The sequence below is a fragment of the Pseudomonas sp. PvP027 genome, assembly GCF_017833005.1.
Classification (GTDB): Bacteria; Pseudomonadota; Gammaproteobacteria; order Pseudomonadales; family Pseudomonadaceae; genus Aquipseudomonas; species Aquipseudomonas congelans.
Window position 1 is genome coordinate 2,300,378 of the sequence record NZ_JAFIBK010000001.1, and the last position, 57,671, is coordinate 2,358,048.

General features: G+C 59.2%; 54 protein-coding genes (2 of these 54 running past the window's edge). 31 read left to right on the forward strand and 23 right to left on the reverse strand.

From position 1 onward, the window contains the following. A protein-coding gene (gene lldD / locus JOE33_RS09600) for an FMN-dependent L-lactate dehydrogenase LldD (RefSeq protein ID WP_187626079.1) crosses the window boundary here: on the forward strand, positions 1–931 show its 3' portion. 212 nt of this gene lie to the left of the window's left edge; the window shows 931 of its 1,143 coding nt (coding positions 213–1,143); the start codon falls outside the window, past its left edge; its stop codon occupies positions 929–931. Positions 932–1,062: 131 nt separating this feature from the next. Continuing rightward, positions 1,063–1,326, forward strand: a complete 264-nt coding sequence (locus JOE33_RS09605) for a hypothetical protein (RefSeq protein WP_010430304.1) — start codon at positions 1,063–1,065, stop codon at positions 1,324–1,326. Between the two features lie 154 nt (positions 1,327–1,480). Here JOE33_RS09605 and JOE33_RS09610 read toward each other — a convergent pair whose 3' ends face one another. Continuing rightward, positions 1,481–3,361, reverse strand: coding sequence for a methyl-accepting chemotaxis protein (locus JOE33_RS09610; protein WP_187626078.1), 1,881 nt, complete (start codon positions 3,359–3,361; stop codon positions 1,481–1,483). A gap of 379 nt (positions 3,362–3,740) precedes the next feature. On the opposite strand from JOE33_RS09610, the gene JOE33_RS09615 reads away from it, so the two are divergent. Next, positions 3,741–5,663, forward strand: coding sequence for a methyl-accepting chemotaxis protein (locus tag JOE33_RS09615; RefSeq protein ID WP_187626077.1), 1,923 nt, complete (start codon positions 3,741–3,743; stop codon positions 5,661–5,663). 59 nt (positions 5,664–5,722) lie between these two features. Here the strand turns inward: JOE33_RS09615 and JOE33_RS09620 are convergent, their stop codons facing one another. Next, positions 5,723–6,487 carry an SDR family oxidoreductase gene (locus tag JOE33_RS09620; RefSeq protein WP_004402570.1) on the reverse strand — a complete coding sequence of 255 codons (765 nt, stop codon included), beginning with the start codon at positions 6,485–6,487 and terminating at the stop codon, positions 5,723–5,725. A gap of 227 nt (positions 6,488–6,714) precedes the next feature. Between JOE33_RS09620 and JOE33_RS25995 the strand changes: the two genes are divergently transcribed. The 11 genes from JOE33_RS25995 (at position 6,715) to JOE33_RS09670 (ending at position 16,477) form a co-directional block, all read left to right on the forward strand. After that, positions 6,715–6,843, forward strand: a complete 129-nt coding sequence (locus JOE33_RS25995; protein ID WP_274603194.1) for a hypothetical protein — start codon at positions 6,715–6,717, stop codon at positions 6,841–6,843. 142 nt (positions 6,844–6,985) lie between these two features. Beyond that, entirely contained in the window at positions 6,986–8,254 is a 1,269-nt protein-coding gene (locus tag JOE33_RS09625; RefSeq protein ID WP_187626076.1) for an OprD family porin, read from the forward strand. Positions 8,255–8,433: 179 nt separating this feature from the next. Continuing rightward, the gene (locus JOE33_RS09630) at positions 8,434–9,261 is read left to right on the forward strand and encodes an NAD(P)-dependent oxidoreductase (protein ID WP_010430315.1); all 828 of its coding nucleotides are present in this window, start codon (positions 8,434–8,436) and stop codon (positions 9,259–9,261) included. Between the two features lie 42 nt (positions 9,262–9,303). After that, a complete protein-coding gene (locus JOE33_RS09635) occupies positions 9,304–10,188 on the forward strand; it encodes an SMP-30/gluconolactonase/LRE family protein (RefSeq protein WP_032613398.1) in 885 nt (294 codons plus the stop codon). 57 nt (positions 10,189–10,245) lie between these two features. Next, a complete protein-coding gene (locus tag JOE33_RS09640) occupies positions 10,246–11,271 on the forward strand; it encodes a TRAP transporter substrate-binding protein (RefSeq protein ID WP_187626075.1) in 1,026 nt (341 codons plus the stop codon). A 63-nt stretch (positions 11,272–11,334) separates the two neighbouring features. Then, a complete protein-coding gene (locus JOE33_RS09645; protein ID WP_010430325.1) occupies positions 11,335–11,862 on the forward strand; it encodes a TRAP transporter small permease in 528 nt (175 codons plus the stop codon). After that, positions 11,863–13,143, forward strand: coding sequence for a TRAP transporter large permease (locus JOE33_RS09650; protein WP_003421655.1), 1,281 nt, complete (start codon positions 11,863–11,865; stop codon positions 13,141–13,143). Positions 13,144–13,226: 83 nt separating this feature from the next. After that, on the forward strand, positions 13,227–14,198 hold the full coding sequence (locus JOE33_RS09655) for a DMT family transporter (protein WP_096129856.1): 972 nt from the start codon (positions 13,227–13,229) through the stop codon (positions 14,196–14,198). Next, on the forward strand, positions 14,173–15,054 hold the full coding sequence (locus JOE33_RS09660; RefSeq protein ID WP_187626074.1) for an aldose 1-epimerase: 882 nt from the start codon (positions 14,173–14,175) through the stop codon (positions 15,052–15,054). The genes JOE33_RS09655 and JOE33_RS09660 overlap by 26 nt, the downstream gene beginning before the upstream one ends. Positions 15,055–15,302: 248 nt before the next feature. After that, on the forward strand, positions 15,303–15,812 hold the full coding sequence (locus JOE33_RS09665) for a sigma-70 family RNA polymerase sigma factor (RefSeq protein ID WP_032613391.1): 510 nt from the start codon (positions 15,303–15,305) through the stop codon (positions 15,810–15,812). Between the two features lie 2 nt (positions 15,813–15,814). After that, complete coding sequence (locus JOE33_RS09670; RefSeq protein WP_187626084.1) at positions 15,815–16,477, forward strand: ChrR family anti-sigma-E factor; 663 nt, start codon at positions 15,815–15,817, stop codon at positions 16,475–16,477. A gap of 22 nt (positions 16,478–16,499) precedes the next feature. On the opposite strand, the gene aroA is transcribed toward JOE33_RS09670, so the two are convergent. The 3 genes from aroA to JOE33_RS09685 all read right to left on the reverse strand — a co-directional run bounded on the left by aroA (position 16,500) and on the right by JOE33_RS09685 (position 19,343). Next, entirely contained in the window at positions 16,500–17,756 is a 1,257-nt protein-coding gene (gene aroA, locus JOE33_RS09675) for a 3-phosphoshikimate 1-carboxyvinyltransferase (RefSeq protein ID WP_096103465.1), read from the reverse strand. Positions 17,757–17,852: 96 nt separating this feature from the next. After that, positions 17,853–18,335, reverse strand: coding sequence for a PAS domain-containing protein (locus tag JOE33_RS09680; protein ID WP_010430341.1), 483 nt, complete (start codon positions 18,333–18,335; stop codon positions 17,853–17,855). Positions 18,336–18,338: 3 nt separating this feature from the next. Then, positions 18,339–19,343 carry a response regulator gene (locus tag JOE33_RS09685; protein WP_003433765.1) on the reverse strand — a complete coding sequence of 335 codons (1,005 nt, stop codon included), beginning with the start codon at positions 19,341–19,343 and terminating at the stop codon, positions 18,339–18,341. A gap of 265 nt (positions 19,344–19,608) precedes the next feature. Between JOE33_RS09685 and JOE33_RS09690 the strand changes: the two genes are divergently transcribed. Beyond that, positions 19,609–20,058, forward strand: a complete 450-nt coding sequence (locus JOE33_RS09690; RefSeq protein ID WP_003408523.1) for a DUF2384 domain-containing protein — start codon at positions 19,609–19,611, stop codon at positions 20,056–20,058. Continuing rightward, positions 20,055–20,516: an RES family NAD+ phosphorylase gene (locus JOE33_RS09695; RefSeq protein ID WP_032613389.1), complete on the forward strand. Its 462-nt coding sequence runs from the start codon at positions 20,055–20,057 to the stop codon at positions 20,514–20,516. The genes JOE33_RS09690 and JOE33_RS09695 overlap by 4 nt, the downstream gene beginning before the upstream one ends. 332 nt (positions 20,517–20,848) lie before the next feature. On the opposite strand, the gene JOE33_RS09700 is transcribed toward JOE33_RS09695, so the two are convergent. The 7 genes from JOE33_RS09700 to JOE33_RS09730 form a co-directional block, all read right to left on the reverse strand. Further along, the gene (locus JOE33_RS09700) at positions 20,849–22,051 is read right to left on the reverse strand and encodes an MltA domain-containing protein (protein WP_010430353.1); all 1,203 of its coding nucleotides are present in this window, start codon (positions 22,049–22,051) and stop codon (positions 20,849–20,851) included. A gap of 252 nt (positions 22,052–22,303) precedes the next feature. Continuing rightward, on the reverse strand, positions 22,304–22,789 hold the full coding sequence (locus JOE33_RS09705) for a GNAT family N-acetyltransferase (protein ID WP_187626073.1): 486 nt from the start codon (positions 22,787–22,789) through the stop codon (positions 22,304–22,306). Between the two features lie 54 nt (positions 22,790–22,843). Beyond that, positions 22,844–24,085: a phospholipase D-like domain-containing protein gene (locus tag JOE33_RS09710; protein ID WP_187626072.1), complete on the reverse strand. Its 1,242-nt coding sequence runs from the start codon at positions 24,083–24,085 to the stop codon at positions 22,844–22,846. A 64-nt stretch (positions 24,086–24,149) separates the two neighbouring features. Further along, a complete protein-coding gene (locus JOE33_RS09715) occupies positions 24,150–24,800 on the reverse strand; it encodes a MotA/TolQ/ExbB proton channel family protein (RefSeq protein WP_187626071.1) in 651 nt (216 codons plus the stop codon). A 25-nt stretch (positions 24,801–24,825) separates the two neighbouring features. Beyond that, entirely contained in the window at positions 24,826–27,108 is a 2,283-nt protein-coding gene (locus tag JOE33_RS09720) for a TonB-dependent receptor (RefSeq protein WP_187626070.1), read from the reverse strand. Between the two features lie 20 nt (positions 27,109–27,128). Further along, positions 27,129–27,893 (reverse strand): energy transducer TonB, encoded by a 765-nt coding sequence (locus JOE33_RS09725; RefSeq protein ID WP_032613382.1) that lies wholly within the window; start codon positions 27,891–27,893, stop codon positions 27,129–27,131. A 2-nt stretch (positions 27,894–27,895) separates the two neighbouring features. Continuing rightward, positions 27,896–28,303, reverse strand: coding sequence for a biopolymer transporter ExbD (locus JOE33_RS09730; RefSeq protein WP_003380333.1), 408 nt, complete (start codon positions 28,301–28,303; stop codon positions 27,896–27,898). 201 nt (positions 28,304–28,504) lie between these two features. Here JOE33_RS09730 and JOE33_RS09735 point away from each other — a divergent pair, with 201 nt between their 5' ends. Next, positions 28,505–29,068 (forward strand): GNAT family protein, encoded by a 564-nt coding sequence (locus JOE33_RS09735; RefSeq protein WP_122579289.1) that lies wholly within the window; start codon positions 28,505–28,507, stop codon positions 29,066–29,068. Next, entirely contained in the window at positions 29,065–30,636 is a 1,572-nt protein-coding gene (locus JOE33_RS09740; protein WP_187626069.1) for an alkaline phosphatase D family protein, read from the forward strand. Before JOE33_RS09735 ends, JOE33_RS09740 begins: the two co-directional genes overlap by 4 nt. A gap of 174 nt (positions 30,637–30,810) precedes the next feature. Here the strand turns inward: JOE33_RS09740 and JOE33_RS09745 are convergent, their stop codons facing one another. Both JOE33_RS09745 and JOE33_RS09750 read right to left on the reverse strand, forming a co-directional pair. Beyond that, positions 30,811–31,671, reverse strand: coding sequence for an SH3 domain-containing protein (locus JOE33_RS09745; protein WP_187626068.1), 861 nt, complete (start codon positions 31,669–31,671; stop codon positions 30,811–30,813). 25 nt (positions 31,672–31,696) lie between these two features. Continuing rightward, positions 31,697–32,746 carry a hypothetical protein gene (locus tag JOE33_RS09750; protein ID WP_240009416.1) on the reverse strand — a complete coding sequence of 350 codons (1,050 nt, stop codon included), beginning with the start codon at positions 32,744–32,746 and terminating at the stop codon, positions 31,697–31,699. Between the two features lie 3 nt (positions 32,747–32,749). Here JOE33_RS09750 and JOE33_RS25785 point away from each other — a divergent pair, with 3 nt between their 5' ends. Next, positions 32,750–33,130 (forward strand): hypothetical protein, encoded by a 381-nt coding sequence (locus tag JOE33_RS25785; protein ID WP_240009415.1) that lies wholly within the window; start codon positions 32,750–32,752, stop codon positions 33,128–33,130. Between the two features lie 8 nt (positions 33,131–33,138). On the opposite strand, the gene JOE33_RS09755 is transcribed toward JOE33_RS25785, so the two are convergent. Then, positions 33,139–34,452, reverse strand: coding sequence for a PAS domain-containing methyl-accepting chemotaxis protein (locus tag JOE33_RS09755; protein ID WP_025990924.1), 1,314 nt, complete (start codon positions 34,450–34,452; stop codon positions 33,139–33,141). A gap of 256 nt (positions 34,453–34,708) precedes the next feature. On the opposite strand from JOE33_RS09755, the gene JOE33_RS09760 reads away from it, so the two are divergent. Then, on the forward strand, positions 34,709–35,668 hold the full coding sequence (locus JOE33_RS09760) for a GDP-mannose 4,6-dehydratase (RefSeq protein WP_187626066.1): 960 nt from the start codon (positions 34,709–34,711) through the stop codon (positions 35,666–35,668). 78 nt (positions 35,669–35,746) lie between these two features. Here JOE33_RS09760 and gmd read toward each other — a convergent pair whose 3' ends face one another. Beyond that, positions 35,747–36,793, reverse strand: a complete 1,047-nt coding sequence (gmd, locus tag JOE33_RS09765) for a GDP-mannose 4,6-dehydratase (protein ID WP_187626065.1) — start codon at positions 36,791–36,793, stop codon at positions 35,747–35,749. Between the two features lie 389 nt (positions 36,794–37,182). Between gmd and JOE33_RS09770 the strand changes: the two genes are divergently transcribed. Together JOE33_RS09770 and JOE33_RS09775 are read left to right on the forward strand one after the other, a co-directional pair. Further along, entirely contained in the window at positions 37,183–38,376 is a 1,194-nt protein-coding gene (locus JOE33_RS09770) for a diguanylate cyclase (protein WP_010430389.1), read from the forward strand. A gap of 81 nt (positions 38,377–38,457) precedes the next feature. After that, positions 38,458–38,895: a GNAT family N-acetyltransferase gene (locus tag JOE33_RS09775; protein ID WP_054992798.1), complete on the forward strand. Its 438-nt coding sequence runs from the start codon at positions 38,458–38,460 to the stop codon at positions 38,893–38,895. Positions 38,896–38,903: 8 nt separating this feature from the next. On the opposite strand, the gene JOE33_RS09780 is transcribed toward JOE33_RS09775, so the two are convergent. Beyond that, entirely contained in the window at positions 38,904–40,544 is a 1,641-nt protein-coding gene (locus tag JOE33_RS09780) for a methyl-accepting chemotaxis protein (protein WP_122529613.1), read from the reverse strand. 258 nt (positions 40,545–40,802) lie between these two features. Here JOE33_RS09780 and JOE33_RS09785 point away from each other — a divergent pair, with 258 nt between their 5' ends. Next, on the forward strand, positions 40,803–42,815 hold the full coding sequence (locus tag JOE33_RS09785; protein WP_032613367.1) for an alkaline phosphatase D family protein: 2,013 nt from the start codon (positions 40,803–40,805) through the stop codon (positions 42,813–42,815). A gap of 87 nt (positions 42,816–42,902) precedes the next feature. Next, positions 42,903–43,622, forward strand: a complete 720-nt coding sequence (gene pcsA, locus JOE33_RS09790; protein ID WP_003345948.1) for a phosphatidylcholine synthase — start codon at positions 42,903–42,905, stop codon at positions 43,620–43,622. Between the two features lie 66 nt (positions 43,623–43,688). Here pcsA and JOE33_RS09795 read toward each other — a convergent pair whose 3' ends face one another. The 3 genes from JOE33_RS09795 to JOE33_RS09805 all read right to left on the reverse strand — a co-directional run bounded on the left by JOE33_RS09795 (position 43,689) and on the right by JOE33_RS09805 (position 46,051). Beyond that, entirely contained in the window at positions 43,689–44,897 is a 1,209-nt protein-coding gene (locus tag JOE33_RS09795) for a sugar transporter (protein WP_187626064.1), read from the reverse strand. Positions 44,898–45,166: 269 nt separating this feature from the next. Further along, positions 45,167–45,598, reverse strand: coding sequence for a thiol-disulfide oxidoreductase DCC family protein (locus JOE33_RS09800; RefSeq protein ID WP_122591220.1), 432 nt, complete (start codon positions 45,596–45,598; stop codon positions 45,167–45,169). A gap of 108 nt (positions 45,599–45,706) precedes the next feature. Then, complete coding sequence (locus JOE33_RS09805; RefSeq protein ID WP_032613429.1) at positions 45,707–46,051, reverse strand: zinc ribbon domain-containing protein YjdM; 345 nt, start codon at positions 46,049–46,051, stop codon at positions 45,707–45,709. 258 nt (positions 46,052–46,309) lie between these two features. On the opposite strand from JOE33_RS09805, the gene JOE33_RS09810 reads away from it, so the two are divergent. From JOE33_RS09810 to JOE33_RS09820, 3 genes are all read left to right on the forward strand, one after another. Continuing rightward, a complete protein-coding gene (locus JOE33_RS09810) occupies positions 46,310–48,331 on the forward strand; it encodes an acyltransferase family protein (protein ID WP_187626063.1) in 2,022 nt (673 codons plus the stop codon). Positions 48,332–48,396: 65 nt separating this feature from the next. Continuing rightward, positions 48,397–49,056: an HD domain-containing protein gene (locus JOE33_RS09815; protein ID WP_096139561.1), complete on the forward strand. Its 660-nt coding sequence runs from the start codon at positions 48,397–48,399 to the stop codon at positions 49,054–49,056. 119 nt (positions 49,057–49,175) lie between these two features. Further along, positions 49,176–50,840, forward strand: coding sequence for a methyl-accepting chemotaxis protein (locus JOE33_RS09820; protein WP_187626062.1), 1,665 nt, complete (start codon positions 49,176–49,178; stop codon positions 50,838–50,840). 57 nt (positions 50,841–50,897) lie between these two features. Here JOE33_RS09820 and can read toward each other — a convergent pair whose 3' ends face one another. Beyond that, the gene (can, locus tag JOE33_RS09825) at positions 50,898–51,536 is read right to left on the reverse strand and encodes a carbonate dehydratase (protein WP_003345939.1); all 639 of its coding nucleotides are present in this window, start codon (positions 51,534–51,536) and stop codon (positions 50,898–50,900) included. A gap of 171 nt (positions 51,537–51,707) precedes the next feature. Between can and JOE33_RS09830 the strand changes: the two genes are divergently transcribed. Next, positions 51,708–52,115 (forward strand): hypothetical protein, encoded by a 408-nt coding sequence (locus JOE33_RS09830; protein WP_054992791.1) that lies wholly within the window; start codon positions 51,708–51,710, stop codon positions 52,113–52,115. Between the two features lie 9 nt (positions 52,116–52,124). Here JOE33_RS09830 and rimI read toward each other — a convergent pair whose 3' ends face one another. Then, positions 52,125–52,577: a ribosomal protein S18-alanine N-acetyltransferase gene (gene rimI / locus JOE33_RS09835; RefSeq protein ID WP_096125452.1), complete on the reverse strand. Its 453-nt coding sequence runs from the start codon at positions 52,575–52,577 to the stop codon at positions 52,125–52,127. Then, positions 52,570–53,376: an energy transducer TonB gene (locus JOE33_RS09840; RefSeq protein WP_096102533.1), complete on the reverse strand. Its 807-nt coding sequence runs from the start codon at positions 53,374–53,376 to the stop codon at positions 52,570–52,572. Before JOE33_RS09840 ends, rimI begins: the two co-directional genes overlap by 8 nt. 144 nt (positions 53,377–53,520) lie before the next feature. On the opposite strand from JOE33_RS09840, the gene mksB reads away from it, so the two are divergent. The 3 genes in view from mksB to mksF are tightly spaced (each overlapping or abutting the next) and all read left to right on the forward strand, a layout consistent with a single transcriptional unit that may run on beyond the window. Continuing rightward, positions 53,521–54,798, forward strand: coding sequence for an Mks condensin complex protein MksB (mksB, locus tag JOE33_RS09845; protein ID WP_010430423.1), 1,278 nt, complete (start codon positions 53,521–53,523; stop codon positions 54,796–54,798). After that, positions 54,788–55,495, forward strand: a complete 708-nt coding sequence (gene mksE, locus JOE33_RS09850) for an Mks condensin complex protein MksE (RefSeq protein ID WP_054992789.1) — start codon at positions 54,788–54,790, stop codon at positions 55,493–55,495. Before mksB ends, mksE begins: the two co-directional genes overlap by 11 nt. Then, a protein-coding gene (mksF, locus tag JOE33_RS09855) for an Mks condensin complex protein MksF (RefSeq protein ID WP_096139517.1) crosses the window boundary here: on the forward strand, positions 55,492–57,671 show its 5' portion. Its footprint extends 640 nt past the window's final position; the window shows 2,180 of its 2,820 coding nt (coding positions 1–2,180); its start codon is at positions 55,492–55,494; its stop codon lies off the right edge, out of view. Before mksE ends, mksF begins: the two co-directional genes overlap by 4 nt.

Here is a 57,671-nt window from a genome sequence, read left to right on the forward strand (position 1 = left end):
GCCGATTATCCTCAGCCCCGTAGGCCTGAGCGGAATGTATGCGCGACGGGGTGAGGTGCAGGCAGCCAAGGCGGCGGCGAGCAAGCGGGTTCCATTCTGTCTGTCGACGGTGTCTGTGTGTTCGATTGAGGAGGTAGCGTCGCAGAGCAAACAGGCGATCTGGTTTCAGCTCTACGTGCTCAAAGACCGTGGTTTTATGAAAAACGCTCTGGAGCGTGCCAAGGCGGCGGGTGTCACGACGCTGGTCTTTACCGTCGACATGCCGACGCCCGGCGCGCGTTATCGAGATGCACACTCGGGTATGTCCGGGCCCTATGCCGCGCCTCGACGCATTCTGCAAGCCATGACCAAGCCTGACTGGGCCTTGAATGTCGGCCTGCTCGGTCGCCCTCATGATCTGGGCAATATCTCCAGATACCTGGGTAAAGCCACCACGCTGGAGGACTACGTGGGCTGGCTGGCGAACAACTTCGACCCGTCGATCAGCTGGAAGGATCTGGAGTGGATCCGCGAGTTCTGGCAAGGGCCGATGATCATCAAAGGCATTCTTGATCCGCAGGATGCCAGGGATGCGCTGAGCTTTGGCGCGGACGGCATTGTGGCATCCAACCACGGCGGACGTCAGCTGGATGGTGCGCTGTCCACCGCCAGGGCATTGCCGCCCATTGCCCAGGCTGTCGGCAGTGACATGACAGTGCTGGTCGACTCCGGCATTCGCTCGGGTCTTGATGTGGTGCGCATGCTCGCCCTCGGCGCCAAAGGCGTGTTGCTCGGGCGCTCGATGGCCTATGCGCTGGGCGCCGATGGGCAGCGTGGCGTCGAGAATATGCTGGATATTTTTGCCAGGGAAATGCATGTCGCCATGACGTTGACCGGGGTGACGTCGATTGAGCAGATCGACGAAAGCATTCTGGTGAAAGCAGCTGTTTGAAGGCCGCGACTGGACTGGATCATTACCCGAGGCGGCCTTTCGACGAACTGCATTTTTCACTTTGAATGTCTGGTCTATGCTCGAAAATGATGGCTCAAGACGAGCCAGCATTTCTCATGAAGGAGCAAAGCATGCGTAAACTCGTACTCTCAATGACTGCCGCCCTCTTCCTGGCGGGTGCTGTAGCGCCCGTCGCCCTTGCAGAGAGTGAACTGGAAAAGGGTGTCCGACACGATAACCGTGAGCTGGATAAAGGTGTCGATCATGACGCCAAGGAAGTGGACAAGGGTATGAAGCACGACGCCGACGAGGTCGACAAAGGTGCGAAGCATGACGACAAGGAGCGTCACAAGGCTGACAAGCACATCGATAAAGAGGTTAAAAAGGATCTCTGACAAAAAGCCTGCCATCGAGCAGGCTTTTTCATGGGCGGATGACGCCGGGCGGTCCAGCGGGTTTGCTGAAATACCACGCGCTGGTGCGTTTGATCTCTCACGCTTAAAGGCCGGGCCACCTGTAAGTGGCCGGCCTCTGTTACTGGATGTACGGTCAAATCTTGAAGCTGTCGACCAGTTGCTTCAAACGCCCGGCTTGTTGCGAAAGTGCAGCACAATCCTTGAGCGTTTCATTAAGGTTGGCCACGCCTTGTTGATTGAGCGTATTGATCTGATTGATATCGATATTGAGTGTTTCCACAACAGCAGTCTGCTCTTCTGTCGCAGCGGCAACGGATTGATTCATGCCATCGATATCGCCAATGCGCCGCGTTACATCGCGTAGGCGACTGCCCGCCTGATTGGCAACTTCGACACTTTCCTGACTCGACGTCTGGCTTTCATTCATGTTGAGTACGGCATGCTGAGAGCCGGTCTGCAGGCCGCCAATCATCTTGTGGATCTCGTCGGCCGATGTCTGGGTACGATGCGCAAGGTTGCGCACCTCGTCGGCAACTACCGCAAAACCGCGTCCGGCCTCACCCGCGCGAGCGGCTTCGATGGCCGCGTTGAGGGCCAGCAGGTTGGTCTGTTGCGAGATGCCTTTGATGACATCCAGGATGTGGCCGATGTTTTCGGTGCTGGCGTTGAGTTGCTCGATCTGCGTGCAGGAATCACTGATCTTGGCCGACAGCGCGCTCATGGCGTTGATTGTCTTCTCGACCACTACCTGACCGTCTTCTGCCTGATTGCGGGCCTCACTGGCCTGGATCGAAGCGTCCGATGCGTTGCGGGCAATCTCCTGGGTTGCGGCCCCCAGCTCGTTGATCGCTGCAGCGACGTTGTTGGTTCGGGCGCTCTGCTCGTCGAAACCGACGATGGACGAATTGGAGGAGTTGACCACCCGTTGCGACAGGTCATGCACCTGAAGCGTCGCGGATGAGACTTCAACGATGGACGCATGAACGCGCTCCACGAACTGATTGAACGAGCCACCCAGTGCGGCGAACTCGTCCTTGCCCTGAATGCTCAGACGCCGGGTCAGATCACCCTCGCCCTGGGCGATGTCCTGCATCGCGCGGCCCATGTCGGTCAACGGGCGCATCAGCGCACGAATGAGCAGGCTCAACAGCAACGCAATCACGGCCACTGCAATCAGCACGGCAACCATCGCCGAACTGCGAAACTGGCTCAACGGCGCATAGGCCTTGTCCTTGTCGATCGACAGACCAATGTACCAGTCAGCCGAAGGCAGCCCGGTGATCGGGGTAAAGGACAGCAGCCGCTGCTGACCATTGAGGGTCACCTCACGCAAGCGGGCATCCAGGCTGATGGTCTGTCCGGGGTAGATATCCTTGAGGTTTTTCATCACCTGGTCCTTGTCAGGACTGACGATGATCTGTCCGTCCCCACTGACCAGAAAGGCATAACCCAGCCCGCCGAATTCGACCGAGTTGATGATCTTGACCAGTGTGTCGAGGCTCAGATCGCCGCCGACGACACCCGTAACCTGGCCTGCGGCCTTGACCGGGCTGGCGATCGTTACCACCAGACCACCCACGGAAGCCAGATAAGGCGCGCTGAGAATGGTCTTGCCTGCGTCGACGGTGGACTTGTACCAGGGCCGCTGGCGAGGGTCGTAGCCCGCCGGCATATCCACATTGGGTCGCTGGGTAAACGCGCCTTTGCTGTCACCGACATAGGTGAACTGAAAGGTCGATACCAGCGCAGACTGCGACACCAGCCCGCCGAGGTCGGAATTGACGCCCTGAAAGGCTACGTTCTGGGTGAGGTTTTCCAGCACCAGAATGCGCCCGCTCAGCCAGTTCTGGACGCTGCTGGCAGTCAACTGACCTGCCTGAGCGACAGAGGACTCAAGGTTCTGGTTGATCGTCTTGCGTTGCAGGTAATCGTTGTACAAGGTGAACAAGGCGAATGCCAGCACCACCACACCGGCCGCGGCCAGCAGAATCTTATGACGAAACTTCAAATTCATGACAAGGCATCTCAACAGGACTGCTGGAAGCAGGTTCGGATGCCAGAGCAACTTGCGACATAAAAAATGTCATGCCCTGCACACACAATGAACCTGCAACGGATAGGGTTTTAATCTCGCAAACACAGCCGACAGTGTGCCGTCTCACAGGAAATGCGGCGCTCTGTTTGAATGACTTCGGCGGTGCTTTATAACGGTGTGCAGGCGCAAATGATATGCCTGGGAAAAAATATCCGGGGCGTCGCGGAACTTTCTTTATTTTTTATTTTAGCTTGGCCAGTCCCTGCCGATAGCGTCTGTATACCTAAACCCACCCCTGACCTGTAAGCCATACTTTTCAGGGATAAGACCGTTTCAATGGCAGTTGTTGGAGAATTCAATGAGTAGCTGGTTTGCAAACATCAGCGTGAATATGAAACTTGCCCTTGGCTTCGGTCTGGTACTTGTTTTTACAGCCATTCTTGCACTGACTGGCTGGACCAGCATGGGCGGACTGATCAAGCGCAGCAACTGGATGAGTGACATTACGTCACTCAATGCACAGTTGACCAAACTGCGCGTGACACGCCTGCAATATATGGTGGCCGACGGCGACGAGAAGGTCGCTGAAACCGTGCAGGTTTCTCTGGACAGCTTCAAGGCCTACCAGGAAAAACTGCAGGCCTCGTTCAAAAGTCCCGAAAACGTGAAAATGCTCGAGCAGTTGGGCGTCGTGATCGCTGACTACCAGAAGTCCCTCAACAACATGCGCAGTGGCTACAGGTCCAGCACCGCTGCTCGTGATGAACTGACGACTCACGCGAGCAAAAGCCTCGCGGTGTTCGAGCAGCTTGTGACTGAAGTCAGAAACATGGACCCGGCTGACGCCAACCGCTTCGAGCAGTACCGGCTCGTCACCGATGCCAAAGATGACTTGAGACTCGCGCGCTATGAAGTGCGCGGCTACACCACCAATGCCACGCCCGAGACCGAGCAGGCAGCTGTCTCGAAACTGGATGCGGCCATCAAGGATCTGGACGCGCTCAAGGCGACCTTCAGCGGCACTCAGGCCGATCAGCTCAGGCAGCTGGAAACCTCATTGATGGCGTACCGCACGACCTTGCAAAACTTCAAGGCCGCCACAGGCACGATTGTCCAGGCGCGTAAGGAAATGACCACGCAAGGGCAGGATATCGTCAAGATCAGCGAGGACATGTACAAGCTGCAACTGGATCGCCGCGATCAGGAAAGCGCACAGGCGCGTACCACTCAGATCGTCTGCACATTGCTGGCTATCATTCTGGGCATCATCGCCGCAGTGATCATCACCCGGCAGATTACCCGTCCGCTGCAGGAAACCCTGGCGGTGGTCGACCGTATTGCATCCGGTGACCTGACCCAGACTCTGGCCGTGACGCGCCGTGATGAACTGGGTGTTCTTCAGCAAGGCATTCAACGCATGGGCAGCACCCTGCGCGAGCTGATTGGCGGTATTCGCGACAGCGTCGTACAGATCGCCAGTGCCGCGGAAGAGCTGTCAGCAGTTACCGAACAGACCAGCGCCGGCGTCAACAGCCAGAAAGTCGAAACCGATCAGGTCGCCACCGCCATGCACGAGATGTCGGCGACGGTTGCGGAAGTGGCGCGTAACGCCGAACAGGCCTCGCAGGCCGCGTCCAACGCCGACCGCGAAGCGCGTGACGGTGACAAGGTGGTGGGTGAAGCGATCGCCCAGATCGAGCGTCTGGCCAACGAAGTGGGTCGTTCCGCCGATGCCATGACTCAGCTGGAGCAGGAAAGCGACAAGATCGGCAAGGTCATGGACGTCATCAAGGCAGTGGCCGAACAGACCAACCTGCTGGCGCTCAACGCTGCTATCGAAGCGGCTCGTGCGGGTGAAGCCGGGCGTGGTTTTGCGGTGGTCGCCGACGAAGTCCGCGGCTTGGCCCAACGTACGCAGCAATCCACCGTGGAGATCGAAACACTGGTCGCTGCGCTGCAAAGCGGTACGCGCCAGGTGTCCAGCATCATGCTCAACAGCCGTGAACTGACTGTCAGCAGCGTGACCCTCAGCCGTAAGGCTGGCACGTCGTTGGGCAGCATCACACAAACGGTGTCAAGCATTCAGGCGATGAACCAGCAGATTGCTGCCGCCGCTGAAGAGCAAAGCGCGGTCGCTGAAGAAATCAGCCGCAGCATCGTCAATGTGCGCGATGTGTCCGAGCAGACCGCTTCGGCCAGCGAAGAGACCGCTGCGTCCAGCGTCGAACTGGCGCGCCTGGGCGGGCAGTTGCAGACGATGGTCAGCCACTTCCGGATCTGATCACCCGGCGTTGACATCAAGCCCGGTCTTTACCGGGCTTGATTGTTTCTGCGTGAACGTCACGCCTGGGGCGGCTGCCCGTTGGAAGCCGACAGGCCACCGTCCACCGGCAGGTTGACGCCGGTCACGAAGCGCGCGTCATCGCTGGCCAGAAAGGCAATCACGTCGCCGACGTCTTCGGCTTCGCCCGGGCGCCCCAAAGGGATGCGCTCCATGAATTTGGCCATCAATGCTTTGTCACCCAGCATGTCTTCGGTCAGCTCGCTGCGGGTCAGTGAGGGGCAGACGGCATTCACGCGTACGCCGTCAGCACCATGGTCCATGGCCAGCGAACGGGTGAAGTTGGTGATGGCGCCCTTGGCCGCGTTATAGAAGCTCATGCCCCAGTCGCCGCCAAGGCCGGACACCGACGAGACATTGATGATGTTGCCTTTACTGGCGATCAGTGCCGGCATGGCGGTGCGGGTGCAATAGAACACACCGTCCAGGTCCACGGACATCAGCTCTTTCCAGTCTTCTATGCCCAGCTCGGTCACTTTGCCGGACTTGACGATGCCGGCATTGTTGACCAGCACATCCAGACGCCCGAAGCGGGTCGCGACTTCCTTGAACAGCGCTTCCACGTCGCTCGGGTCGGCCACATCCGTGGCTCTGATCAAGTGCCCTTCGCCTTTCAGTTGTGCGGCCACTTTGGCCAGCTTGTCGCGATTGCGCCCGACCAGTACGACGCTTGCGCCTTCCTCGGCAAAACGTTTGGCGGTCGCTTCGCCGATTCCGGAACCGGCACCTGTGACGACGATGACTTTTTGGGTGAAACGATTCATTCGGCAGTCTCCAAAAAATGAACGGGATTACCGGGTGGACTGCACACACGCCCGCAGCGTTCACTCGCATTTAATTTTGCTTACAGGGGCACTGCAAATGACCGGTGAATCGTTAAACCTCGACCATGGGTGCGTTGACAACGCGGCAGCGGTCTGCAAATAATCCTCATAGTTGTACGACAACCTATAACGCCAAAAAATAAAAACAACACCGAGGCCTTTCCATCATGAACACTCATACCGCGCCCGCCCGCTCGATCAGCAAGGGCTCAATCATCGACGCCTTGATCAGTGACACCTCGTTTATTGAAAACCCGCACTACCAGACACCCTTCTCGATTCACAACATTCGCTGAAACACAGCGAACGGTACTCGGCCGCCTGCAGGTCGAGGCCATGCCTGGCGACAGGCATCACGTAATCCTCGAAGGTGTCGGCCGCCGCTTGCGCGCGGCCAGGAAAGGGGACGGTTTCACTAAACAAGGGAGCACAACAATAATGACATCTCACACTACCCGCTCACGCATCCTGCTGGGCGTCGGCGGCATGACGCTGATTTTCCCGATGCTCGGCATGGCCGAGGGTTTCGTCGACGACACCAAAGCCACGCTCACCCTGCGTAATGCCTACTTCAACCGCAACTTCACCAACCCGGCTTTCCCGAACAGTGCGGCGCCGCAGAACAAGGCCGAAGAGTGGACGCAAAGCTTCATTCTCGACGCCAAGTCGGGCTTCACTCAGGGCGTGGTGGGTTTCGGGGTTGACGTGCTGGGCCTGTATTCGCTCAAGCTCGATGGCGGTAAGGGCACGGGCGGCACCCAGTTGCTGCCGATCCACAGCGACGGTCGTCCGGCCGATGATTTCGGGCGTCTGGGCGTGGCAGGCAAGGCGCGGATTTCCAAGACCGAACTGAAGGTCGGCGAGTGGATGCCGGTGCTGCCGATCCTGCGCTCCGATGACGGTCGTTCGTTGCCGCAGACGTTTCGCGGTGGCCAGGTCACCTCCAAGGAGATCGACGGCCTGACGCTGTATGGCGGGCAGTTCCGCGGTAACAGCCCGCGCAACGATGCGAGCATGGAAGACATGTCGCTGAACGGGCGAGGCGCATTCACCTCGGACCGCTTCAACTTCGGCGGCGGTGAGTATGTCTTCAACGACAAGCGCACTCAGGTAGGCGTCTGGTACTCGGAGCTGCAGGACATCTATCAGCAGCAATTCTTCAACCTGCTGCACAGCCAGCCGCTCGGCGACTGGACCCTGGGCGCGAACCTGGGTTATTTCATCGGCAAGGAAGACGGCAACAAACTGGCCGGTGACCTGGACAACAAGACGGCCTATGCGCTGCTCTCGGCCCGCTATGGTGGCAGCACCTTCTATGTCGGCCTGCAAAAGCTGACTGGCGATACGGCGTGGATGCGCGTCAACGGCACCAGTGGCGGTACGTTGGCCAACGACAGTTACAACTCCAGCTACGACAACGCCAAAGAGAAATCCTGGCAGCTGCGCCACGACTACAACTTTGCGACGCTGGGCGTGCCCGGCCTGACCCTGATGAATCGCTACATCAACGGCGACAATGTGCACACCGGCAACATCACCGACGGCAAGGAATGGGGTCGGGAGTCTGAGCTGGCCTACACCGTACAGAGCGGTGCGCTGAAGAATCTGAACGTCAAATGGCGCAACTCCAGCCTGCGTCGTGATTTCAGTGCCAACGAATTCGACGAGAATCGCGTGTTCGTCAGCTACCCTATTTCGTTGCTCTGAAACCGCTGGCAGAGCCTGTCGGCAACGGCAGGTTTTGCCTTGTTACAAATGTATCCGGCCAAGCGCGTGGACAGGCCGTTTTTAGACCTTGGCCGCGTTGACAATCAACGTATGCGGTGCCGATAATCCGGCAAGTCATACGACAACAGATGACAAAAATAACAATCGGGACTTCTCTCATGGCATCGGCTCATACCACTCAAACTCCCTTCAATCGCCTCCTGCTGACCGGCGCGGCAGGTGGCCTGGGCAAGGTATTGCGCGAAACACTGCGCCCTTACACAAAAGTGCTGCGGCTCTCCGACATTGCCGAGATGGCACCCGCCACCAACGACCGTGAAGAAGTGCACGTCTGCGATCTGGCCAACAAGGACGCCGTACACCAACTGGTCGAAGGCGTCGACGCGATCGTGCATTTCGGCGGTGTATCGGTCGAGCGACCGTTCGAAGAAATCCTCGGCGCCAATATCTGCGGTGTGTTCCACATCTACGAAGCCGCCCGCCGGCACGGCGTAAAACGCGTGATCTTCGCCAGTTCCAACCACGTGATCGGTTTCTACAAGCAGAGCGAAACCATCGACGCGCACTCCCCTCGCCGCCCGGACAGCTACTACGGTCTGTCCAAGTCCTACGGCGAAGACATGGCCAGCTTCTACTTCGATCGCTACGGCATCGAAACCGTGAGCATCCGCATCGGCTCGTCGTTTGCCGAACCGCAAAACCGCCGAATGATGAGCACCTGGCTGAGCTTTGCCGACCTGACCCAGTTGATCGAACGCTCTCTGTACACGCCAGACGTGGGCCATACCGTGGTCTACGGCGTCTCGGACAACAAGACCGTCTGGTGGGACAACCGCCTGGCCAGCAAACTGGATTACACCCCGAAAGACAGCTCGGAAGTGTTCCGCGAGAAGGTCGAAGCCCAGCCGCTGCCGGCAGCCGATGACCCGGCAATGCTCTACCAGGGCGGTGCCTTTGTCGCTTCAGGACCGTTCGGCGACCAATAAGCAGCGCTTTCCTCTCGCAACACTCTGGAGACACGAACTGCCATGGATGCCGAACTGATTGTCGATGCACAGAACGCCACCGGCGAAAGCCCGGTCTGGAGCGTGCGTGATCAAGCGTTGTACTGGGTGGATATTCCCAAGGGCGAGTTGCATCGCTGGGACTTCAATCAGGACAGCACGCGCAGCTGGAAGGCGCCGCAGATGCTGGCCTGTATCGCCGCTGACAGCCGGGGTGGCTGGGTTGCAGGGATGGAGAACGGAATCTTTCATTTGCAGCCCTGCGAAGACGGCAGCCTGATCAGCACGCTTCTGGCCAGCGTCGAACACGCGCAGACAGGCATGCGCTTCAATGACGGCCGATGCGACCGACAGGGTCGGTTCTGGGCGGGCACCATGTTCATGGACATGGCTGCCGGTGCGAGGGTGGGTGCGCTGTATCGCTACAGCCCAGGCCAGACGACACTGGACGCTCAGCTCGAAGACTTCATCGTTCCCAATGGCCTGGCGTTCAGCCCCGACGGCAAGGTCATGTACCTGTCCGACTCGCACCCCAGCGTGCAGAAGATCTGGGCTTTCGATTACGACACCGACAGCGGCACGCCGCACAATCGCCGCCTGTTTGTCGACATGAACCATCACCTGGGCCGCCCTGACGGTGCGGCGATCGACACCGACGGCTGCTACTGGATCTGCGGTAACGACGCAGGCCTGGTTCACCGCTTCACCCCCACCGGCAAACTCGACCGCTCGCTGGTCGTGCCGGTGAAAAAGCCAGCCATGTGTGCCTTTGGCGGCCCCAATCTGGACACCCTGTTCGTGACGTCCATTCGCCCGGGTGGCGATCTCGGCGATCAGCCGCTGGCTGGTGGCGTGTTCGCACTGCGACCTGGCGTCAAAGGCCTGGAGGAACCCACGTTTCAGGGCTGACAGCGCCCTACCGAAAATCCCGTAGCTCGACCAAAAATAACAAAATCGGAGATATCCATGGATTTCAAACGCACGCTTCTCATCGCTGCACTTCCGCTGGCCTTCTGTGTGTCGGGCATGGCCCACGCCGAGGTCAAAATCAAGTTCGCCGAAGTTCACCCGGCAGGCTATGCGCCGGTCGTGGCAGAGCAGAACATGGGCAATAAACTCCAAGAACAGTCCAAAGGCGAGATCAGTTTCAAGATGTACGCGGGCGGCGTGCTCGGCTCCGAGAAGGAGGTCGTCGAGCAGGTCCAGAGCGGTGCCGTGCAGATGACCCGCGTCAGCCTCGGCATCGTCGGCCCGGTGGTGCCGGACGTCAACGTCTTCAACCTGCCGTTCGTATTCCGTGATCAGGCGCATATGCGCACCATCATCGATGGCGAGATCGGTCAGGAAATCCTCGACAAGATCACCAATTCGCAATTCAACATGGTCGCCCTGGCCTGGATGGATGGCGGCACCCGCAACCTGTACACCAAGAAACCGGTACGGCAGATTTCCGACCTCAAAGGCATGAAAATCCGTGTCCAGGGCAATCCGGTGTTCATCGAAACCATCAACGACATGGGCGGCAACGGCATCGCCATGGCCACCGGCGAGATCTTCAGCGCCCTGCAGACCGGCGTCATCGATGGTGCGGAAAACAACCCGCCGACGTATTTCCAGCATAACCACTACCAGAACGCCAAGTTCTTCACCATGACCGAACACCTGATCCTGCCCGAGCCCATCGTGATGTCGAAAACCACGTGGGAAAAGCTCAAGCCCGAGCAGCAGGCGCTGGTGAAAAAGCTCGCACGTGAAGCGCAGATGGAAGAGCGCGCGCTGTGGGACAAGTCGTCAGCCGATGCCGAGACCAAACTCAAGGCAGCAGGTGTGGAATTCATCACGCTGACGCCAGAGCAGAAGAAAGCCTTCTACGACGCCACCCAGCCGGTACGCGACAAGTTCGGTGCGCCTTACAAGGATCTGATCAGCCGCATCGAAGCGGTCCAGACCGATCCGACACTGGCCGCAAGTACCCCCAAAGCGGCCCAATAAGCCTGTCCCGATCAAGCAGCGGGAACGAGCACCAGCTCGTTCGCCGCCGCAGTGGTGAGCCTCATGAAAAATACGCTATTGCGCATCAACGACACGCTTTATCGGGTCTGCATCGGCATTGCCGGTCTGTCGGTGTTGATCATGACCCTGATCATTCCCTGGGGCATCTTTGCCCGCTACATCCTCGGCAGCGGTTCCAGCTGGCCTGAACCCACCGCCATCCTGCTGATGGTGGTGTTTACCTTCTTCGGCGCAGCGGCCAGTTACCGGGCCGGTGCGCACATGGCCGTATCGATGGCCGTCGACCGCATGCCGCTGCAGGTGCGCAGAGTCGCCAGCGTGGTGGTGCAGGTGCTGATGGCGATCGTCGCCCTGTTCATGATCTTCAAGGGCTTCAAGCTGTGCGCCACCACCTGGAATCAGTTCGTCGGCGAACTGCCGTTTCTGCGCGTCGGCATCTCTTATCTGCCGATCCCCATCGGCGGCCTTGTGACCCTGGTATTCGTCCTGGAAAGGCTGTTGCTGGGTGACCAGAGTCATCGCGCGGTCATGCGGTTCGACGTCATTGAAGAAAGCGAAGGTGCCGCATAAATGGACGCTTTTATACTGTTGGGCAGCTTTATCGCGCTGATCCTGATCGGCATGCCGGTGGCCTACGCGCTGGGCCTTTCAGCCCTGATCGGCGCCTGGTGGATCGACATTCCGGCCGATGCACTGATGATCCAGATCGCGGGCGGGGTGAACAAATTCTCGCTGTTGGCGATTCCGTTCTTCGTGCTGGCCGGAGCAATCATGGCCGAAGGCGGCATGTCGCGACGCCTGGTCGCGTTTGCCGCAGTGCTGGTGGGCTTCGTGCGTGGCGGCCTGTCGCTGGTCAACATCGTGGCCTCGACCTTCTTCGGCGCCATTTCAGGTTCCTCGGTGGCCGACACGGCCTCAGTGGGCTCGGTGCTGATCCCGGAAATGGAACGCAACGGCTACCCGCGGGACTTCTCGACGGCAGTGACCGTCAGCGGCTCGGTGCAGGCGCTGCTGACACCGCCCAGCCACAACTCGGTGCTTTATTCGCTGGCAGCAGGCGGCACGGTGTCGATCGCGTCGCTGTTCATGGCCGGGATCTTGCCGGGGCTGCTGCTCAGCGCAGTGATGATGGGCCTGTGCATGATCTTCGCGCGCAAGCGCAATTACCCCAAGGGTGAAGTGATTCCGCTGCGTCAGGCACTGAAAATCGCCGGTGAAGCGCTGTGGGGGATGATGGCCATGGTGATTATTCTCGGCGGCATTCTGTCGGGGATTTTCACTGCCACCGAGTCGGCAGCCATTGCCGTGCTCTGGGCGTTCTTCGTCACCATGTTCATCTACCGCGACTACAAATGGCGCGATCTGCCGAAACTGATGCACCGGGCGGCACGCACCATTTCCATCGTGATGATCCTGATCGGTTTTGCCGCCAGCTTCGGTTACATCCTGACGCTGATGGAAATCCCGATGAAAATCACCACAGCGTTCCTGACCCTGTCGGACAACCGCTACGTGATCCTGATGTGCATCAACGTGATGTTGCTGCTGCTCGGCACGGTCATGGACATGGCGCCGCTGATTCTGATCCTGACCCCGATTCTGTTGCCGGTCATCGTCGGTGTCGGTATCGATCCTGTGCACTTCGGCATGATCATGCTGGTCAATCTGGGGATCGGGCTGATTACCCCGCCGGTGGGCGCAGTGCTGTTCGTCGGTGCCGCCGTGGGTAAGGTCACCATCGAAGCGACGGTAAAAGCACTGGTGCCGTTCTACGTCGCGCTGTTCCTGGTGCTGATGCTGGTGACCTACATTCCTGCCATCTCGCTGTGGCTGCCGAGCGTCGTGCTCTAAAGTCTCCAGTTGCAAGGCTGCCGGAGCGCTTGAAAGCGCTCCGGCATGCACCTCTGTTGTCCAGCCAAGGAGGCTGGTTGCGTATGTCTGCCCCTGCCCTGTTTCCCCGCCACATTGCCGTGCTGATCCTGGCGCTGCTGGCCTGTTCGTTTGCCGGCAACCACATCGCGGCACGCATTGCCTTCGATCATGACACCGGCCTGCTGCTGGCCATACTCTGTCGTTCCGGCGTCACCTTGCTGGTGCTGGTCAGCCTGGTGCTCTGGCAGCGTGAAAGGCTCAGTCTGCCTGCCAGTACCTGGCGCTGGCAGTTGCTTCTGGGACTGCTTATCGCCACTCAGAGCTTTTGCATCTACTCGGCGGTGGCGCGTATTCCGGTGGCCCTGGCATTGCTGGTGGTCAATGTCTCGCCGATCCTGCTGGCGTTGCTGACCTGGGCGCTGGGCGGCGCCCGGCCAACCCGGCGCGCAGCAGGCCTGATGGGCCTGATTCTGTTTGGCCTGACGCTGGCGCTGGACGTGCCGCAGCGCCTGTCGAATCCCGGCAGCAGCGAGCCGCAATGGCTGGAGGGCGTTGCCTACGCGTCGACCGCTGCGGTGGTGTTCGCCTTTGCGCTGTGGATTACCGATAACAAACTGGCGGGCATGCGCGGCAGCGTGCGCAGCATGCTGACCATGGCCGTGGTGTTTGTCGTCGCGGCCATCGCCGGCAGCAGCGGCGTGCTGCCCGGTGGCGTGGGTCTGCCGACGAGCTCTGTCGGCTGGACCGCACTGGCCAGTCTGGTGGTCTTGTACGGTCTGGGCTTCTCGCTGCTGTTCATCTGCATGGCACGGCTGGACATCGCCCGCAACGCGCCGGTGATGAACATCGAGCCGGTAGCCAGCCTGCTGTTTGGCTGGCTGATTCTCGATCAATTACTCAGCAGCGGTCAGGTGGTCGGCGGGCTGATCGTGGTCAGCGGCATCGTGCTGCTGACCTGGCGGCGCGCCCAGTCGCCTGACTCTCAATCATCCAGGAAGGCTTTGAAGCATGCCCGCGAACGTACTGATCCTTGAAGATGGCCTGACCCGCCTGACACTGGCTCCCGATATCGGCGGCAGTATCGTCAACTGGAGTGTCCTGGCCAGCGGGCAACACCTGCTGCGCCCGAGCGACGAACAGGCTCTGGCGGCCGGGACACCCCGTCGGCTGGCCTGCTACCCGCTGGCGCCGTGGTCGAACCGGATCGGCAACGGCGGTTTTGACACAGCGGACGGCTGGCTGGCCCTGGAGCCAAACAGTGCCAACGACCCGTTGCCGATCCATGGCAGCGCCTGGCAGCAGGCATGGACCGTCATCGAGCAGAGCGCTGAGCAGGTCTGCCTGCAACTCGACAGCCAGACGCCGTTCGCCTACCGCGCGCAGCTGCGCTACACCCTGCACGACGGCACGCTGAGCATCGAACTGAGCACCACCCATCAGGATAGCCGCGCGGTCTGGCACGGACTGGGCCTGCACCCGTACTTGCCGCGCACCGCCCACACTCGCCTGCAGGCCAAGGCCGCGCAGGTCTGGCTGTGCGACAAAGCCGGTTTGCCCAGCGCCTTGCAGGACCTGCCCGCCGAGTGGGACTTCCGGCACGGCAGCGCCCTGCCCGACACACGTCTGGACAACGGTTTCACCGGCTGGGATGGCCAGAGCATCATCAGCCAGCCGGACCTGGGCTATGAACTGCACTGCCAGGCCACCGGCAGCGAATACTTTCTGGTGTTCTGCCCACCGGGCCTGGACTTCTTTTGCTTCGAACCGGTCAGCCATCCGGTCAACGCGCATCATTTGCCAGGACGGCCAGGATTGAGGCTGTTGCGGCAGGGAGAGTCAGCGACTTTGAGGTTCAGTCTTCGCTACAAAGAGCTGAAGCGGCAGGCATGAATACGTCTCTCGGTCATTCATCGAGGGGCCATCATCAACGCTGAACGACCGCTGCCGCCTATCTTGATGCACTGTGATCCACTCCCCACCCCGTTACGTAACACCTATGCGTCGCGAACCAAACCCACACAATGGTGATCAGAAGGTGGATCATGCGCATAACTGCCAGTCTCAGGACCTTCTGTCACTTGTCCCCCTCTCACAGCGAATCGACAATCACACGACTTTGGATCGATGAAGTCACCGCCGTGGCCCGCCAGAGGGACCGCGACAGCTTTATGCGCATTTACGATCACTTCGCTCCGCGCTTGTTGCGCTACCTCACCGGGCTGAATGTGCCAGAAGGTCAGGCCGAAGAGTTGGTGCAGGAAGTGCTGCTCAAACTGTGGCACAAGGCTGACTCGTTCGACCCGGCCAAGGCCAGCCTGGGGACGTGGTTGTTTCGCATCGCACGCAATCTTTACATCGACAGTGTGCGCAAGGACCGTGGCTGGGTGCAGGTGCAGAACTCGCTGGAACAACTCGAGCGCCTGGAGGCTCCGGTAGATCGAACACTCGACTACAGCCAGCGCCAGGAGCAACAACTGAACAGCGCCATCCAGAACCTGCCCGCCGATCAGGCCCGAGTGTTGCGAATGTCGTATTTCGAAGCGCTCAGCCACCGGGAGATTTCCGAACGCCTTGGTATGCCGCTCGGCACGGTGAAGTCCTGCCTGCGCCTGGCGTTTCAAAAATTGCGCTCGCGGATAGAGGAATAATGATGGGCCCACAACATCATCCGGACGACGCCACGCTGGTCAGCTATGCCGCAGGAGCGCTGTCGCAGGTCATCTCGTTGGTCACTGCCGCGCACCTGGAGCGCTGCGCCGAGTGCCGGGCGCGGCTCAGGCAGGCCGAAGCGATTGGCGGTGTGTTGATGCAGCAGCACACCAGCAGTGTGGTGCCACTCAAGGGCAGATCGGCCATTCTGGCGCGGCTGAACGAGCAGCAAGCTGGACTTGTGCCTGCCCTGCATGCGATGCCGGCGGCCAATCAGGACCCGGACCTTATGCCCGCCTGCATGCAGGCGCATTTTGGTCGACACCTGAGCACATTGAAATGGAAGACGCTGGTTCCCGGCGTACAGCGTGTACGCGCTGAAGGTATCGAACAGGGCAACCTGATGCTGCTGAAAATCGCCCCAGGCGTGAGCATGCCGGTCCACAGCCACGAAAGCGGCGAGATGACCATGGTCCTCAAGGGCGCGTATTACGACGTACAGGGAGAGTTCGGACTCAACGATGTGGCCGATCTGGACAGTCATATCCAGCACCAGCCCATCGCCTACCCTGACCGGGAATGCATTTGCGTGCTGGCCACTGAATCGAAGCTGCGTTTCAATGGGCTGCTGGCGCGGATGATGCAGCCGTTTTTCGGGATTTGAAAAACGGCCGCTGCGCCTGCGGTCAGCGCTGGACGGTTACACCCAATGAAGCCAGCGCATCCCAGTACCCAGGGTAGGTCTTGCCGACGCAATCAGGGTCGAGGATGCGGATACCGGCGATCTTCAGGCCCGCCAGCGCAAAGCACATGGCGATACGATGGTCGGAGTGAGTATCGATCAATGCATCGACCGTAGTGCCTGCCAGCGCCGGGTTGGCCTTGACGATCAGGTCGTCACCCTCTTCGACCGCCAGACCGGGTGCGATGGCACACAGGCCGTGGGACAGCGCCGAGATACGGTCGCACTCCTTGACCCGCAGGTTGGCGATGCCGACAAAGCGTACCGGCTGACGATTGAAGGCGGCCAGTACGGCCAGGGTCGGAATAGCATCCTGCATCTGCGAGCCGTCGATCACGGCCGGCATGTCCGGGAAGCTGGCGATGATCTGGCTGGCCAGCGCATCAGGCTGAGTGAATGCATCGCTGGCCACGCCGAGGTCGATAGTGCCCTTGGTCAGGGCTTGCGCAGCCCACAGATAAGTGGCCGCCGAGGCATCCGGCTCGATGTGGAAATCCGTAGCACGATAACCGGTAGCCGAGACTTTCCAGGCGGCGTCGCCGATGGCCTGAACCTCGGCGCCGAACGCCTGCATGGCCGCCAGCGTGAGGTCGAGATAGCCACGCGCGCCAATCTCGCTGCCGGTCAGTGCAACCTCCACAGGCCCCTTGCCACAGGCACCGGCCATCAGCAGTGCCGACACATACTGGCTGGACAGGTTGCCGTCGATTTCGATACGACCGGCCTCAAGACCGCCCTTGCCCTTGATCGCCACCGGCGGGCAACCACTGGGGGCGCTGACCTCCACGCCCATGCGCTGCAAGGCATCGACAAGCGGGCCGATCGGGCGCTTGCGCATGTATTCGTCGCCATCCACCACGAAGTCGCCTTCGAAGTTGGCCAGTGCAGCGGTCAGAAAGCGTGTCGCAGTCCCGGCATTGCCGAGGAACAGCGCCTGCTGTGGCGCCTGCCAATGCCCGCTGCTGGTGACCACAAAGGTGCTGTCATCCGGCTCGTCGACCTGCACGCCCATCAGACGCAAGGCTTCGGACATCACGCGCGTGTCGTCACTCTTCAGCGCGCCGGTCAGGCGGCTGGTGCCTTTGGCGAGCCCGGCCAGCAACAATGCACGGTTGGTGATCGACTTGGAGCCCGGCGGGCTGACACGCCCGACCAGCGGGCGCTCGACAGGCAAAACAGTGAGGGTGGCTTGAGGTCGCATGATGTCCCTGAGCGTCAGCGGAAAAATCGCGATCCTAGCACGAGCGGGATCAAGCCCGCAGTGCAGGTTTCATTCATCGCCACGCCAGGGGAAGGGTCAGCTTTTCACTGAACCCGACAGTTGCTGCAGCTTGTCGTTGGCCGCCAGCAACTGATTGCGGTTGGCCGCGACGTCGGTGACGTCATAGATCACCAGACACACATGGCTGATCGCCCCGGTGGTCGAACGCAGCGGGAACAGTGTGGTGTTCTGATACATGAACTCCTCCTGCCCGGTAATCGGCTGATAGTTCTTGAAGCGCACCAGATACGGCCGCTGCTCCCAGATGGTGAACGCCGGTGTGCCGAGAGTCACGACGTTATCGATTTTCTTGCTGAACCACTTCGCGTTGACCTCCGGAAAAATCTCGAAAAAGGTCTTGTCGACTGCCACGTAGGGCACTACGCCAGAGCGGTTTTCCATGAAGGTATTCCAGACCGTCACGCGATAGTTCAGGTCCAGCACCACGATGCCTACGTCAATGTTCTGCGTGACGGCCAGCAACCAATGAAGCTCGTTGATTTCAATAGCGTTGCTCATGGGTCAGCTCATCATGTAGGCGAGTTTTTTGGTAAGCAGCTCGACCGAATCTTCGGTGAACAGCATCAGCAGATCGAAATGCAGATTGTGGCCTTCCACGCTGTAACTGATTTCGACCGCCAGGGTCTTTTTCCAGCGCTGTTGATTGATGCGGATAAGCTCGTCGATGCCGCCCTGCGCACCCAGCAACTGGGGATGGCCCTGCGAAAAGGCGATGTCGATCTGTTCGGCAATGCCGCTCAGGCAGGCACCGATCAGGATCGTGGACAGATCGAGCAGCATCTCCATGTCGGAACTGTCGGAGTGATCGCCGCCCATCAGCTGCGAGATTCCGGAGATTTCCGAATCATGAAAAATCAGCAGCGCCTCACCAGAGATACCGCCACCGATATAGCCTTGACACACTGCGGTCAGACGCTGGTCACTGTGCGCATCGGCCAGCGCCATGTGCAACTCGCCGACTTCAAGCATGTTGACGTTGGGCACCGGCAACTGCACGAACACACCCAGTACCTTGGCCAGCAACGCCGCTGCACGGCCCATGGCGACGTTGATGGTTTCGCGGAAAGCATCCTGAAAGCTGATCACCCCGCCCTTGTTGTTGAGCGCTGGCAGTGCAACTGGCGACGCCGCAGGCTTGCCCAGCAGGCCAAGGCGCTCGAGTGTGCTTTTGAGTTCGTCCGGGTCGGCAGGTTTTTTCAGAAACGCCAGCGCGCCCAGCTCCATGACCCGACGTACGGCTTCGTCCTGCACGTCGCCCGACACCACAATCACCTTGGCGTCGAGGTTTTCGGCACGAATCGCCGTCAGCGTCTGGTAACCGTCCATCACCGGCATGGTCAGGTCGAGCAGGACCACCTGGCCCTGACCTTTACGAATCGCTTCCAGGCCTTCCTGCCCCTGGGTGGCCAGCGTGACCGACACATCCCAGTCTTCAGGTAGCGCGCGCAACAGCTGCTTTCGCGCCATGTTCGAGTCATCGCATATCAATAGCGCAAGCGTGGACATCGTGTGGTTCTCACTGCAGGAAAATCAGGCTGACCACGGCGGGCAGCACGTATACGTTTGACGGCACCATCGGAAGCGACTGACGTCGAGCCTATAACGCGAGATCAGTAACATTCAAACTAAACCTATAGCCTAAGTCGGTGATTTTTGAAGTTTCTGTAGTTTTATTCGCTATTGATTGCTGTAAATCACTATCGCGATGTCTGAAACCTGCCTATTATCAATTGATAGATTTAATAGCAATCACTCGATAGACAGGTGTGCCATGTCCTTGCCCATCAGCGACTACCATCCGGCCCTGCCCCGGCAGGACGATTTCTGGCAACACTTGGGTATCCCCGCACGCGGCGCGCGGCTGTACTCGGCGCTGCATGACGGCTTGCCGTATGAAGTCTTCGAGCGTCTGGCACATTACACAGACCTGAACCGCTCGACCCTGGCCGAGCATCTGGGCATCGCTCCGGCGACCTTGCAGCGACGTCTCAAGGTACGCCGCTTCAATGCCGAGGAAAGCGATCGGCTGTTCCGCCTGGCAGCGGTTTACAAGGCGGCGCTGGACCTGTTCGAAAACGACGCCGAAGCGACTCGTCTGTGGCTGGCCAATCCGGTCTACGGGCTGGGCAATCGCAGGCCGCTGGAAATGCTCGCGACCTCGGCGGAGGCTCAGGCAGTACTCGACCTGATCGGCCGCCTGGAGCACGGAGTCGTGGCGTGATAGCGGTCTATCGACTGGTCAAGCGCAAATGGCTGGCACAGGCCTTCGACGGCGAAGGCGCCAAGCTCTACGGCGGACGCTGGAACAGCAAGGGCAACGCCTGCGTGTACTGCGCGGGCAGCGAGTCACTGGCCCTGCTGGAAGTGCTGGTGCACCTGAACAACGCCACTGTGGCTCAGCACTACACGATGCTTGAACTGCAGATTGCCGAAGAGCACGTCCTCAATGCGCGCCCGGACACCCTGCCCCGCGACTGGCGCGAAGAGCCCGCGCCACCGGCAACCGCCTCGTTCGGCGACGACTGGCTGGCCTCCACTCAGAGCCTGGCACTGGCAGTGCCCAGCGTGATCATCCCGCGCGAGTCCAACTACCTGCTCAACGTCCAGCACCCGGAATTCAGGGCCGTTGTGGCGACGGCGAAAGAGCTGGAGTTTGTGGTTGATCCGCGTTTGGGGTGAGCTGGTTAAAGGTCAGTCCACTGCCTGCCCCACGTGTTATCACTCATCCAGATAAGCTTGAAGGCAGCCTCAAAGTCCTGTCCATCGTAGAAAATACCCAGGATTGATACCTGCGCGGCATCCACAGCGAAGGCTATTACGGCACGCTTGCGATAATGAGTAATACGAAGCCCGGGACGTATATCCAACCGATGGCTCTGGCGGCGCTGTTGGCAGCACTCTCGCCCCATTGCATTTCGCTATCTCAGGCGTATTTGGAAGGAAAACGGGAATATTAAGAAGATAGCTACCTGTCCATGAAGCAGGACGGTAGCTATCGAGGTGAAGGGATTTCAGTTACTAGCGGCAGCCGAGGTTGTTGCAGGAACTGTTTCTGCGGACTGAGGCAACGGCATGCCTTTGGGCCACAACAGCCAGATATTGCCTTTCTGCTTCATGTCGCCAGCCAGCTTGCCCGCTTCATCGCCGGTCCCCCAGAACAGGTCGGCGCGTACTTCACCGGCAATCGCACCGCCCGTGTCCTGGGCAGCGACCGGACGCACCACGCTGCTGCCATCCGGCCGCGTCGTGGAGAGCCAGAGCAGACTGCCCAGCGGAATCACCTTGCGATCAATGGCCACGCTGTAGCCCGGAGTCAGCGGCACATTCAGCGAGCCGCGCGGGCCTTCGTTGCTGTCGGGATTACGGGCAAAAAACACGTAGCTGGGATTGCTCGCCAGCAGCTCGCTGATCCGCTCCGGATGCGCCTTGGCCCAGGCCGCGATGCTGCCCATGGTCACGTCTTCCTTCTTCAACTGTCCCTGCTCAACCAGCCAGCGACCAATCGCGCGATATGGACGACCGTTCTGATCGGCATAGCCCAGACGCAGCTGTGAGCCATCCTCCAGACTCACGCGCCCCGAACCCTGAATTTGCAGGAATTGCAGATCCATCGGGTCGGTCAGCCAGGCAATCACCGGCGCGTTCAAGCCTTGCGCACTGATCGTCGCGGCGTCGTCGTAAGGCTTGAGCACCCTCCCCTCAAGCCGACCGCGCAGACGCTTGCCTTTGAGCTCGGGGTAAATGCTGTCCAGATTGACCACGATCAGATCGTCAGGAATGCCGTACACCGGCACATTGGCCGTGGCAGTCTGGGTCAGGCTGCCCGGATAAACAGGCTCGTAATAGCCGGTGATCAAGCCATCGGCACTGCCCCCGTCGGCGCGCAGGCTATAGACCTGCAACTGCTCCTGCAAAAAGGTCCGGATCTGCGCAGCATCCGGCGCAGCCGCAAGACTCGCAGCCGCCGCACATGTCGGCCCCCACACTGCATCGGCTTTCAAACGGACACACGCGCTGCGCCACGAGGCAAAGCCGGCCTGTAAATCCGCGTCAGACACCGCCGGCAATGCGTCCCAGCCAGCCTGGCTATAAGTGGTATGCGGCGGCGCAGACGGCGTCACAGGCTTGTCGGACTTGTCACACGCGGTCAGCAACGCAGCCAGTGGCAAAACCAGCGCCAGGCCCCGCAACCATGGCTTGAAAGAGAGCATCATCAGTAGCACCAATCCTTTTACAGCCCGCAGCAGGCTGGTGGGTGAAAGGTGTCATTGTGGCTTAAGCGGGCAGAGGGGCCTAGGGGGTGTCTGCAAAGTCAGTCTGGACAATGTGGCGATGCGGCTTAAAGAGAAAGATGCAATCGAGCCAGTCAGCGCTCATGAGTGATACGCGCTGGGCCAGTGCTGCATGGACCCGACTTTGTACCTGATAACAGACAGGCTGCAGCCAGAGGGTCTTTCTAAAATACGTCAGTAGACTGCTGCCATGCTGAAAGCGTCTATGTACTCGCCATCTCGATAGGCAAACTTTCTGTGCGTGCCCTCGATGACAAAGCCATTCTTTTCATACAGTGCGATAGCAGGCTTGTTATCGACGAAAACAGTAAGCTCCAGGCGCTTTAAATTCATCCACCGACAGGCAGTGGCAGTGAGCTCTTTTAATAACGAGTCACCAATGCCCTGGCGATGATAACTGTCTGCAACCCCCATCCAGAAATCCGCTACGTGCTGCCTTCGCCCCTGAAAACGATAGAGCATGGCGCAGCCGACAACCATGCCATCCCGCTCGGCAACCAGCGACAGTCCGGAAGCGCTTCGACTTTCAACAAGCTTTTTTATGTCATTGCTCGACTGGTGCGGCATACGAAGCGTCCACCAACGGAATACCGGCTGTTCAAACATATCAGCCAGCGAAGACCAGTCACTGTCTGCCATGGCACGGACGATCAAGCTCATTTCAGAGTCCTCACCAAAGCTGTCCTGCCCTTTCGGCTACCCACCTGCCTGCTGTCAAGGCTGGCCCGGATGCGGTTCCGGATAGTCGCGATTGATGTCGACGGGCTTGGCGTACGGCCCGTCCCAAAGCTGCTCGTGCAGTTGGCCAATGCGTTTGGCCATCGAGCTGTCGTGCATCACCACTTCCAGATTGCGCGAGTTGTCGAGGTAGCCGCCCAGCCAGTTGCTGGTGCCTACCCAGGCAACCTGATCATCAATATCCATGGTCTTGCTGTGAATCACGCGTGCATAGGGGATAAAACCCTGAGCAGCCATAGGCAGTGTGACGATGCGTACCTGCACGTTGGGCACCAGGGCCAGACTCTTGAGGTAGGCGACTTTGGGCATGCCGGTGTTCCAGTCGGACACCATGAGTTTTATCGACACGCCGCGGGCGGCTGCGCTGCGCAGAGCGTTATCGATGACCGCATAGTAAGGCCGGGTTTTGTCGGGGCCATAGGACAGCGGTGCGTAATCCAGCAACTGGACACGAACCTCGCTTTTGGCTTGCGCCAGCAAACGGGGCAGTTCGGCCTGAGAGTCGACGACCCCTGGCGGGTTATAGCGCTGCGGACTGGCGATCAGGTAGTTGCCGTTGGGCAATTTGCTATCGACGGGGCGCGGTACAGGAACCGGTTTGCCCTCGGTAATGGCAGCCTGGGCCAGCCAGTCCTGCTCGAAGATGGCTTGCGTCTGCCCCACGACGGTCGGCTCGTCAATGCGCAGGCCGGTTTCGTGGATATGCTCCAGTGAGCGCCAATCGAAGTTCTGACTGCCGATGAACGCCTGTCGGCCATCCGCAACCAGAAATTTGGCGTGAATGATGCCGTTGCCGGTGAGCTTTGCGTAGGGCAGTACGCGCAGGGTGAGGTTGGGGATGGCGCGCAGTCGCTCAAGGGTCTGCGGGTCGGAAAGTTTCAGGCCTTTTTCTTCCAGCAGAAAACGGATTTTCACTCCGCGCTGCCCGGCTGCCGTCAGGCTTTCAAGCACCTTGTCCATGACCGAGCCTGCGCGGTCGGCGACATAGAACTGTTCGATATCGATACGCTCGCGAGCCCCGTCAAACAGCTCGCGCCAGACCTCGCCGGGTGCTCGCAGGTCAGGCGTCTGCAGGTCAGCCCCGACCGGCGAGGTATGTACCAGCTCGAAACCCGGGATGGCGAAGTCTGCCTGCGCGCACGAACTGCCCAGCAGTAATGCTGCAATTACGGCGCGGCAGATCGGGGACAGTCGACGATACGAAAGGTAAAAGGGCATTGCGAGCCTCATCGCCAGACACAGACAAGATGGCGCATGCCAAAGGCACGCGCCGTTAGGTAGATCAGGCCGTCCGGTATTTCGGCTGGGCCGAGGCAGCCGGATGCTCGGCTTCGTCATGCACACGTGCTCCGCTGGAGGCGCGGATCAGCAGGATCTTGAGTTGGTCGTTGATGCGTTCCAGGCTGTCCTGAAAGTAGTTATGAAAGACCACGCAGAACAAGGCGATGGCAATACCCAGCCCGGTCGCGAACAGCGCCGTACCGATACCGGCGGAAATCTGCCCGGGATCGGACACCCCGGCACTGGCCAGGGCCTTGAAGGTATCGATGATGCCCAGAATCGTTCCCAGCAAGCCCAACAGTGGCGCGGCGGTAGTGATGGTTTCGATCAGCCAGAGGCTGCGGGCCAGCGGTGCACGAGTGCTCAGGTACTGGGTTTCGATGACATCATCCAGATCCCTGCGCGAGCCCTGCGCGTTTTTTTGCGCAAGCACCGGCAGGACCATTTCCAGGGGCAGACTGGTCCGGCGTGTCAGCGTCTCCGGCAGATCCTTTTCACTGTGCACCAAAGCACCGAGTGCCGTTTGCAGCGCCCGCGACTGGCGACGTACGTAAGCAAAGTAGATGCCTCGTTCGATCGCGACAAAGATCGCTATCGCAATGGCGGCGTACATCACATAGAAAGTGATGTCGTGAAGCTGATTCATGTCCATGGCAAGGACCTCTGGTCAATGAAGATTAGAAATTGGCTTCAAGAGAAACGGTAACGGTACGCTCGACACCGACGATGTAGGCCGGGTCGCCATCGCGGAAACCGCTGTAAGTGCCTGCGTTGGTTTTGGTGGTGTACACGCCGTCCAGGTATTCCTTGTCGAACAGGTTGTCGACGTTCAGACGCAGGGTGGCGTCCTTGACGATTTTCTTGTCCACCGGGAGGTAGATCCCCGCGCCCAGATTGAAGATGGTGCGCCCTGGAATGCTTTCGTCGTTGGTCAGGTCGCCATACATTTTGCTGGTGAGCTTGGCGCCAAAGGTCCCGTAATAACTGCCGTCGTCGTAGCCGATGTTGGCGGCCAGCATGTTCTTCGGCACGTTGGTAAATTGCTTGCCACTGGTGGGCAGCTCGATGGCGGTGCCGTTATTGAAGACGGTCAGGTCATCTTTCTGTTTGGCGCGGGTGTAGGTGTAGGAGGTGTAGTAATTGAAATGGTGCGGCAGCAGGCCACTCCATTCCAGTTCCAGACCGCTGTTGTCGACTGCACCGGCATTGATGTCGGCAAAGTCGCCATTGACGTCTTTTGATGACACCTGACGGTCCTTGAACTGCAGGTAGAACAGTGTGGCCGCCAGCGTCATGTCCTGTTCGGTGTAGCGCCAGCCCAGTTCATGGTTCCAGCTGGTTTCCGGCTTGCTGTCGATGGAGCCGGTGCCCGGGTCATAGAGGACGTAGTTCTGCGGCACGCGCATGTTGCGGGACAGGCTGTAGAACAACTGGTCGCGCTCATCCAGCTGATATTTGAGGCCGACGTTCGGCAACAGCTTGTTGTAGGTCTGGTCGCGTTTTTCCGGCCGCTCGGTCAGGCTGCCGTGGTTGTTGCCTTCGCGTTCGACGTTCATAAAGGCCAGGCCGCCGACCAGCGTCCAGTCCGGGGCGAAATACCAGGTGTCCTGAGCCCAGACTTTTTGTGCAGGCGTCACGGTATAGCGGTCACGGCCCTGGATCTCATTGCCGTTGGCATCGACCATGTAATCCGAATCCGGCTGGATGCTTTCGGGCTTGCCATTGCTCTTCAGACGTATGAAGGGCTGAGTCTGCAACTGGCGCGCGCGTTCATACCAGTAGCCGACCTGTACGCTGTGTTCGTCGTTGACGTCCCAGTTCAACTTGGTGGTGATCCCCGGACGCCAGGTCTGGGTGCGCGAAGGCCGGTAATAAACGCCAGTGGTCGATGAACCATCAGCGTTATAGGCGGCAGCCGTCGGCAAGTTGCTCAGGTCGAATACACCGTTCTGATTCGAGCCGCGATTGAGCGCATAGGAAGAACTGTTCACGCCGCTGCCGTTACCCCAGAAATAATAGGGGACGACTGAAAGAGACAGATTGTCGGCCAGTTTGAATTGCGTATTGAGCACGCCGGTGAACGTCTGGAACGGGTTCTGCGCCAGCTCGTAGTAGCTGGACAATTTGCCGTTGCTGCCCAGCGCAGGCGTCGAAGGATAAGGGTCAAACTTGCGTCCGTTCTGCTGGAACTGACTCTTGGTGAGCTGGCTGTAACTGTTATTGTCCTGCTCGTGGTACTTGAGGATCAGGTTGGCGGTATTGCCCGAGCCCATGTCGAAGAAGCTGTTCCACTCCACCTTGTCGGCGCGCACCGCGCCATCGCCGCGCCATTTCTGACCTTCGGTATGAGACATCGACAGCCAGTTGCTCAGCCCGTTGATTTCTCCGGTGTTGAGTCGCGCGAAGGTCTTGTAAGTGCCATTGCTGCCCGCCACCTGCTTGACGAATGCGCCGGTTTCCTTAGTAGGCCGGATGGTGACAATACCGATGTTGCCGCCGCTGGAACCGATATGCGGGCCGTCACTTTCGGCAGAGCCTTGGGTCACGAAAATCTGATCGATGTTTTCCGGATCCCCCAGCAGGTTGGAATACAGCGCGTAGTTGCCGGAGTCGTTGATCGGCATCCCGTCTACCGACATGCCGACCTGATCGGAGTTGAGCCCGCGCATGGTGAACTTGAAGCCAGAAAGGCCGGTGGCGTCTTCACTGGAGATGTTCAGGCCCGGTGTGTACTTGAGCTTGTCGATCGCATTCCCGGTCGCCGTCTGCTTATCGAGCGCTTCCTTGGTGACAGTGGAACGCGCCTTGATGCTCTCCTCCTGCACCATGTAGCCACCCCCTACCGTCGCCCTGCCTTGCACACCAATGGTGCCGACATCACTGGCACTCGAGTCGGCCATAACCATGCCGTGACTCATGCCGGCGGCGACCAACGCAAGGTGAATTCTGGAAAACTTCATCACTTTGTTCCTTGTCAGTGCTATTGCACGCTGTAGTTGAAGGTGGCGGTGAAGCGCTGTTCGCTGCGTCCACCAAAGGCTTGCTCGGGAAACGGCTTGACCTGCTTGATGCGTCGCAGACTATTGGCGGCTGCGCGGTTGAGCAGCATGCTGGAGGCCTGGGTCTGAATGCCGGAGTCCAGCACTCGCCCTTGGCGGTCGACCAATAACCACACCACAACCTCGCCACTCGGGCGCTCCAGTGAGGCCTGGCGGCCGGTCGGGTATTGTTTGTAACCGTCCAGTTCGCTGCGCAGCCCTTTGAGGTAGCCACCTTCCATACCCTGCGTGTCGACCTTCGGCGCTGCGGGTGGCGCAGGCGGTGACGGCGGCGCAACCGGGGCGCTGGCGATCGGCTTACTGGGTGCCTGAACCGGCTCGGCGGGTTTTGCCAATGCCGGTTTGGGCAAGGGCTTAGGCCGTGGTTCTGGCTTGATCTCCGGCCTGGGTTTTGGCTTGGGAGCGGGCTTGGGCGGCGGTGGTGGTAGCGCCGGCTCGGCTTCTTCGCTTTCGACTACAGGCGGCGGAGGTGGCGGCTCGTCAGGTTGTACCGGAGGTGGCTCGGGCTGCGCCAATGGCTCAGGCTCGGGCTGTTCGGGCTCGATCAGCGCCAGCTCGACGGCCGACTCGTCGTACACCGGCTCCATTTTCAGAGGACGGGTCTGCACACCGATCACGATTGCGATAAGCGCCACCAGCGCAGGCAGGCCACCCAGCCACTGACGTACACGAAACAGGAAATACATGGTCAGGATTTTCGCGTGGCGATGGAGACTGACGTGAAACCACCCAGGCGCAGGGTGTCCATGATCTCGACCAGACGGGCAACTTCCACGCCCTTGTCACTGTTAACGATAATCGTGGTTTTAGTGTCGGGTTTTTCCAGCGCTTTCAAGGCAGGCACCAAAGCGTCGACCGTGGTCGCCTTGCCATCGAGCTGTAATTCGCCGTTGAGCCCCAGCGTCAGGATCGATTTGTTCTGCGGCTTGAGCTGCTGCGAACTGCTGGCACTCGGCAGCTGGGTTTTCATCCCCAGAGCCGGAATCACGTTCAGGCTTACCAATACGAAAAAGACCAGCAGGAACATCATCACGTCGATCATGGGGATCAGTTCGATGTGCGCCTTGCGCTTTTTAGGTTCGTCCCACGTTCTCATGCCAGCCTCTCACTCTCTTCTTAGAGGCCGAGAATCTAGCAACCGGACATGACCGATCGGCTGGTTTTACAAGACCGATACATGACCGTTACATGGCTGTTACCTGTACATTTCATGGCACTTAAATGATTCTTGAGGACGTCACGGAAATGCCATAACAACGCGGCAGCGTTTGGGCATTCAACCCTGTGGAAAATACGGATGAGTCACCCGCTGCCTACCCTCAGAACCTCACGTCTGCTGCTCGCCGCACTGCAGCCTGAACAGGCACTTACCCTTGCACGCCTGGCCGACGAGCCGACGATTGCGGACATGACCGCTGCCCTGCCCAGCCCCTACACCTTTGAGCATGCGCAGGCATTCATCGCCGAGACCCATGACCAATACGCCGCCGGTCAGACGGTGAGCCTCGGGGTTCACATCCAGGCAACCGGAGAGTTGACCGGGATCGTGTCGCTGCGCCTTTCGATGTCGCACCGCAGCGGCAATCTGGGTTACTGGACAGGACTCCAACACCAAAATCGGGGTTATGCCTGCGAAGCGGCTAAAGGCTTGCTGAGGCATGGTTTCACTGAGATGAACCTCAACCGCATCGCCGGCCAGTGCTTCAGCGACAACCCGGCCAGCGCCAGGGTTCTGGAGAAGTGCGGGCTATCCTATGAGGGCTGTACCAGAGAGGCATTTCTGAAAAACGGTGTGTTCAAGAACATGTTGCTGTTCAGCCTGTTGCGCTCGGAATACGAACCGTCGGAGGCCACGTCATGACAGATTTCAACCCGGACCGTCGACGCATCATTACCGGAGTCGCCGGTGCGACGCTGCTGTCGATCCTCAGCCCGTTTGCGCGCAGCGCGGGGGTCGATTATCCATTCACGCTCGGCGTGGCGTCTGGCGATCCGTTGCCGGACGGCTTCGTGATATGGACACGTCTGGCGCCCAAGGTGATGACGCCCTCGGGTGATGGCGGGCTGAAAAAACCTGTTGAAGTGCGCTGGAAGATCGCCAGCGATGCGGCCATGGTTCACGTAGTCCGCACAGGACAGGCCACCGCCCACCCGCGCCTTGCCCATTCGGTGCATGTCGAAGTAAGCGGCTTGCAGCCCGGACGTCCGTATTGGTATCAGTTCGAGAGCCTGGGAGCGCAAAGCGCTGTCGGTCAGGCCTGTACTGCACCGCTGGCAAGCTCGATGGTCTCGGCGCGGTTCGGCTTCGTGTCGTGTTCGCACTGGGAGGCCGGGTACTTCAGCGCCTATCGACACCTGGCCGCGGAGCGCCCGGACCTGGTGTTCTTTCTTGGCGACTACATCTATGAGATGAACGTGTCCGCGGAAAACCCTCGGTTCCCGCGTCACCACGCTACACCTGACCCCATGGACCTGGCGGGCTATCGCAACCGATACGCGCAGTACAAGACCGACCCCGACCTGCAGGCGCTGCATGCCTGTGCGCCGAGCGTCGCCACCTGGGACGACCATGAAGTGCAAAATGACTACGCCGCCCAGTGGTCCCAGGACCCCGACGTGCCGGTGGACAGCTTTCTGCGCCGCAGGGCCGCCGCTTATCAGGCCTTTTACGAACATATGCCGTTGCGCGCCAGCAGCCTGCCCAAAGGACAGGAAATGCGTATTTACCGCAACCTCGACTATGGGCGTCTGGCACGTTTTCACGTGCTGGACGGTCGACAGTACCGCTCAGAGCAACCCTGCATCCAGGCCAACGGCAGCCGTCGAGGTCATGTCGCGCCCAGCGACTGCCCGGATCTACGCGACCCGAAACGCACCATGCTCGGTTGGGAACAGGAAACCTGGCTGGACCGCAGCTTCGCCGAGTCTCCGGGGCAGTGGAATGTCATTGCCCAGGATTTGCTGGTCGCGCCACTGGAACAGCGCGATCTCAAGACCCAGGCGCAAGGCCACTGGACCGACGGCTGGGACGGCTACATGACCACCCGCGAGCGCGTGCTGGCCTCCCTGCAACGCCACCAGACCCGCAACCCGGTGTTCTGGGGTGGCGATATCCATTCGTTCTGGACCACCGACCTGCACGCCGACGCAGGCAATCCGGATTCAGCCATCGTCGCCACCGAATTCGTCGGCACTTCGGTAACCTCCAGCGGACCACCGTTCGAAGCCTTCAACAGCATTCTCGGCCTCAACCCACATGTGAAGTTCTTCGATAGCCGTCAACGCGGCTATGTGGCAGTAGACCTGAGCGAGCAACAGATGCAGACCCGCTTTCAAGTGGTGTCGGATGTGCTGGACCCTGCGGCGAGTGTGTCGACGCTCAAGCGCTTTGTGGTGGAGGCTGGCAAGGCGGGGGCTGTTGCCAGGTAATCGCTCGCTTACCCGGTGCGCAAAATGTCACATACGATCTGGCAATGTGGCGGCCTTGGTAAGCTTGGGCTCATCTAACAGTCTGGCTTTTTAAGCCATCAGCTCATCCTCCAGGCAGCCGAGCAATGACGCCTCGTGCATGGCTTTAAAAATGAACGACCTTCCGACCGCCACTCAGATCAGCTCCCACGTATCGTTGGCCTGCCTGCAGAATGTGTTTTGCTGTTTTTCAGTGGGGCTACCGTTGGCTTCCAGGCTCACGGAGATCGGGCGACAGGTAGTCTCGGTCGCAGTTTTACCGGTAGGCAAGGAAGAGATCGAGCCCAGATCGAATGCTTCGGTCTCTTTGCTGCCCGACACGTTCATGTCATCGAACCTGACTGCGGCAAGCCGCTTTCGAGTGTCGGCATCGGCCTGTGTCATCACGTAGTCCTTGTGCACATACCCCACCGTCACCCCCTTGCGCCCGACCAGAATCCAGTCGCCGGTAGAGCCCACGGCAGTGAATTGCGTATTGCCCGGCAGGCTGCCCACCTTGTCAGCGTTCATGTTCGGGGCCGAGCGCACATTAAGGGTAGACCGTGATACATAGGGTTGATTGATCAGCTTCATCGACGGCACACCCTGAATGTTGGGCGTGCGTTTGACCTCGATGGTTCGGACCGCCTTGTATTCCGGGCCTGGCGTAATCCGGGCGCTTGCATTGGAATGATCGGAACGCCAGATGGCTGTGGGTTGCGCCACAGGGGTTGCGGGCTGATTCAGGATTTCCTGGGTGCGCAGCGCCAGTGCCTGCTTATCCCTGTCGTCGAGCAACTGACCGATGCGGTTGCCGATATAGCCGCCGATGCCAGCAACGATCAGCGCGGCAGCAATCTGGCCGTTGCCCTTGCCCATCGTTGCACCAACCGCCAGACCGGTAATGCCCCCGATCACAGTCCCCGCCTGCTCCTTGCTGATGCCCATCTGCGCGCATCCACCGAGAGAGGTGGCGATGGTTACTGCCAGAATTGATGCAACGAACTTCTTGCGCACTGGGTTTACTCCCTTTTGAAACGGCTTACTCTGCGTTGAGCAAAGGCCTGGTCAGGTTGTACAGCATGGCTTCTGCGGACATTGCCCAATGAAAGACGCCAGCCATAAGGGTCGGGCCGGTCTCGATGCTCTTGAACGCAGTGCGATAGCCTGGTGATTGAATGATCGCGTTGCCGATGAGCAGTGGACCCACCAAAATCAGGCCGACCGCTGCCGCTCTGAGGACGAAACGACTTTTGTGTATGAGCGCGCGCCGCTCCATGGTCGCCAGTAACAGCCCGACGATATTGAGGGCTCCCATGAAAAGGCCGCTCAACAAGGACCAGGGTACGAACCACATGTTCTTGAGGACGCTCAGGCTCTGGGGGCCATGCGCGTCAGTATTCGCAACGTCGCTAGCCATGTTGCCGGCAATGCCATTGAGGTAGGTGTTGAACTGAGTGCGTGTGGCAAGCAGGTCCATACCCTCCACATAGCGGGGACCCAGAACCTGACGCGCCATGCCGCGAACCTCTGCTGTGTTGGCCATCGCTTGACGGGTTCGCAGGCCTGAAGGCATCGCCAACGCGTAGTCTTCAGGATTCGACAGAACCTGTTGCTGCGTAGCGTTTGGGGGCGGGACAAGCGGTTTGCGCTTGTTGCCCGGTACGCCCGAGCGCCGCAAGGCTTCTATCCTTGCGTATTCACGGGCGATATCGTCAAACACCGGAATGACTTCCGCTTGCAGACGGCCATAAAGCATATCGGCATTGCGCCGGGTATATCCCTTGAAGACCGTCTGTGCAAAGCCCTGGAAATTGTGGCCGATCTGCTCGACGTAAGAGCCCTGAACACTCATGAGTACGCCTAGATTGGCGATAAAGGCCTTGCCCTCGCCTTTGTCGCGATATTCCTGATAGGGAATGCCGGGTATTTGCACCGAATCGTAGAGCAGACCTTTTTTCGTCACGTATGCGTAAAGGCTGTAAACCCGGAGATCGGCCGGAAACGCTTCAGCAATAACGTCGGGGACTACACCCTGAACCCACCAGCTCAATGGGGCCAGTACCATGCTACTGAGCAGGATGGAGCGCATCAGATGCTGCTGATGTCCCCACTTCCCATGAGCCCAGATACATACGCGCCAAGCGGCAAGGCACACACTCACTGCGGCCAGGCTCTGCCCGTATATTTCCAGAGACTGCAGATTTTTCAGGGGGATATCGGCGCCTGCCTGGTTCAACAACTCTGCGTTGAACAGCAAGCCACCTATCAGGCAAAAAGTATTGAGAACAGTAAGTGCAGCAAGCAGCATCCAACCAATCCTTGTCAGAGCGGGACCAGCGATTCACAACACGTGAGTGCGAATATGATCACTGGCCAACTGCCGGGCATTCTGCCTGCCGTCCGGAAAGGATGCCAGAGCTATCAGGTGTTGCCGGTCATCCTTGCCATGCAACACCTGAAACGTAGCCAGTGAAGTCGGCGCTACTTCAACTGATTGGCAAACCGCCCCACGGCGCCCACCACCTGTTTGGCCCCCTCCTGAATCTCGACGATCACCGCACCGGCCTCGTTGGCCAGTACCAGCCCCTGTTCCGCCTGGGTGCGGCTGTTGGCCATGCCGCGGACGGCCTCATCGGCCAGCGCCTGGTTTTGCTGCACGACGCTGACGATTTCTTCGGTAGCGGCGCTGGTGCGGCCTGCCAGTTGGCGGACTTCATCAGCCACCACCGCAAAGCCCCGGCCCTGCTCACCGGCGCGCGCGGCCTCGATGGCGGCGTTGAGCGCCAGCAGGTTGGTCTGCTGGGCAATGCCACCAATGGTCTGCACGATGGAATTGATCAGTAGTGACTGTTTGCCCAGCGCCTCGATACCCGAGGAGGCCGACTCCATCTCTTCGGAGATCTTGCGCATGGTATTTACAGTGTTTTGCACAACATCCGCGCCGCGCTGGGCACTGACGTCGGTCTGCTGGGAGATTTCAAACGCCACGCTGGCGGCCTGGCTGACTTCTTCTTCGCGGGCCACCTGGTCGGTCACCATCGTGGCGAACTTGACCACCTTGTAGAGCCTGCCCTGAGCATCGTGGACCGGGTTGTAGGTTGCCTCCAGCCAGACCTCACGCCCGCTGCTGTCGATACGCTTGAAGCGTCCGGCCACGAACTCGCCACGGTTGAGCATCGCCCAGAATTCCCGGTACGACGCCTGAGAGGTTTCTGCCGAATCACAGAACATGCTGTGATGCTTGCCCTTGATCTGCGCCAGGCTGTAACCCATGCCGCGCAGGAACTGATCGTTGGCAGTCAGCACCTGGCCGCTCAGGTCGAACTCGATCACGGCGGTGGAGCGCAACAATGCCTGAATGAACGCAGAGTTCTCGGCAGCCGTCTCGACGACCTGGGTGATGTCCGAACCGTAGCATTGCAATGTCATCAGCCTGCCCTGCTCATCCAGCACCGGTTGCCAGAGGGCGCGAATCCACACCAGTCGACCATCGGCATGCAGAAAACGGTACCTGTCGATGACCGACTCGCCCTTCTGCACTGCCACTTTGAGACTGCGGTAGCACTCAAGCTGTTTGACGTAAGTGGGCACCAAGTGGTCCAGATCCTTACCCAGCAATTGCTCGAGCGAGTAGCCAAGCGTATTGAGAAAGTTCTCGTTGGCGTGGACGATGTGGTGGTTGGCGTCCAGAGTCAGACAGACCATTTGCGCATCCATCCCTTTCTGCATCTGCCGGTACATGGATAGCTCGGCGTTTTGTGCCTGTAATTCCTTTTTCAAGCGAGTGTTGAACATGACGGCACCCATAGTGAAGTTGTACGTATATATCGACACAAGCGTAGACGGGATTAAGGCATTTCGTCTGGTGGCAAATCGGATTGGTATACGTTGTACCGCCACCTGCGGGCGTCAAATGCAAAAGCCTTGAATAGACCAACTGCTGAAGAGTGCCTCGAAGGCGAAACAAAGGGCATGCGCAGCAGGTCAGATGGATCGACCCGCCACTGCTAAACTCACTTACTCGCAGCATGCACCATGAGGAAGCCACACGATGCAACGCATTCTGATCACTGGTGCAAACGGTTTCGTCGGGCGGATGCTGTGTCGCAAGCTACAGCAGGCAGGACATCATGTAATTGCCTTGGTGAGCCCTGAGTCTCCTGGGTCCGCTCATGCTGCCGAATCGCTGCATTGCGACATTCGCGATGCTGCTGGCCTGGAGCAGGCAGTGTCCCGATCAAACCCCACTCATGTTGTCCATTTGGCTGCAATCACTCACGTACCCACCAGTTTCGATGACCCATTGAAGACCTGGCAAACCAATGTCATCGGAAGTTTGAATCTTCTGCAGGCATTACAACGCCGGAGTCCGCAGGCATTTGTGCTGTTTGTGAGTTCATCGGAGGTCTATGGCGAGGCGTTCAAGCAAGGTATTGCCCTCGACGAAAACAGCGTATGCAGGCCTATGAATCCGTATGCCGCCAGCAAACTTGCTGCTGAAACGGCCTTCCATGAGAACTTTCGTCGCGGACAGAGAGGCATCGTCGTACGCCCTTTCAATCATATTGGTGCCGGGCAATCAGCCGACTTCGCAACCGCCTCATTTGCTCGTCAGATTGCCTTGATAGAAGCAGGCCGGCAGGCACCCCAGTTGAAAGTCGGCAACCTGCAAGCAGCGCGAGACTTTCTCGATGTAAGTGATGTGTGCGATGCATACATCGCCCTGTTGAAAATAGCCAACACGCAGCAAGCCCATCCTCGGTGCCTGAATATTTGCCGTGGCGAGCCTATCCGTATGGAGGCCATACTCACTCAACTCATGGCACTGAGCTCAAGCACGATAGAGGTGGCCAACGATCCTGACCGGATGCGGCCGTCCGACATACCCAGCGCGTTCGGCAATAACTCCGCTATCCGCAAATCGACTGACTGGGAGCCTGCTATCAAGCTGCAGGACACGCTCGCAACACTATTGAATGACTGGCGCGAAAAGGTAGCTCAAATGGCCTGAGTCATCAGGCCTCGGTGCACGTGGCGTTGTAATAAGTAGCACCTGAGTGCTCGAGCCGGAACGTATGGAAAGGGTTGCTCAAAACGATGTCCCTTGCCGATTACGCTTCAGATCGGCGTCCACCATCAACCGACAGAGCTGCTCAAGGTTAGTGCTTGCCTCCCAACCAAGCACCCGCTTGGCTTTTTCAGGATTGCCTATCAGCAACTCGACTTCAGAGGGGCGGTAGAACCTGGGGTTGACCTGAACAAGTGTCTCGCCCGTCATCACATTGATGCCCCGCTCGTTCTCCGCATTGCCTTGCCACTCCAGATCTATGTCGACAGCCTTGAACGCCATGGCCACAAAGTCACGAACCGTTTCGGACCTGTGGGTCGCCAGTACAAATGAGTCGGGCTCGTCGGCTTGCAATATGCGCCACATGCCCTCCACGTATTCTTTGGCAAACCCCCAGTCACGCTTGGCGTCCAGATTGCCTAACTCCAGAAGTTGCGACATGCCCAATGAAATGCGTGCGGCAGAATCGGTTATTTTGCGAGTGACGAACTCTTTGCCGCGCAGCGGAGATTCATGGTTGAACAAAATGCCGCTGGCACCAAATATCCCGTAGGACTCCCGATAGTTGACCGTCATCCAGTGCGCATAAAGCTTGGCTACGCCATAGGGGCTGCGCGGATAGAACGACGTGCTTTCGATCTGCGGGACTTCTTGCACCTTGCCGAACATTTCGGAAGTCGAGGCCTGATAAAAGCGTATCTTCGGATTTACGATGCGTATCGCTTCGAGCAGGTTGACGGCACCCAGGCCGGTAATTTCGGCAGTCGTTATCGGTTGATCGAAGGAAACCCCGACAAAACTCTGCGCCGCCAGGTTGTAAATCTGGGTAGGTTCGGCTTTTTGCAACAAGCGGATGCTGGCACTCAAATCAGTCAGGTCATGTTCAACCAAGTGCAGATTCGGATGGCTGGCTACGCCAAGCTCTTCAAGACGCCAGAAATTGACCGAACTGGTACGCCGGTAGGTGCCGTAAACCTTATGACCTTTCTCCAGCAGAAGTTGAGTCAGGTACGCGCCATCCTGGCCAGTGATACCTGTGATGATTACAGAGTCTTCAGATGTATTCATAAATAGGAGCTCGGTCCGGGTTCGCTTGGCTTCATTTATTATGCCGAGATAAATTCATGAATCCCGGCGCTCCCGCTTCGAAAGCAACCCACGTTGTTTGAGTCGAGGCATAAGACCACTATAGATGGGGATCTGAAGTGCAAGCAGTCATTTTTTGGATACCTCTGACTCGCCCTGCTGCCGACGGATGTTGCTACGGGAACCTCACCGCCCTGCTGGACAATGGCCAAAACGTCGATGACCCAAGGGGCAGGACGAAGGTTGAAGCCTTACTCATACAGTCAGCCGGCACCACCGGTCGACTTTGGGTTGGTCACACGATACATTGATAGCACTAAGACATCATCCATGATGTCCTATGTCTCTCGATGTTAATGTACCGGTGTCACATGCTTGTTTCTGCCCTTGAACGTCCCAACCTTGAAGATGCGCAACTCCTTGCCGAGGTCGAGCAGACGATCACTTCAGGTGTTGGCTCGTTACGCTTCAGCCGTGTTCTCGAGCAACGCTACCAGGAAGAAACCCGGCTGCCACGACGCGAATTCCTGACGGCGGTAGGGATTGGCGGCAGTCTGATCTACAACCTGTTCCTGATAAGCGACTGGTTGATACTGCGTGATGTATTTTTCTACGTAGCAGTGGGCCGGCTGTGCCTGATAACGCCGATGTTTATCGCGCTGTTGATGCTGGCTCAACGCGTTTCCACGCGCTGGGCGATTGAAACGATCGCTGCATTCGCCACGGTAATGTGCTCGCTCATGCCACTGCTGGTCATGATTCACAGCAACAGCCCTTATCAAATCTTTTATCAACTCGGCATGCTGTTGATCATGGTCTACTGCACCATGATCCAGCAATTACCGTTGCGCCATGCCGCTGTCGCCATGTCCTGCATGCTGATCATCCAGCTGGCGACCACCTACATTGCCAACTTCGCCGACTTTGTGATCTGGCAGGCCAACGCCGTGTTGTTCGTTTCGACAGTGGCACTGCTGCTGATGGCCTCCTACTTTCTGGAGCGGGCAGGCCGCATGAGCTACCTGTTTGCGCTTCGCGGACGCCTGCTCCAAGTGCAATTGGTGGAGTTCGCGCGTACCGATGGGTTGACCCGGCTGTTCAACCGACGCTACCAGGACGAAGTGATGACCTCCGTCTGGGAACACGCTCGCAATGAGCCAGCGAACGTGGCCATCATCCTGCTGGATATCGACCACTTCAAATCCTACAACGACAACTACGGGCATCCGCAAGGGGATACCTGCCTCAGACTGCTCTGTCAGAAAGTCCAGCAAAGCGCGCATGCGCATGGCGCTGTGGCGTTCCGGTTCGGCGGCGAAGAGGTGCTGGTGCTGATGATCGGCAATGCCGTGCAGGCCAGAGAAGTGGCCGGGGCCCTGCAGAACGCCGTTGCCGAGCTCAAGTTGCCGCACCCGGTGCTGGGTGAAAACGCGCTGGTCACCATCAGCCTCGGCGTGGCGTGTGCGACGGCGCCTCTGACCAGTGCCGAGAACCTGATTGGCGCGGCGGACAATGCCCTCTACGCAGCCAAGCGCGCCGGACGTAATTGCGTGTGCTTCGCGTGAAATAACACACCGCTGGATCCTGCTTTACGCCGCGCCGCTGCCACTTTAATCTCGGCGCATACCAAGGCTGGGAGCCATCGCATGAGCATTCACATTGACGTCAATACCAACCCTACGGAAGAAGATCGTCTGGCGATTCTGGAACCACTGAAACGTTTCAATGCCGAGCAGGCGGGCGACGGCAAGTCCGAGAAAGTGGCGATGTTCATTCGCGATGACCAGACCCGGGAAGTCCTCGGTGGCCTGCACGCTCGCATTCTTTATGAGTGGCTGTTCATTGAGCTTTTGGTCGTGCCCGAACAAGCCCGTGGGCAAGGCATGGGCTCGCGTTTGATGCAGATGGCCGAAGATCTGGCGGTTGAAAAAGGCTGCACCGGAATCTGGCTGGATACCTTCGACTTCCAGGCTCCTGATTTCTATCGTCGCCACGGTTACACCGAGTTCGGCCAGATTGACGACTATCCGCCTGGCAACAAGCGCTTCTTTTTCCAGAAGCGCCTGCCAAACACAACAGCCTGACGCTTGCGTCAGACCTTGAACTTGCCTACCAGGTCGTTGAAGGAAATGGCCAAACGCGACAGCTCCTGGCTTGACGCACTGGCCTGGTGCGCACCGGCAGCGGTCTGGGTGGAGAGGTCCTGGATGTTGACCAGGTTGCGATCCACCTCGCGCGCAACATGGGACTGCTCTTCCGAGGCCGTCGCAATCAACATATTGCGGTCGTTGATCTCGGCAATGCTTTGCGCAATGCGCTCCAGCGACTGACCTGTGGCCTGAGCAAGGGTTTGCGTGTTGCTGGCCAGAGTGCGGCTGTTACCCATGGCCCGCACAGCCTGATCGGCACTGGCCTGGACACTGCCGATCATGGTTTCGATTTCGCCGGTGGAGGCCTGGGTTCGAGCGGCCAGCGCACGCACTTCATCCGCCACCACAGCAAAGCCGCGACCCTGCTCACCTGCACGCGCGGCCTCGATGGCGGCATTGAGGGCCAGCAGGTTGGTCTGCTCGGCGATACCACGGATCACGTCCAGCACCTGCCCGATCTCACGGACGCGCCCGGCGAGTTCTTCGACCATGGTGGTCGAACTGCTGATCTCGGCACTGACAGTATTGATCGCATTCACGGCATCGCGGGCCTGATCACGACCGGCAGCCGCGTCGGTGCTGGTCTGTCGGGACGCTTCCGACGTTGACATCGCGTTACGCGCGACCTCTTCGACCGCAGCGGTCATCTCGTTCACAGCCGTAGCGGCCTGCTGAATCTCATCGTTCTGACGTATCAGACCTCGACTGCTTTCCTCAGTCACGGCATTCAGCTCTTCAGCCGCCGAAGCCAACTGGTCCGCAGCGCTGGATATTTGCCCGATTGTGCTTTTCAGGTTGTCCTGCATATCGCTCAGAGCAACCAGCATCATGCCCGCTTCGTCGTGATATTGACTGGCAATCGGCAGGGTCAGGTCACCGCTGGCGATTCGCCGGGCATTGATCACCGCGGTGTTGATTGGCGTGCTGATGGCGCGACTGATGAACAGGCCCATCACAAACGCGGCAAAGAATGACAACCCTATACCGATGTAAAGATTTCGTTGCGCGGAGTCCTGTGTCTGGTCAGAAGCTACAGCCGCCTCGCCCGCCTGACGATTATTGGAGTTGACGATGGTGGTCAGTTGATCCATGAGCTTCAGGTAGCCGCTGCGTACATCGCCGTCGATGATCGCTCTGGCCCCTGCAACATCCCCGGACAAGGCAACGCTCCTGGCCTGATCGATGAGTGCCTGATAGCCCGGCCAGTCTCTGTCCATCTGGTCACCTGCAGCGCGCTCGTCATCGTCAAGCGGCGTAGCCCTATAGGCAGCGTAGCTTTTTTCAGCTTGAGTCCTGTTAACGGTCATGCTGGCAACAATATCGTCCTTGACGCTTTGCGGCGCATTGCCCGCAGTGGCGGCCAATAAACGATAGAGATCACGGTTCTGAGCAATGACCGAGGCCTTCACCTCGCCGGTTTTTGTAACTGACAGCAGGCTGTTGGTAAACACGTTATCGAGGCTGCTGGACAGCGCACTGATGCCACGACTACCTGTTACGCCCACCCCGAGGGTGAAAAGCGCGCACAGCGCAAAAGACATGAAAAGCTTGGCGGACAGCCTTGCGTTGTAAAACCATTTCATAGCTGAAACCCTAATGAGCAAATATGGCATAACGCCATAAAACTTTATGGAATTCAGAGGCCCTCTGCATAGGTGTATATCGGCATTTTCAAAGCACTCTGCAGACGGTTAACAAAGTCTTCATATGAGCACGGTTGAGCGGACCGTTTCGCAGTGTCTGCAATGTCTGGAAACAAGCGCTGGCGCGGTGTAACAAGAACTTTCAAGACCTGTTGCGTTAACATCCCCGCCTGTGTCCCGCCAGAGCCATGAGTCAGGATGTCCCCTTCTTCCGTCGAACACCTCACTTCGCTGCCGTCCATCCTTGCCGGCCCGCTGTTGCGCCGTCAGGAGGCCGACCGCCTGGTGTTATGGCTGGTGGGGTCCCGTCCGCTGAGTCTGACACTGCGCCTGCGTCATGCCGCCACTGATGCCCCCTCCGCGGACTTCAATGATTACGTACTCGACGACCGGCAGTGTCAGGTCATCGCAGTCGGGCGCCATGCGTTCATTCACCTGATCGACCTGCAACTGAAAACCGAACTGCCCCGTGACACCTGGATCGATTACGACCTGCAGGTGGAAGGCGAAGGCGGCATTGGCGAGTGGGCGCCGCACCTGCTGTATGAGGGCAACCGCTACCCGAACTTCGTGGTGCGCAGCAGCATTGATCACCTGCTGCATGGCTCGTGCCGCAAGCCGCACCACAGCGCGGCCGAAGGTCTACTCTGCGTGGACCGCCTGCTGGCCGATATCAAGGAGCCGCTGCAACGCCCTGCGCTGTTGATGATGAGCGGCGATCAGATTTACGCCGACGATGTCGCCGGGCCTATGCTGCGCGCCATCCATGTGTTGATCGAACGGCTGGGTTTGTTTGACGAGCGACTCGACGGTGCCATCGTCGATGACAGCCCGCGTCTTTATGCGCATCCGGCCAGCTATTACCAGCGTGCCGACCTGCTACCGGCCCTGAAAAGCAACGACACGCTGCGCGAACGCTTCTTCGGCGGCACCAGCAAGCCGGTATTCACCAGCAGCACAGCGGATAACCACCTGGTTACCCTGGCGGAAGTCATGGCGATGTACCTGCTGGTCTGGTCACCCACGCCCTGGACCCTGATCGAGCCTGGCAGGCCGCAACTGGAAGACGGGGAAGTCGAGCGCTACGCCAGGGAGCAGCATCTGGTCGAGGCGTTTACCGAGGGCCTTAGCGGCGTAGCACGGGCGATGGCGCATCTGCCTTGCATGATGATTTTTGACGACCACGACATCACCGATGACTGGAACCTGTCCGCGAACTGGGAGCAAACGGCTTACGGCCATCCATTCTCCAAACGCATCATTGGTAACGCCCTGCTCGCCTATCTGCTTTGCCAGGGCTGGGGCAATAACCCGGATGCGCTCAACGGGCTGGTCAAACAGGCTCATGCACTGAGCACCGAGGCCGTGTCGAACGACAACTGGCTGGACAGCCAGGCTCAGGATCAGCTGATTGATCAGTTGTTGAAGTTTCAGCAATGGCATTACGTGCTACCGACCAGCCCGGCACTGGTGGTACTGGATACCCGCACCCGGCGCTGGCGCAGCGAGTCGAATTTCAATCACCCGTCCGGGCTGCTGGACTGGGAAGCGCTCAGTGAGTTGCAACAGGAGCTGATCGACCATAAATCGGCGATTATCGTCTCACCTGCCCCCGTGTTCGGCGTCAAGTTGATCGAGGCGATACAACGTATATTCAGCTGGTGTGGCTACCCGTTGCTGGTCGATGCGGAGAACTGGATGGCGCACCGTGGTGCCGCCAACGTGATTCTGAACATCTTTCGTCATTCCAGAACCCCGGGCAATTACGTCATCCTGTCGGGCGATGTGCATTACTCGTTCGTCTACGAAATCCTGATTCGCCAGCGCAGCGGCGGGCCTCATATCTGGCAAATCACCAGCAGTGGCATCAAAAATGAATTCCCCCGTCGTCTACTCGACACTTTTGATCGGCTGAATCGCTGGTTATACTCTCCCCGCTCACCTCTTAACTGGTTCACCAAGCGCCGCCTGATGAAGGTTGTTCCGCGCACGCCCGAGCACAGCAAGGCCGGTGAACGCTTATGGAACTCGGCAGGTGTCGGGCAGGTACTGTTCAATGAACAGGGCCAGCCGACCCTGATCAACCAACTCAATGCCAACGGTGACTCGCCTACCTGTTTCGTCAAACCGGAAGAATACAGAGACCAGCGATCAGACGAAGAGCGTGGCTTTCTGGAAAACAACCGGGAAACAAGGGATAGTCACCGCTAAACTTATCGGCAATTGCCGGGTCGATAGTTGCTACCGGTCAGGTTTGCGGCACACCCTGGCAAGCATTATTTCCTGGAGAGCGCCCCCGTGATAACCAATCAACGCATAGCCAGACTCAACGCATGGGGGGCGCATGGCTTCACTGCCACCGGCGTAGTCCTTGCGTTCCTGGCGACCATTGCCTTGTTCAACAACGAACCCAAAGCCTGCCTGTTGTGGCTGGGCGCGGCCCTGATCGTGGATGGAGTCGACGGCTCGCTGGCCCGCAAGGTCAACACCACGTCGGTACTGCCGCACTTCGACGGCTCGGTACTGGATCTGGTCATCGACTACCTGACCTACGTGTTCATCCCGGCACTGTTCATCTACCGCTATATACCGGTGCCGGATTACACGCTGCTGCTGAGCATCTCGGTCATTCTGGTTTCGTCGCTGTTCTGCTTCTGCAACGTCGACATGAAAAGCAAGGACAACTACTTTCAGGGCTTCCCCGCCGCCTGGAACGTCGTTGCACTGTGCCTGTACATTCTGTCACCGGCGCCATGGCTGACGTTCATCACCATCATCGCCCTGGCGCTGCTGACCATGACCCGCATGAAGTTCCTGCACCCGTTTCGCGTGCGCCGCTTCATGCCGATCAACATCGCCGTGACCACCGTATGGTTGCTGTCCAGCGCACTGCTGATCATCAATCACCCGCACAATGGCCCGGTGGTCATGGGGCTGTGGCTGGCGATGTCGGCGTATTTCCTGGGGATTTGTATCTGGAGAACGTCGCTGGAGTGGCTGGGCCGGCTTAAAGCCTGACCCTCAAGTCTGAGCAAAAAGCTCGCTGAACGCATTGCGCGGTCAGCGAGCTTTTTTATGCGCGCCTTATTTGCTTTCGGCCTGCATCTCGGCAGCAGGCCGGACCTTGCCGAAGTAATGCGTCGTAAAGCAGCACAGTCCCAACCCGCCCAAGGCCAGCAGGCCGCCGACGATACCGACATTGGCAACCCCGAGATGGCTGCTGACGACGCTGCCGAGCAGCGCGCCGCCGCCAATCCCGATATTGAAGATGCCCGAGAACAGCGCCATCGCCACATCGGTCGCATCAGGTGCCAGCGACAGCACGCGCGCCTGCAAGGTCAGGCCGAAGCACATGATCGCCATGCCCCAGATAATGGTCAGCGTGCCGAGCGTCGTAGCATCGCCGGAGAGCGGCAAGAGCATCAGCAGGCAAAGGGTCAGCGTACCAATGGCGGTGATCAACAGCCCGTTCGGGAAGCGGTCGCTGAACAGGCTGAAGATGATCGAGCCCATGATCCCGGCACCGCCAAAGACCAGCAGCAGAATTGTGGTCATTTCGCCGCTGAGCTGTGACACGGTCTGTGTGAACGGTTCGATGTAGCTGTAGGCGGTGAAATGAGCGGTCACCACGATGGCAGTCAGCAGATAGATCGCCATCAGCCGCGGGCGCTTGAACAGGATCGGCAGGCTGCGCAACGAGCCGGAGTTCTGACTGGGCAGCAAAGGCAGCGCGCGAACCAGCAGGAAGACTACCAGCGCAGCGATGCCGGCGATGCCAAGAAAGGTGGTCCGCCAGCCCAGGGCTTCACCCAGCACGCGGCCCAGCGGAATACCCAACACCATGGCCAGCGAAGTACCGGTCGCCAGCAGGCCCAGTGCCTGAACCTGCTTGCCGGGCGGCGCGATGCGCACGGCCAGCGACGCGGTGACCGACCAGAACACCGCATGTGCAAACGCGATACCGACCCGACTCACCAGCAGGATCGCGAAGCTGGGGGCGATCGCGGAGAGGACGTGGCTGACCACAAACAGGCCGAACACGAACACCAGCAACTTGCGGCGCTCGATGTTGCGCGTCGCCAGCATCATCGGCAACGACATCAGCGACACGACCCAGGCATAGATCGTGAGCATCAACCCGACCTGGGCCGGGGTCATCTCGAAGCTCTGACCGATGTTACTCAGCAGACCGATCGGCACGAACTCGGTGGTATTGAAAATGAAGGCCGCCAAGGCCAGCGCGAATACGCCAAGCCAGCTACCTGCCTGCTCGTTTGGAGGTGAAGTTATCAAGAATCACAACGCCCTGAAAAAAAGTTCCGACCCGAAGGCCGACCGCCACGCGTGCACACGCACGCCTGACACCTGTATGAAAACCGCGGCCCGCCCCACTGAAAAACCAACGCAAAAACGCTCCGCTCGACCTTCCGGATCGGGCGCAGTGTGCACAGTGGATTATTGTGGATATGGGGAGTGAAGCCAGATGACACGAATTCTACGGACCGCCAGAGTGGATCACAACCCGTGCGCACGTAACCGACTTTGCAATTGACCGCCGGTCATCAGCCGTCAAGGAAGCGCTGCCGGTGCTCGGGCGACGGCAACTGGCAGTGATCATAGCGCCCGAACAGGCGATATCGGTTGAGCGCGATACGGTTGTAGGCCCAGTCCCGTAGAAAGCGTGGAAAAATCCCCAGCACTTTGAGCAGCGGCCACGGCGCAGGCAACAGCCCCATGATGTGCAGAAAGGCATCCGAGCGCACGAACACCCGATTGTTGACGATGACCGCAATGGTATGAAAATCGTCCAGCGGCAGCCCGGCCCACTTCAGTAATGCCTGCCCTTGCTCCGACTGCACTGCGGCCAAGCGCAGACGCCGGTGCGGATCATGGCGAATCAGAAAATTCACCACGCCGTTGCACAGCTTGCAGACGCCATCGAACAGCACGACACATTCATCGGGTTTCAGATAAGGGGCGGGGGTAGTCGGCACGGTATTCACCTGTTCAGGAAAAACAGCCCTGGCGCGCCCGGAAACATGAACGCCTCGCCAGTCGAAGGACCGGCGAGGCGTTCAGGCTAAAGCCATTACCCGGCAGAATCAAACCTTGCGGACGAACTCCGACTTCAGCTTCATCGCGCCGATGCCGTCGATCTTGCAATCGATGTCATGGTCTCCATCGACCAGGCGGATGTTCTTGACCTTGGTGCCGACCTTGACCACCAGCGACGAGCCTTTGACTTTCAAGTCCTTGATCACGGTGATGGTATCGCCGTCCTGCAGCACGTTGCCCGTTGAGTCCTTGATGACTTTCACGTCGTCGGCCGCATCGGCGCCAGCGGCGTCGGCAGACCATTCATGGGCGCATTCCGGACAGATCAGCAGGCTGCCGTCTTCGTAGGTGTATTCGGAATTGCATTTCGGGCAGGACGGTAAGCTCACAATGGTTCTCGCATCGAGGAGGGGTAAAACCATGCATTATAAAGGGCTTTTCCTGTTTCAGGTGGGAAGAGACTGATCTGTTGTCATAAACCTGCTTCAGTCATTGGACAGAAGCGAAGACCTGAACTAAAAAATACAGCACTCTCTGTCCGGCAACTCCCCTTCGTCCTGTCCGTACACGACCCCTGCGCCTCGCGTTGGCGGTAGCTATTGCAGCGTGCATTTACCGCCTCTTGCCACTTACTGCATCGAGCACATCACATGGGCATTCCTCATAACCCGGCACTTGGCTATCGAGCCGAGATCGATGGCCTGCGCGCGCTCGCGGTCATCCCGGTCATTCTGTTCCACGCAGGCTTGCCGCTGTTCAGCGGCGGATTCGTGGGCGTCGACATCTTTTTCGTGATCTCCGGCTATCTGATCACTTCGATCATAATCGCGGAGAAGATCAGAGGGCGGTTCTCGCTGATCAACTTTTATGAACGACGCGCGCGGCGCATCCTGCCTGCGCTGTTCGTGGTGATGCTGATCTGCCTGCCGGTCGCCTGGTTGACGCTCGATCCGTCTGACCTGAAGTACTTCGCCAAGAGTCTGGTGGCGGTGCCGACCTTTTCATCCAACGTGCTGTTCTGGCTGGAAAGCGGCTATTTCGACGCCACGGCAGAACTCAAACCGTTGTTGCACACCTGGACGCTCGCGGTGGAGGAACAGTATTACCTGTTCTTCCCGCTGCTCTTGATGCTGGCCTGGGGACTGGGCCGCAAGCGGCTGATCGTGCTGTTGATGGTCGTCGCCCTGGCCAGCCTGGCGCTGGCGCAACTGGGCGCCCATCAAAACACCAGCAACGCGTTTTATCTGCTGCCGGCACGAGCCTGGGAATTGCTGGCGGGCTCGTTCATCGCTTTCTACTTTGCCTGGCGACCGCGCAGTACAGAGCGCGCGAGCGTTGTCGATCAGGCGGCGACTTTACTGGGCATTTTGCTGATCGGTTACGCCGTCGTTCGTTTCGACAGCAGCACGCCCTTCCCCGGCCTCAATGCGCTGGTGCCGGTACTGGGCGCGCTGTTGATCATCGTCTTCGCCCATGGCAAGACTTGGGTTGGAAGAGCATTGAGTTCACGTGTGCCCGTCGCGATCGGCATGCTCAGCTACAGCGCCTACCTGTGGCATCAGCCGGTCTTTGCCTTTGCCCGCCAGTACAACCTGAATGAGCCGGGCCTGCCGCTCATGCTGGCGCTTACCCTTGTGTCGCTGATGCTGGCGTGGCTGAGCTGGCGCTTCGTCGAGCAGCCCTTTCGCAAGGCGGGCACCTTCAATCGCCATCAGATCTTCACCACGGCTGGCGCTGCCTCTACGCTGTTTGTCGCACTGGGGCTGGTCGGCTATGTGAATGACGGCTTTCCAGGGCGTTTCGCTGTCGGCCCGGACCTGCACCAGGCATTCGCCGATCCGCTGATACGCGACAAATGCGACCAGCCCCTGGACAGCAAGAGCGGCAACGTCGATTTTTGCCTGTTCGGGCTCTCTGACAAGCAGGCAGTGCCGGACATGGCGCTGTTCGGCGACAGCCATTCCGAAGCGCTGCTGTCGACGTTTGACGCCGCCGCCCGGGATCAGGGCAGAACCCTCGTGCATATCGGTCTGGGCGGCTGCCCGCCCTTGCTCGGCGTGGACGTGGCCAACGGCAACTACGCTGCCGGGATCTGCGAAGCGCTGGCTGATCGGGAATTCGAATACGTGAAGCAGCAACAGATCAAAAAGGTCGTGCTGGTGGCGCGCTGGACGCTGTATACAGGCGACGATTACAGCGATAAGACGATGAGCAGGTATTTCCTGACCTCGCGCACCGATACGGAGAAAAGCCGGGAAACCTCGCGCAAGTTATTCAGCCAGGCCCTTGAGCACACGATCGAGTCCTACCGCAGTATTGGCGCCGAGGTGTTCATCGTCGCGCAGGTGCCGCAGCAAATGATCAATCCTGAAAGTCTCTATTACCGCCTGGCGCGGGACGCTTCGGACAGCGATGCGCAAGCCTTGCAGCGGGTCAGCGAACTGTCGGTGCCCGTCGAAAAACACGACTTGTTGCAGCGTTTCACCCGCCAGCTGTTCCTGCATGCCAGCCAGTCGAAACACATCAGACTGATCACGCTGGATGACGTTTTCTGCAAGGAAAGGCAATGCCTGATCGGCGACCTGCATTCGTACTACAAGGACTTCAACCACCTCAACGCTAGGGGCGCGGGGCTGCTTGTCGGCCAGATCAGCCATATTCTTGAGCAGTGACAGGGTTTTATCGGGCGCCATTGTCTGTAATGCTGATGCCTGCGCAGACGCCCGAGGACCATCGCATGATCGCTGCCAGCTTCGCCCCCTTTGAGGATCTGGCCAACCTGCTGATACCCCATACCCACGCAGAGCAAATCGACGGCTCGCACGATGTCTCGCACTTGCTGCGAGTCTGGAAGAACGTTTGCGCCATTCGTGACCGCGAAGGCGGCGATGCCCGCGTCCTGATTGCTGCCACGCTGCTGCATGACTGCGTTGCGGTCGAGAAAGACTCGCCGTTTCGCGCCAGCGCATCGCGACTGGCGGCGGCGCGGGCCAGCGAGTTGTTGACCGAGATGGGTTGGAATGAACAGAGCATCGCCTCCGTCGCCCACGCCATCGAAGCACACAGCTTCTCGGCGGCGATCACGCCCTTGACCCTTGAGGCCAGAATACTGCAGGACGCCGATCGTCTCGACTCGCTGGGCATGGTCGGTGTAGCACGCACCTTCTACGTATCAGGGCGGCTCGGCAAGGCGCTCTACGACCCGAATGATCCGTATGCCAGCCAGCGCCCCTACGACGACATGAACTTTGCCGTCGATCACTTCCACACCAAGCTGCTGCACCTGGCTGAAGGTTTTCAGACCGACACCGGCGCACTGCTGGCGAAAATCCGGCACCACCGGCTCAAGCGCTTTCTGGATGAACTGATGGAAGAAGTTGCGCCCCCGCAGCCATGAATCCTCGGCTGCATACCAGTCATTCATAAGATGTCATAAAGACATCACACAATTGCCCTATAAACGGCTCTCCGAGAAGGTCCGTGTGTTTATAGGGGTTGTGTGCCGTGAAAAGATTTATGCCTCGTTTCCTACGTCGGCAAGCCACAACGACAACATTCCTGCGCCGCTTCAAAATCACCCTGCGCCTGGTGATCTGCTTCGCCGCAACCTCCCTGCTGATGATCGCGCTTGGCGCGTTCTGCCTGTTGCAGATGCAGGCTATCCGCACCCAGGGCGAGGCGGTCGAAAGCGGCGCCCTGCCCAGTATCGCCACCGCCGATGCCATCGCCATCGGCCTGGTCAAACTGCGCAGCGAGACCACCCGTCTGATCGCCAACGCCGACGATCCGGGTGCTGTCATCAACAGCAAGATCAATGTCGAACAACTCAGGAACGAGGTCGAGAAAGGCTTCTCGGAGTACCTCGCGCGCGTTCAGTCGGGCACTGAGCATGACTCGATTGTCGCGTTGCAGGATGCCTACAAGGCCTTCATGCCTGGTTTGCAGGATCAGATCGCGCTGATCGAGCAGAACAAGCTGGACGAGGCCAGGATGCTGGCCAACACCATGCTCTCGCTGCAAGGCGATCTGATGGACATGCAGGTGCAGCTGTTGCGGGAGCTGAACAAACAGAGTGCGGCCGCCGCCGTAGAGGCGGCAGGTGCCAGCTATGAACAGACACGGATCATTGCGCTGAGCGCCATCGGCCTGGTTCTGGCAATGACCCTGTTGCTGGCCTGGCGCCTGAGCGTCAGCATTATCCATCCGGTGCGGCAGGCTTTGCACATCGCCAGCACCATTGCCGATGGTGACCTGAGCGAACACCAGATACCGGACGGCAAGGACGAGACTGCTCAGTTGCTGATGACCCTCGGACGCATGCGCACCAACCTGCACAGTACGATTGACCAGATCTACGCAGCGGCGACGCAGTTGTCGCAGTCGGTTCAGGAAATGGGCAGCATCGCCGAAGCCAGTGCGCTCAATCTGCAACTGCAGAACAATGAAATCGAGCAGGCCGCTGTCGCGGTCAATCAGATGAGCCAGGCGGCCATCGAAGTGGCAGGCAACGCCAGCAATACCGTGACCGAATCGGAGGCGTCGACCCAGGCGGCAGCACAAGGGCAGGACAAGCTGTCGGCAACCATTCTGTCGATCAAGGAACTGACCGAGAATGTGCTGGATTCATCGCATCAGGCTGAAGGGCTCGCTGAACGTACCCAGAGCATCAGCAGCATCCTCGATGTGATTCGCGCAATCGCCAATCAGACCAATTTGCTGGCGCTGAACGCGGCTATCGAAGCGGCTCGTGCAGGCGAAGCCGGGCGCGGCTTTGCCGTGGTGGCCGATGAAGTCCGTTCACTGGCGCAACGCACCAGTGCCTCCACCGCGGAAATCGAAGGGCTGATCAGCAGCGTGCAGCAAAGCACCCAGCAAACCGCCAGTTCGCTGCGCCACACGGCAACGCAGGCCAACCTGACCATGCAACAGGCCGCCTCGACCGGCGAAGCCCTGCAAGTGATCATTCATTCAACTGCCACCATCAACGACCGCAATCTGCTGATTGCCAGTGCCGCAGAGCAGCAGGCGCAGGTGGCGACTGAAGTGGATCGCAACCTGAGCAGTATTCGCGACCTGTCCAGCCAGACCGCATCAGGCGCGCAGCAGACCACCGTCGCGAGCAACGCACTGTCGATGCTGGCGAATGATCTGAACCTGATGGTGCAGCGTTTCGTGCTGTGATGGGTCGAAACTCGCCAGCCAGCCTTCAACAACAGGCTGGCCGGCGATGAGCGGCTGTCAGTCCTGCGGACGCAGGCGATACTGCGGTGGCAGTTGCTCGAAACCGCTGATGGTCACGTCAAGGCTTTTCCAGCGGCCATCCTTGATGCCGTAGATGCAGCCATGCACAGACAGGCTCTGCCCACGGTGCCAGGCGTTCTGCACAATGCTGGTGTGACCGACGTTGGCCACTTGTTGAATCACGTTCAGTTCACACAGGCGGTCGACGCGCTCTTCCTCGGTCGGCAGCTTGGCCAGCAACTCGCGGTTTTCGTAATACAGGTCACGAATCGTGCGCAACCAGCCGTCGATAAGGCCGAACTGGCGGTCCTGCATGGACGCCCGCACGCCGCCGCAACCATAGTGGCCTGTGACCAGAATGTGTTTGACCTTCAACACGTCCACGGCGTACTGAATCACTGACAGGCAGTTCAGGTCGGTGTGCAGCACGACGTTCGCAACGTTGCGGTGAACGAACAGATCACCCGGCAGCATACCGACGATTTCGTTGGCCGGGACGCGTGCATCGGAGCAACCGATCCACAGGAACTCAGGCGTTTGCTGGCGGGCCAGTTTGGCGAAGAACTCTGGGTCTTCCTGCTTTATCGCATCGGCCCAGCGTGCATTGTTATCAATCAGGTCTTGTAGCTCGTTCATGCTTTGACGCCTCGATAATGATGCCCAGCCTTGGACTGGTGTCCGATCCTTCAAGTCACGCCTGTTTGCCACTACTGGCAAAATTCACCAAGGCTCGTCGGTCAACAAAAAGGAATCTTCAAAGTCATGGCCGGTCCACTTTTTACGACCACCTGAAATGAGGATTTCCCCATGAATGATTCACGCCGCCCGTTCGGTGCCACCGAGCCGGAACCCATCGACGATAACGAAGACCGCATGGGCTCCATGGAGACGCTCGATTTCGACGAGGAAGAACCGGGCCGTATTGGTGATCTTATCCCTGAAGACGAACTGCAACATGAAATTCCGGAGCAAAGAGTGCGCGAAGCAGGCCTGACGGGTGCTTCCACGGATGATCACCATTCGACTGACGATGATTTGTCTCCGGAAACCCTGATCCATGAAGACGGTGCCCGTTCACCGCACGAACCAGGCGCAGACACCGCGGCCGACCTGGATGTGACGGTCGTCGATGAAGATGACATTGGCGGTGGCAACGGCCTGGACGAAGAAGAACTGGCAATCATCGACCCGCTGGACGGCAACACCCAGCGTTGACAGCCTGTACTACTCGAAAAGCGTGCAGGCCATGACCACTGCGTCTTCACGGCCGCCGACCGCCGGGTAGTAATCGCGACGCCGGCCTATCTCGTTGAAACCGTAGTTTTCATACAGACGATAGGCTGGACGGTTGCTGTCACGCAGCTCCAGAAAGCATTCCCGTGCATTGAGCTGGTAAGCGCGTTTCATCAGGTGGTCGAGCAGCAACAAGCCAAGACCCCGCCCCTGATTTTCAGGCTTGACGGTGATGTTGAGCAGGTGTGCCTCATCGATGATGACCTGAATGACGCCATGCCCGACCTGCTGCGCGCCCTCGAACATCAGCCAGATCTCGTAGGACTTGAGCCCGTCGAGAAAGATGCCGCGTGTCCAGGGATGACTGAACGCCGCGTATTCGATTTTCAGCACCGCGTCCATGTCGGCTTCGGTCATCCGGCGGAAGATTACGGCATCACTCATCGATCGATTTCCAGCGCGTCATCAGCCGACGCATGGCTTTCCAGACGTCTGCCTTGCGCTCAGGCTCGTCCATCAGTAATTCAAGACCGGGCAGCGCCCAGGCAGTGCCCAGACCCTCGATCTGCAGTTCACGGTGGTAAGACTCGGCATCCGCTTCACCGGCGTACTTCATCGACGGCAGACCGATCAGCCACAGGCAGGCGCAGGGCTCGTCCTCAAGCCGTGCACCGACGAAGCCCTGCACGAAGTCGCGCGCGGCCTCCGGGCCCTGGTCCATCTGGCCGCGGACCAGCAACGGCCAGCGCACGGGCTCGCCGATGATCTGCGGGCTGTCGGGCAGACCGGCGGCGCGCAGCATGTCCTTGAGCAGCAGATAAGAAGGGTCGCGGCTCTGAAACGGCTGACCGGTGGTGAGTTCGACCAGTAACAGGCAGCGTCCGGCGCGCAACAATTGCAGGGCAAAGCGCGGTGGCGGTACCACCGGCGCCTTGGGTGGCGCCGGCTCGGCTTCTTCGGCGGCAGGGGTAGCTGTGCGCGTGCTGGCCAATGAAGGGCGCGGCACCTCGATCTTCGGGCGCTCGAGCTGCCGTGCCACCGGCTCGACGCTCGACGTTTCGGCAGGCGCAGCGTGCTCCGCTGGCGAAGCAGCAGGCGCGACACGTTGCACCTCGACCGGCGGCGGCAACGGCACAAGCAGTTGCGGACGCGACGGCGCGGCGAATGGCAGTTCTGTGCGCGGCAGCCAGTTGACCACCTGCATGGCAGTCAAATAAGCGCGGCGACGGGACTCGTTGAGCAAGGGTCGGCCACCTGTGGATAAGTTAAGCGCGCAATTCTAGCGTTGTTCGCCTTTTTGCGCTGCAGCATATCGCCCGCAGGTGAAATATCAGTCGGCTGATGCAGTACAATTGCCGCTTTTCACTTGCCAACAGTCGGCCTAACGATGATCGAACCCAAGCGCGTTCTGCGCGCCCTTGCCGAGCACTGGGCGCTCCTTGAGCCCTTATGCGAACATTTCGACCAGGGTACGTTGAGCCTGAGCGAGCTGCGCCTGCAATTGGGCGCTCAGCAGCAGGACAGCACTCCGCAAGACATCACCAATCTGCTGGACGTGTGGATCCGTCTGGACATTCTGGTGCCCGTCGCGAAAAGCCCGAACCGTTTCGAGCTCAATGCACAGATCCATGACTTCCTGTCGTACCTGCGCCGCGAGCACCGCCTGGGTCTGTGCCTGGAAATCGAGGCCTACCTGCGCCACCTTGAGCGACTGGCCGGCTACATTCAGGACGCGTTCGATGTTCGCGACGCCAACGACCTGGCCAGACAGCTGCGGCTGCTGGACATGCGTGTGCGCGACGTACTCAAGAAACTTGCCAACGATGAACAGGCGCTGGTCGCCGTAGCCGACCGGGCCAAGACCAGTGACCGGCAGATCCCGTTGCGCCAGCGCTATGCCGAAGTCTTGGCGACGTGGGACGAATACGTCGAGCCGATGATTCAGCTGGTCAACGCCGACGGTGCGTTCGAGCAGGGTGTCCGCAAGGTCGAGAACGTCCTGCTGCGTCTGTTGACCGAGCAACAACGTCTCGGTCATCTGGTCGACGACGACATGCTGCTGCGCACCCACGCGCGCATCCTCGAAATGCAGACCAGTGCCCAGCTGACCTTGCGCCATGCGCGCGAACTGCTGCTGCCACTGCGTGAAGAAGCGCGTCGCCACAACGCGGTGACACGCGGCGCAGCGCTGGCCTTGTCTGCCATTCGCCGCAAGGGGCTGGATGCAGTGCCTCAGGCGGCCATGCCGTTGTTTACCCGTCCGCAAAGTACGTTCCTGGGCAGTGCAAGTCAGGTCGAGGCCTACGTGTATGCCTTGGCGCGCTTTGAACCCAAGCCCGCGAGATTCCCCAAGGCCAGCGGCACCCGCAAGGGCCAGGCGCCACGCGCACCGCGCACCGTCAAGGAGATGCTCGAGCGCTGCGAAGACGCATTGCCGATGCCTGACCTGATGGTCTGGTTGCTGGAGCAGGAGCCGACCGGCGAGACCGACGAGCTGCTCTACTGGTTCTCACGCCTGTCGCGCGACAAGCGCTTCGCCCGTGAACGCCTCGAGCGTCGCGAATATTTCACCCGGGAGCACCGCGTCAGCCTGCGCTCCTTTGCCCTGCTCGCTGCAAAAGACGAGCAGGCCGAGCCTTCCGAGAGCACCGTTCATGCATCTTGATCTATCCGAAATGTCCCAGCTTGCGCCGATCTTTCGCGAGTTGTTCAAGGGCTATCACATCAGCCGCCGCGACCCGGAGCTGTACACCCAGCTCTCCAACTGTCAGGACCAGTACCGCACACTGTTCAAGGCGCTGGGCTTCGAACTGGTCTGCGACACGCGTGGCTTTTATTACTTCGTACCGGAACTGGCTGCCGCGCAGGTGAACAAGACCGCCCAGCGCCTGGCATTGTTCACCTTCATCCTGGTGGAACATCTGGCAGATCAGGGCCGTGATCCCATGTCCGTGCTCGACGGTGGCAGCCTGGGCCGCGACGAGCTGCCTTCGATGCTGGAAAAGTACCGCGACCTGTTTCTCCAGGCTGAAGTACAGACCCCGGAAGAGCTTGAAGAAAAGATCATGCGCCGCATGACGCAGTTGGGCTTCGCCAGTGAGGAAGTGGGTATTTACCGCTTCCTGCCACCGATGCACCGCTTTCTCGATGTGTGCCTGTCGGTGCAACAGGACCGCGATCTGGCAGCCAGCCTGCATAGCGCCCTGCCCCTGCCTACGCCTGTGCTCATCGATGACGACAGCGACGAGAAGCTGCTGGAAACCGATGACCCGCTGGACCTGGCTGAATTCGGCGAAGAGACCGAAGAAGAGGCACTGGCCCGGGCAATCGCCGATGAGCAACAACAGGAGATGGACACATGAGCCAGGAACGTTATGGCATCCGCCGCTTTGCCCTGTTGAACACTGCCGGCTACAGCCTCGGCCTGTTCCCGCTGGAAAACCCGTTGTCGGTATATGGCGCGAACAACCTCGGCAAAAGCGCCTCGATCAACGCCCTGCAGTTCCCGATTCTGGCGCGCATGTCGGACATGAGCTTCGGCAAATACAGCCTGGAACAATCGCGGCGCTTCTACTTCGCCTCCGACACCAGCTACATTCTGGTGGAAGTTTCCCTGCCTCACGGCCCGCATGTCATCGGCGTCGTGGGTCGCGGTCCGGGCGGCGGCTTCGGCCATCAGTTCTTCGCCTATGCCGGCGAGCTGGATCTGGGTCATTACCAGAAGAACGACACCTGCCTGCGTCAGAAAGAGCTGTTCAGCAACCTGGAAAGCCAGGGCCTGAAAGCCTACGAACTGAAACCTGACGAACTGCGCCGTCTGCTGGTCGGCGGCCACACGTCGATCCCGCTGGACCTGACCTTGATCCCGCTGCGCTCCACCAGCGAGCAGAGCCTCAAGACCTTCCGCGCACTGTTCATCAACCTGCTGCACATGCGTGAAATCACGGCCGCCAAACTCAAGCAGCTGTTTCTGGATGCCTTCGAGCACAGCCTGCGCTCGGGCAGCGTCGACTACATTGCCGCCTGTGAAGAAGCGTTCCGCGATGTGCGGCGTATGGAACAGGACTACAACTCGCTGGTGCTGGCGGGTCCACTGGTCGAGGCGCTGGCCGCTGGCGTCAAGCAGCGCGATGTGTTGCGCGGCAAGCTGCATCGTCTGTCACCGATCCTCGACTCACTGCTCGGCACCTGGTCGGATTACTCCGGTGCACGCAAGGAAGAACTGGTCATTCAGGCCGAGGATTATCGTGCTCAGCAGGATGAGATGCAGAATGATCAGCGCAGCAGCACTCAGGAACTGATGCGCCTGGAGCGCGAAATCAGCAGCATCCAGCGCTGGGTGGGCGAGCTGTCGGTGCTGAAGAATCGTTTTGCGCTGGTCGATGACGTCAAGGTGCTGGAGCAACAACTGCTCGCCGCCAAGGACGCTCACGATGAGCTGGCCGGTGCGCTGGCCCAGTCCCGGCAATTCAGCGCCGAAGACCTGGACGAGCGTTTGCGCGATCTGGAAAAACGCCTCAAGTCGGTCAAGCAACAGCTCGATCATGCGGACAACAACAGTTATGCCCGTCTGCGTGAAGAGTTTTCCCAGCCGGACGTAGAACGTCTGATGCGCCTGTTCAACAGCGCGCTGTTCAGCTTGCCGTTGGGTGAGCAAGGTATTGCGCTGGATGACGGCGATGCGTGGGTCAAGTCGCTGGAGACCATTCTGGATGGCTTCAAGGGCGATCAGTTTGCAGTACCGGGGCTGACGATCAACCTGTCGAGCATCGAGCCTCCTGCCCTGCAGGCGCTGGCCGATCGTGCCGCGTTGCGCGATCAGAAAGAGCGACTGGAGAAAGAACTCAAACAACTGAAAACCCAGCAGGCTGTCGCCGCCGACCGTTCGGCGAGCAAGACCCAGACCGAAGCGCTGTATCAGCAGGTGCTGGATGCTCAAAAGGCGCTTGAAGACTTCCGTCGTTGCCAGACCTTGAGCGCGGAGGAATCCACCAAGCTGGAAGAGCTGGCGCAGATGGAAGCCGCTCAGGATGAACTGAAACGCTCCAGCGACGCGTTCACCGAGCGCGTTCAGCAACTGTCAGCCAAGCTGCAATTGATCGCACGTCAGATCGGCGATATGGAATCCAAGCAACGTACGCTGGACGATGCGCTACGTCGCCGTCAGTTGCTGCCTGCGGATCTTCCGTTCGGCACACCGTTCATGGACCCGATCGATGATTCCATGGATAACCTGTTGCCGCTGCTCAACGACTACCAGGACAGCTGGCAGGGTCTGTTGCGCAGCGATGGGCAGATCGAAGCGCTGTACGCACAGGTTCGTCTCAAGGGTGTGGCCAAGTTCGACAGCGAGGACGACATGGAGCGTCGCCTGCAGTTATTGATCAATGCCTACGCACACCGTACCGACGAAGCGCTTACGCTGGGCAAGGCGCGTCGCGCTGCGGTTACGGATATCGCAAGGACCCTGCGCAATATTCGTAGCGACTATGACAGCCTTGAGCATCAACTGGCGCTGTTCAACCGCGAGATCAACAA

Bases quoted from the DNA above. Each gene is read 5' to 3' on its own strand.
- JOE33_RS09605 (WP_010430304.1), top strand. From the start codon at position 1,063: ATGCGTAAACTCGTACTCTCAATGACTGCCGCCCTCTTCCTGGCGGGT.
- JOE33_RS09610 (WP_187626078.1), bottom strand. From the start codon at position 3,361: ATGAATTTGAAGTTTCGTCATAAGATTCTGCTGGCCGCGGCCGGTGTG.
- JOE33_RS09615 (WP_187626077.1), top strand. From the start codon at position 3,741: ATGAGTAGCTGGTTTGCAAACATCAGCGTGAATATGAAACTTGCCCTT.
- JOE33_RS09620 (WP_004402570.1), bottom strand. From the start codon at position 6,487: ATGAATCGTTTCACCCAAAAAGTCATCGTCGTCACAGGTGCCGGTTCC.
- JOE33_RS25995 (WP_274603194.1), top strand. From the start codon at position 6,715: ATGAACACTCATACCGCGCCCGCCCGCTCGATCAGCAAGGGCTCAATC.
- JOE33_RS09625 (WP_187626076.1), top strand. From the start codon at position 6,986: ATGACATCTCACACTACCCGCTCACGCATCCTGCTGGGCGTCGGCGGC.
- JOE33_RS09630 (WP_010430315.1), top strand. From the start codon at position 8,434: ATGGCATCGGCTCATACCACTCAAACTCCCTTCAATCGCCTCCTGCTG.
- JOE33_RS09635 (WP_032613398.1), top strand. From the start codon at position 9,304: ATGGATGCCGAACTGATTGTCGATGCACAGAACGCCACCGGCGAAAGC.
- JOE33_RS09640 (WP_187626075.1), top strand. From the start codon at position 10,246: ATGGATTTCAAACGCACGCTTCTCATCGCTGCACTTCCGCTGGCCTTC.
- JOE33_RS09645 (WP_010430325.1), top strand. From the start codon at position 11,335: ATGAAAAATACGCTATTGCGCATCAACGACACGCTTTATCGGGTCTGC.
- JOE33_RS09650 (WP_003421655.1), top strand. From the start codon at position 11,863: ATGGACGCTTTTATACTGTTGGGCAGCTTTATCGCGCTGATCCTGATC.
- JOE33_RS09655 (WP_096129856.1), top strand. From the start codon at position 13,227: ATGTCTGCCCCTGCCCTGTTTCCCCGCCACATTGCCGTGCTGATCCTG.
- JOE33_RS09660 (WP_187626074.1), top strand. From the start codon at position 14,173: ATGCCCGCGAACGTACTGATCCTTGAAGATGGCCTGACCCGCCTGACA.
- JOE33_RS09670 (WP_187626084.1), top strand. From the start codon at position 15,815: ATGGGCCCACAACATCATCCGGACGACGCCACGCTGGTCAGCTATGCC.
- aroA (WP_096103465.1), bottom strand. From the start codon at position 17,756: ATGCGACCTCAAGCCACCCTCACTGTTTTGCCTGTCGAGCGCCCGCTG.
- JOE33_RS09680 (WP_010430341.1), bottom strand. From the start codon at position 18,335: ATGAGCAACGCTATTGAAATCAACGAGCTTCATTGGTTGCTGGCCGTC.
- JOE33_RS09685 (WP_003433765.1), bottom strand. From the start codon at position 19,343: ATGTCCACGCTTGCGCTATTGATATGCGATGACTCGAACATGGCGCGA.
- JOE33_RS09690 (WP_003408523.1), top strand. From the start codon at position 19,609: ATGTCCTTGCCCATCAGCGACTACCATCCGGCCCTGCCCCGGCAGGAC.
- JOE33_RS09700 (WP_010430353.1), bottom strand. From the start codon at position 22,051: ATGATGCTCTCTTTCAAGCCATGGTTGCGGGGCCTGGCGCTGGTTTTG.
- JOE33_RS09705 (WP_187626073.1), bottom strand. From the start codon at position 22,789: ATGAGCTTGATCGTCCGTGCCATGGCAGACAGTGACTGGTCTTCGCTG.
- JOE33_RS09710 (WP_187626072.1), bottom strand. From the start codon at position 24,085: ATGCCCTTTTACCTTTCGTATCGTCGACTGTCCCCGATCTGCCGCGCC.
- JOE33_RS09715 (WP_187626071.1), bottom strand. From the start codon at position 24,800: ATGGACATGAATCAGCTTCACGACATCACTTTCTATGTGATGTACGCC.
- JOE33_RS09720 (WP_187626070.1), bottom strand. From the start codon at position 27,108: ATGAAGTTTTCCAGAATTCACCTTGCGTTGGTCGCCGCCGGCATGAGT.
- JOE33_RS09725 (WP_032613382.1), bottom strand. From the start codon at position 27,893: ATGTATTTCCTGTTTCGTGTACGTCAGTGGCTGGGTGGCCTGCCTGCG.
- JOE33_RS09730 (WP_003380333.1), bottom strand. From the start codon at position 28,303: ATGAGAACGTGGGACGAACCTAAAAAGCGCAAGGCGCACATCGAACTG.
- JOE33_RS09735 (WP_122579289.1), top strand. From the start codon at position 28,505: ATGAGTCACCCGCTGCCTACCCTCAGAACCTCACGTCTGCTGCTCGCC.
- JOE33_RS09740 (WP_187626069.1), top strand. From the start codon at position 29,065: ATGACAGATTTCAACCCGGACCGTCGACGCATCATTACCGGAGTCGCC.
- JOE33_RS09750 (WP_240009416.1), bottom strand. From the start codon at position 32,746: ATGCGCTCCATCCTGCTCAGTAGCATGGTACTGGCCCCATTGAGCTGG.
- JOE33_RS25785 (WP_240009415.1), top strand. From the start codon at position 32,750: ATGCTGCTGATGTCCCCACTTCCCATGAGCCCAGATACATACGCGCCA.
- JOE33_RS09755 (WP_025990924.1), bottom strand. From the start codon at position 34,452: ATGTTCAACACTCGCTTGAAAAAGGAATTACAGGCACAAAACGCCGAG.
- JOE33_RS09760 (WP_187626066.1), top strand. From the start codon at position 34,709: ATGCAACGCATTCTGATCACTGGTGCAAACGGTTTCGTCGGGCGGATG.
- gmd (WP_187626065.1), bottom strand. From the start codon at position 36,793: ATGAATACATCTGAAGACTCTGTAATCATCACAGGTATCACTGGCCAG.
- JOE33_RS09770 (WP_010430389.1), top strand. From the start codon at position 37,183: ATGCTTGTTTCTGCCCTTGAACGTCCCAACCTTGAAGATGCGCAACTC.
- JOE33_RS09775 (WP_054992798.1), top strand. From the start codon at position 38,458: ATGAGCATTCACATTGACGTCAATACCAACCCTACGGAAGAAGATCGT.
- JOE33_RS09780 (WP_122529613.1), bottom strand. From the start codon at position 40,544: ATGAAATGGTTTTACAACGCAAGGCTGTCCGCCAAGCTTTTCATGTCT.
- JOE33_RS09785 (WP_032613367.1), top strand. From the start codon at position 40,803: ATGTCCCCTTCTTCCGTCGAACACCTCACTTCGCTGCCGTCCATCCTT.
- JOE33_RS09810 (WP_187626063.1), top strand. From the start codon at position 46,310: ATGGGCATTCCTCATAACCCGGCACTTGGCTATCGAGCCGAGATCGAT.
- JOE33_RS09815 (WP_096139561.1), top strand. From the start codon at position 48,397: ATGATCGCTGCCAGCTTCGCCCCCTTTGAGGATCTGGCCAACCTGCTG.
- JOE33_RS09820 (WP_187626062.1), top strand. From the start codon at position 49,176: ATGCCTCGTTTCCTACGTCGGCAAGCCACAACGACAACATTCCTGCGC.
- can (WP_003345939.1), bottom strand. From the start codon at position 51,536: ATGAACGAGCTACAAGACCTGATTGATAACAATGCACGCTGGGCCGAT.
- JOE33_RS09830 (WP_054992791.1), top strand. From the start codon at position 51,708: ATGAATGATTCACGCCGCCCGTTCGGTGCCACCGAGCCGGAACCCATC.
- rimI (WP_096125452.1), bottom strand. From the start codon at position 52,577: ATGAGTGATGCCGTAATCTTCCGCCGGATGACCGAAGCCGACATGGAC.
- mksB (WP_010430423.1), top strand. From the start codon at position 53,521: ATGATCGAACCCAAGCGCGTTCTGCGCGCCCTTGCCGAGCACTGGGCG.
- mksE (WP_054992789.1), top strand. From the start codon at position 54,788: ATGCATCTTGATCTATCCGAAATGTCCCAGCTTGCGCCGATCTTTCGC.